The following is a 54,864-nucleotide window of genomic DNA, read 5'->3' as shown; positions in this document are numbered from 1 at the left end:
CTTCCTCTTCGCTGACCGCCGCCTCGTCGATGTCGGTCAGCAAAGCGTCGACGTCCTCTTCGCCGCCCGCCGTGAAGACGCGGTCCACGCCGATGTCCGCCCCATCGCGCACACCGGCCTCGCCTTCGCTGGCGGCCAGGGACTCGCCCAGCGGCAGGGGCGCCGCCTGGTCATCGCGCAGAGCGACGTCCACCGGGAGCCCGGGGTCGGCACCGTCGTCATCACCCGCCAGCCCCATCACGTCGCTGCCGCTGTCGGAGCTGTCACCGGGGCCGAGCGCGGCCTTGTCGCGGCCGGCTGGTTCGGCGGCGGCGGAATCGATTCCCAGCAAGCTGCTGCGTGCCATGAGGACCTCCAGGGATTTGCACGGGACGCCCCGCAGGCTTTCGAGGCAATGCACGTGCCGCCGCGCGCCTCAGCGCCGGCCGCGCCGGATCAGATGGACGAAGGCCAGCAGCCCGACAGCGCCCAGCAGTGCCATGGCCAGGGCGCCGATCACCAGGCTGTCGCCATCGCTGCTGGCAAAGCCGAGCAGGGGCGAGAGCAGCCAGCCGCCGATGGCCGCGCCGACGATGCCCACCAGGACATTGACGAGGACGGCCTGCTCGCTGGCCCTGCGCATCAGCAGGCTGGCGATCCAGCCGACGATGCCGCCCGCAATGAGCCAGATGACCAGATTCATGCATCCTTTCTGATGCAGTCAGCCGCGGCTCAGATGGCCCCGACGCTGCCCGTCACCGGCAGCACGATGCCGGTGATATAGCCGGCACAGACCGGCGAGGCGAGGAAGACATAGGCCGGCGACAGCTCCTCGGGCTGGGCGGCGCGCTTCATGTCGGTCTGCTTGCCGAACTCGGCCACCTTGTCGGCCGGCGCATCGGCCGGGTTCAGCGGCGTCCAGACCGGGCCCGGCGCCACCGCGTTGACGCGGATGCCTCGCTCGATCAGGTTGCTGGCCAGGGACTTGGTCAGCGCATGGATGGCGCCCTTGGTGGCCGAATAGTCGAGCAGCCGGGCGCTGCCGCGCAGGCCGGTCACCGAGCCGGTGTTGATGATGGACGCGCCCGCCTTCAGATGCGGCAGCACCGCGCGGGCCATGCGCAGATAGCCGCCGATATTGGTGTCCAGCGTCTCCATGATGCGCTCGTCGTCCAAGTCCTCCAGCGAGGCGGCATGCTCCTGGAAGGCCGCGTTGTTGACGAGCACGTCGATGTGGCCGAAACGCGCGACGACCTGGGCCACGGCGCTCTCGCACCAGGCGCTGTTCTTCACGTCGCCCTGCAGCAGCAGGCATTGCCGGCCCTCGGCCTCGATGCAGCGCCGGGTCTCCTCGGCGTCTACAGTGGACGAGTGATAGGCCACCGCCACATCGGCGCCCTCGCGCGCGAACAGCACGGCCACGGCACGGCCGATGCCGGAATCAGCGCCGGTGATGAGGGCCACGAAGTCCTGCAGCTTGCCGCTGCCGCGGTAGTCGGGCGCCAGGAAGCGCGGCGCGAGCTCCAGGTCGGCCTCCAGGCCCGGCTTCTGCAGATGCTGGGCCGGCAGGGTCTCGGGCTGCTCACGCGCGCCGGCCTGCATGGCGCCACGATCCTCTTCCTCGCCCTGGCCGGCCGCGTCCGCGGCGTCCTGGCGCTGCTGGATGGCGCGCTGGGTGTCGAGAGTCTTGTCGGACGAGGTCATGCGAACTCTCACCGCGCCCGTTCGGCTTCCTTGCCGGAAGGCGTCTGCGCATCCAGACCCCGGTCCGGCGACTCGGCCACCTGCACTTCGTCCTGCGGGCGGTTGATGAGTTCCTCGATGATGAAGTGGCCGTAATGCTGGGCGCGCTCGGCGCCCTCTGCCTGCGCGATGGCAGCGACCTGGCTGGCCTGCTCGTCGCTGGCGACCTGCACGATCAGCCAGTGATAGCCCTTCCCGGCCAGCACGCGGTGAGCCAGCACCAGGTTCATCTCCTGGCCGATGGCCGCGATCGGGCTGGCGCGGGCAATGTCCTCGTCGATCTGGCGCAGCATCTCGCGGTCGGTATAGCGATGGATGGCAGCGGGCTTCAGCCCCCGCCCTTCCAGGGCCAGGGCGGCCTGTTCGGCTTGCTCGGGCAGAGGGAATGAAATGACGACATGGCCCACGGGCTTGAAGACGCCGAAGCTGCGCGGCGCGTCGGTGGTGGCGGTCATGGTCATGGCTGGCCTTTGCGGGTGTGGTGACGCCCTGAACTGGCAAGCGGCATGCCCAAGGCCGTCTACCGCTGGCACGTGGATTGCCAGATGTCCGCGCTCAACATCCGGAGGACCCCATGCCCAGCCCAGCCCGCCGACCCGTTCTCTATGTGGAGGACCACCCGGTCAATGCGCTGCTGATGGCCGCCATCCTGGAGCGACGGCCCGAGCTAGAGCTCATCGTCGCCGGCACCGGGGAGGAGGCGCTTTGCCTGGCCGCGGGCTTGGCGCCCGCCCTGCTGCTGCTGGACCTGGGCCTGCCCGACTGCCACGGCAGCCGCCTGCTCGGCCTGCTGCGCGCCCTGCCCGGCTGCGAGTCGGCGCCGGCCGTGGCCGTGACGGCCGACGTCCACTTCGCCGTCGAGGACTGGGGCTTCTGCGAGCGTTGGACCAAGCCGCTGGACGTGGACCAGGTGCTGCTGCGCCTGGATCGCCTCGTCGGCACGCAGCCCACGCCGGCGCCGCAGCTGCCCGAACTGCGCTCCCTGCCCATGCCGTTGGACCTCGCGCCGCATTGGCGCTGAGCGCCGCCCGCGGGTTCAGGCCCGGCTCGCCTGCACGATGCGATGCACCAGGTGCAGCTTGCGCACCGCGGGCGCCGACAGCACGAAGGGATAGAAGTCCGCCACGCCCATGCTGCGCGACAGTTCGTTGAGCACGCCGGTCAGCTCCATCCAGCTGTTGATCAGCTGCAGAAAGCCTGCATCGCCGACGACGTCGGCATCGAAGCGCTCATAGCTGAGCTCGACGCGCTCGCCGTCCAGGCCGAAGCTGCGCGCCGTGTCCAGCGTGTCGACGAGGTGCAGGTAATGGGCCCAGGTCTCGGCCCAGTCCTCCCAGGGATGAGCGCTGGCATAGGCGCTGACGAAGCGCTGGCCCCAGTCGGCCGGCGCGCCCTCGGCGTAATGGCGCTGCAGCGCCTCGCCATAGTCCTCGCGCTCGTCGCCGAAGAGTTCCCGGCAGGCCTCCAGCCAGGCCGTGGGCTCGACCAGGCGCTGCCAGTAGTAGTGGCCGGTCTCGTGGCGCAGATGGCCGAGCAGCGTGCGGTAGGGCTCGCCCAGGTCATGGCGGCGCGCCTCGCGGCGGGCGTCGTCGGCCTCGGAGACGTCCAGCGTGATGACGCCGTCGGCATGGCCGGTGATGACAGCCGGCCCCTCGGGGCCGCTGAGCAGCAGGTCGAAGGCCAGGCCCTGCTCGGAGTCCTCGGCGCGCGGCTGCACCGGCAGACCCAGGCCGATCAGCGACGACACCAGGCGGCGCTTGGCCAGCTCGATGCGCCCCCACCACAGGCCCGCATCGGGCTGGGACAGGTCGGGCACGGTGCGCGTCAGCCGGCAGCAGCGGCACAGCGTGAAGCCGGCCATCACCTCGCTCGCGTCCACCAGCCAGTTGCAGGCGGCCGCGCTGTGCAGGTTGGCGCAACGGGCATAGCGCGGCGCACGGCGCGGCGGCACGCCCGCCTCGCGCCAGGGCCCGCGGCCGGAGCGCGAGGGTGCCGGCTCCAGTGCCAGCAAGCGGCCGTGCAGGGCCGAATAGCCCAGCGGCCGGCGGCAGGCCAGGCATTCGCTATTGCGGAAGAAGACCGGCCGGCCGCAGGCGCAACTGAAGGCGCGCGGCGTCGTCGGCGGCGGCACCGCCCGTGGCGTCGCGGCGACGGGCAGCATCAGGCCAAGGCCGCGTAGCGCGGCATGGCCTGTGTGGCCGTGGCCAGTTGCAGCAGATGCTGCTCGAAGCGGCGCTGCACACCGCCCCAGTCGGCCTGGCAGGCCGCCAGCCGCGCCTCCAGGCGCAGCAGACCGTCGGGCGCCGAGGCGTCGAGGGCGCGGGTGGCCGCCTCGAGGAAGGCATCGGCGGCGTCCAGACCGGCGCAGGGCGGCGCCAGGCAGCCGCTGACGCCGTCGCGCACATGCTGGGTGGCGGCGCCGATGTCGAAGGCCGCCACGGCCAGGCCGCTGGCCAGGGCTTCCAGCGTCACGTTGCCGAAGGCCTCGGTGAGGCTGGGAAAGAGGAAGACGTCGGCGCTGGCGTAGTGGCGGGCCAGGGCCGTGCCGGTCTGCATGCCGACGAAGCGCGCGGTCGGGTGGGCGCGCTCCAGGCTCGCGCGCAGCGGCCCGTCGCCGACGACCACCATGCGCAGGCCCGGCCGGCGGGCGCTGAGGCGCTCGAAGGTCTGCAGCGCCAGGCCGGGATTCTTCTCGGCCGCGAGACGGCCGACATAGAGCATGACGCGGTGGTCGTCGCCGATGCGCCAGTCGCGGCGCAGGCGCAGGTCGCGGCGCTGGGGCGAGAAGCGCTGCGCGTCCACGCCCTGGCCCAGCACCTGCAGCCGGTCGAAGCCGCGGGCGGCGAGATCGCGCTGCAGTTCCTGGGTCGGCACGAAGCTGAGATCGGCCATGCCATGCAGGCGCTTCAGATAGCCCAGCACCAGGGAGGACATCCAGCCCAGGCCGTAGTGGTCGCAATAGGCATGGAAGTTGATGCGGAAGTCGGCGCTGCTGGCGACCCCCTCGGCGCGTGCGGCGCGCAGCGCGGCCCAGCCCAGCGGCCCCGGCGTGGCCACATGCACCAGGTCGGGCACACCGCCCTGCTCGCGCCACAGCGAGCGCAGGGATGCGCTCGTGGCCCAGCCATAGCGCAGCCCCGGATACATCGGCAGGGGCGCGCCGCCGCAGCGCCATTCGCCGGCATTGCGGCAAGCCTGCTCCCCGGGCTGGCGCGGCCGGATCAGCTGCACGTCATGGCCGGCATCGCGCAGATGCCGCAAGGCTCTCTCGGCGGTCAGCGACACGCCATTGATCTCGGGGGGAAAGGTTTCGGTGACAAAGGCGATGTGCACGGGATGGACCTCCGTCAGCTGGCATCCGCACCAGATGGCAAGCGGAATGCCCGCGAGCGCAGCAGCGCCATCAGCTGGCGCTCGGCGGCGCCCAATCCGGCGCGCGATGAAGGCGCCGCCGCCCAGGGCTGCGCAGCCAACGCGGCGCGCGCGGACGCGTCGCCCAGCACCTCGCCCAGGGACAGCACGCGCGGATGGATGTAAGCCTTGCGGCAAACCGCGGCGGTATTGCCCAGGCGCCGCGCCACCGCCGCCAGCACCTGCGGCGCGCGGCAGGGCTCGGCGCCCTCGGCACAGGCCTGCAGGGTGAGCTGCAGGGCCAGCACGCTGCCATGCCAGGTGCGGAAGTCCTTGGCCGTCACGCGCAGGCCGGCGGCCTCGCTCAGCCAGGCGTTGACGTCGGCCGAATCGACGGCGTGGCTGTCGCCCTGCTCGTCGACATAGCGGAACAGTTCCTGGCCCGGCAGCTCGCGGCAGCGGCGCACGATGCGGGCGACACGGCGGTCCCTGACGCTGACCGAATGGCGCACGCCGCTCTTGCCGACAAAGGACAGCCGGATCGCATCGCCCTGCACGCCGGCATGGCGGTTGCGCAGCGTGGACAGGCCGAAGCTGCCGTTCTCGCGCGCATAGGCGCTGTTGCCGATGCGCAGCCAGGTCGTGTCCAGCAGGCGCACCAGGGTGGCGAGCACGCGCTCGCGCGTCGGCTCATCCGGGCCGGCCAGCGCGCGCTGCACGCGCCGGCGCAGCCGTGGCAGCACGGCGCCGAAGCGCAGCAGGCCGTCGAACTTGGTCTGGCCGCGGCCGGCCATCCAGTCGGCGTGATAGCGGTATTGCTTGCGCCCGCGCGCGTCGCGGCCGGTGGCCTGCAGATGGCCGTCGGCATGCGGGCTGATCCAGACCTGCTGCCAGGCCGGCGGGACGGCCAGCTTGCGGATGCGCGCCAGGGTGGCGGCATCGCGAACGACGCGTCTGCGGGCATCGCGGTAGCGGAAGCTGCCGCCGGCGGCCGCCTCGCGCGCGATGCCGGGAAGGCTGTCGCTGAGCCAGCGCAGGCCGGCCTGGCGCGCCTGGCGGACTTCGGGGGTGGTGGAAGTGGGCATGCCGCCCCCAGGCAGGCGGCGTGCCAGGCATGCCGCTTGCCATCGCGCCGGAATGCATCTCAATCCCACCCCGTCCGAGCCGCAGGTCCAGGAGCCGTCTCCTGGCGCGGGCCACCATCTGCTGGACGTGTCCATGTACTGGGGCGCCAGCAGCGGCGTTCGCCGCGTACTGATGGCCAGGCATGAGAGGCTGCGCGCCATGGGCTGGCGCCACACCGTCGTCGCCCCCGGCGCCCAGGGTCCGGGCCTGGTGGACTGCGGCGGCCTGCCCCTGCCCGGCGGCGACGGCGCCCGCTGGGTGCTGGGCCGCGGCCGCGCGCTGCGCCAGATGGAGTTCATCGCCCCCGATCTCATCGAGTCGGCCGACCCCCATGTGCTGGCCTGGGCCTCGCTGGCCGCGGCCGAGCAGTTGCGCGTGCCCGCGGTGGCCTTCTGCCACGTCGACCTGCCCGAGCGCGTGGCGCGCTTGGGGCCCGGCGCCGAGCGCTGGGCGCGGCGCTATCTGGTGGGCCTGTACCGCCATTTCGACCTCGTCATGGCCCCCAGCAACGGCATGGCTCAGCGCCTGCAATCCTGGGGCGTGTCGCGCGTGACGGTGCAACCGCTGGGCGTGGACTGCGCGGTCTTCACGCCCTGCGCCCAGGACGCCGCCTGGCGCGCCCAGTTCTGCCGCGACCAGGGGCTGGCGCCCGACACCCGCCTGCTGATCTGCACCGGCCGCTTCACGGCCGGGAGGCGATTGCAGCTGCTGGCCGACGCCGTCGCGCTGCTCGGCCGCGGCCATGTGCTGCTGGCCGTGGGCGATGGCCCGGCCGCGCCGGTGGGCGAGCAGGTGCGGGTGCTGCCGCCGGCACGCGACAACGCGCAGCGGGCACGCATGCTGGCCAGCTGCGATGCCTATTTGGATGGGGGCGGAGCGCAAAGCGCCGGCCTGGACCTGCTCGAGGCCATGGCCTGCGGCACGCCGGTCATCGTCGCCAGCGACCTGGCCGAGCAGGCCCGGGAGGCCGGCCTGGTGGTGGACCGGCAGCGCGCCGGTTCGTGGGCCGAAGCCATGGACGCCAGCCTCGCCGGCAACAACGCCAGCCAGCGCCGCCATGCGCTGGCCCGAGCGCAGGCCCAGGACTGGCCGCATGTGCTGGCGCAGATGACGCGCCGCTACACCGCACTGCTGGGCCGCTCGGGCCAGCCCACGACGGCAGCACCCCCGCGCGGCCCGGCCTTGCAACCCTGGGCCGGCGGCCTGGCGCGCCAGCGCTGAGCCCCCGCGAAGGGCGGCCGCGGCTTCAGTCGCGGGGCGTCACGCTCGAGTCCGCCGCGGCGCCCGCTTCCGCGGCGTACTCCTTCAGCCGGTTGTAGAGCGTCTTCAGGCTGATCCCCAGGACCGCGGCGGTGCGTTCCTTGTGATGGTTGTAGTGGCGCAGCGTGGCCAGCATCAGCGCACGTTCGGCCTCGGCCACGCTGGTGCCTATGGGCAGGGTGATGAAGGGCACGTCGACATCAGCGGCCACGGCCTGGCGCGGCGCCGGCGCGCTGACCGCGGGCGCCTCCGGCGGCGCCATGGGAGCCCAGGCCGAATTGACCCCGGCTTCATCGCCCCCCGGCAGCCAGGTCTCGTCGACCAGCTCGCCCTGGGCCATCACATAGGCGCGCTGCACAACATTGCGCAGCTCGCGCACATTGCCCGGCCAGGCATAGCCCACCAGGCTGGCCAGCGCGGCCGGCGTGAAGCGGCGCACGGCGCCCTCCTGCTCGCTGATGGCGGCCAGGAAATGATTGGCCAGCAGCGGGATGTCGGCGATGCGGTCGCGCAGCGGCGGCAGCGCGATGGGGAAAATGTTCAGGCGGTAGAGCAGGTCTTCGCGCAGCTTGCCGGAGGACACGGCCTGGTAGGGCAGACGGTTGGTGGCGGCGACGATGCGCACATCGGTCTCCAGCGCCGTCGTGCTGCCCACGCGCATGAAGCGCCCGGTCTCCAGCACGCGCAGCAGCTTGACCTGCAGCTCCAGCGGCATCTCGGTGATCTCGTCCAGGAACAGGGTGCCGCCGCTGGCGCGCTCGAAGAAGCCCTGGTGCTGGCGCTCGGCGCCGGTGAAGCTGCCCTTCTCGTGGCCGAAGATCTCGCTCTCGATGAGATTGGGGCTGATGGCGCCGCAGTTGACGGCCAGGAAGGGCCGCTTGCGGCGGCGGCTGAGGTCGTGCACGGTCTGGGCCACGACTTCCTTGCCGGTGCCGGACTCGCCGGTGATGAAGACCGACACGCTGGTGCCGGCCACGCGCGAGATCTGCTCGTAGATGCGCTTCATCGGCGCGCTGCGGCCCCAGAGATGGCCGAAGTGGCCGGATTCGTCCAGGTTGGCGGTCAGGTCCTCGACCTCGGCCTGCAGGGCCGCCGGCTTCATGATGCGCGACAGCACGCCCTGCAGCTGCTTCAGGTTGACGGGCTTGACGAGGTAGTCGGCCGCGCCCAGGCGCAGGGCTTGCAGGGAAGTCTCCAGGCTGGCGTGGCCGGTGCACAGCACGACCTCGGAATCGGCCACCAGCTTGGGGTCGGCCAGCAGGTCCATGCCATTGCCGTCGGGCAGGCGCAGGTCCAGCAGCAGGATGTCGGGCTGCTGCAGGGCGATCTGGCGACGGGCGTCGCGCAGATTGTGGGCAACCGCCACGGTGAACTGCTCGCCCGCGATCAGCTCGCGCAGCGAAGCGGCCGAATCATGGTCGTCGTCCACTACCAGGGCATGCGGCATCGTTTCCTTCCGACATTTGTTACGAGCCCGCCGGGGGCTTCGGAGCGAATATTTTCAACACATTCGACCGGCACCGGCGTCATTTCGGCGGCGCGGCAGATGTAACGGCGCCTCGTCTGACAGGCTGGCCTGTCCCGCCAAGCTTGCTGCAATTTCTACCGACCCGGCCGCAACGCCCGTTCCAGGCCGGAACGCGGCCGATCCGGGCACGCGGGTTGCCACGAGTCCCAGTATTGGTGCACTGACAAGGGCCTCATGAAGCAATCCCTCGCTGGCTGGGGCTGGACTCTCGCGGCGGCGTTCTCACTCGCGGGCTCCGTGGCCTGCGGCGCGCTGCCCGAGCAGGACCGTCAGCTGAAGCCCCTGCCGCCCCGCCAGGCCGCCGATCGCATCACGCTGCAAGGCCGCAACGGGCCCGTGCCCGAGGCGGTCGAGGCCCGCGACCTGGCCCGGGTTCGGGACGAGGGCAATGGCGCCCTGTTCGAGCGGCATCTCGGCGTGCTGGCGGCCAAGGGCGATACCCAGCTGCTGCGCGGCAACACGGCCAAGCTGCTCGTCGATGGCCCCGCCACCTTCGCCGCCATGAAGGCCGCCATCGCCGGCGCCCGCCATCGCATCCTGGTGGAGTTCTACATCGTCGAGGACGAGGGCGTGGCCGCCGAGATCGGCGACCTGCTGATCCGCAAGGCCGCCGAGGGCGTCAGCGTCGCGCTGCTTTACGACAGCGTTGGCTCCATGGGCACCGACAGCGCCTTCTTCGACCGCCTGCGCCAGGGCGGCATCGCCGTGTGTGCCTTCAACCCGGTGAACCCGCTGGAGCGCCCCGGCCACTGGGGTGTGCTGAACCGCAACCACCGCAAGATGCTGGCCGCCGACAGCGACGTGGCCTTCACCGGCGGCATCAACCTCAGCAATGTCTACGCCGAGGGCTCCTTCAGCAGCGCCCGCCGCCAGCGGCCGCCGGAGGACGCCGACAAGCACGGCTGGCGCGACACCCAGATCGAGGTGCGCGGGCCGGTGGTGTCGGCCCTGGCCGCCGTGTTCAGGGAGTCCTGGGCCCTGCAGGGCTGCAAAGGCGAGCTGGCGCCGGCGCCGGCCCCGCGCGTGGCCATGCCGGGGCAGCGCGTCGTCAAGCTGGTGGCTGGCGACCCGGGCGCCGGCATCAACCCCAGCTACACGGCCCTGCTGCATGCCATCGACGCCGCGCAGCAGAGCGTGCAGCTGACCATGGCCTATTTCGCGCCCGGCTCCGAGCTCATCCAGGCCCTGTGCGATGCGTCGCGGCGCGGTGTCGCCGTCTCCCTAGTGCTGCCGGGGCGCAGCGACGTCTCCATGGTGCTGCACGCGGCGCGCTCGCGCTATGCGCAGCTGCTGGAGGCCGGCGTGCAGATCCACGAGATGTCGGGGGCCGTCATGCACGCCAAGACGGCCGTCGTCGACGGCGTCTATTCCAGCGTCGGCTCAAGCAACCTCGACTGGCGCAGCATCGTCGGCAACCACGAGATGGACGTCATCGTGCTGGGCGACGACTTCGGCCAGCAGATGCAGAACCTGTTCGCCCGCGACCTGACGGTGTCCCAGCGCATCGAGCCGGTGCAATGGGCCAAGCGCGGCATCGGCCAGCGCCTGCTGCAGGGTTTTGCCCGCCTGGTGGAGCCCTTGCTGTGACCCTGGCATCCCGTTTGCCCCGGATCGGCGGGTTTATTCAGCAACTCGGAGTCTTGTGATGACGATTGACCTCACGGGCGGCGCAACCGCCATGGCCGACAGCACCCACATGGCCACGGCCGGGCGCTTCCTGAACGAAATGCGCCTCGACCGCGCTCGCCGCCCGGGCGGCAGCAGCACCGGCCGGCTGATGCGGCGCAGCCGCACGCGCACCGCGGGCATCCGCTTTGAATGGGTGACACGCACCATTGGCCCGGTGCTGCGCGTCGTCGCGACCTGGACCGACAAGCATGGCCAGCCGCATCACACCTCGTTCTCGGTGCAGTGCAATGGCCTGGAAGGCGCCCTGGACCGCGCCATCGCCGCGCGCACCTCCTGCGGCGCACCGCCGCCGGATCGCGAGGATCTGCTGCAGCGCTTACGCGAGGAGTTCGCCACCGCCCCGCTGGCGGCGGAATACATGGCCGGCATGGCGCCGGGCCGGACCCTGCTGACCGCTCAGGGCAACTTGGCCAGCATGGCCGCCTCGGTGGCCTCGTCCCAGGCCAACGGATAAAGGCAGCGGGCCTGGGTCAGCAGCTCGGGCCTTCCACCCCACAGGGTGATCTGCTCGCGCACCGTCGCCAGGTCGATGCTCATCAGCACGGCCGGCGCGTTGACGCGCGGGTTGTGCCGCGCCGTCGTGTAAGGCAGCAGGCCCAGGTAGCGGCGGTAGAAGGCGACGTGGCGCGGGTTGACCTCGATGATGAGGCGCTCGCAGCGCGCCTTGCGGTGGGCATGCAGATAGCCCAGGTGGAAAAGCTGGGCCAGCACGCGCTTGGCGTTGTGGGAATGACGATCCACGGCCAGGCTGCCGAATTCGCACAGCTTGACGCCGGTGGCGCGCCATTCGGTCAGTTCATCCTTGAACAGGGTGTCGGCATGCAGGCCGCCCTTGCCATCGAAGCGCACCGACAGCGTGCCCACGATGGCCTCGCCGTTGCGGGCCGAGCAGATGATGTCGCCATCCTCGTTGCGGCTGCTGAACTTCTCCTTGCTCACCGCCAGGCCACGATCTCCATAGCGGCGCTCGACGAGGTCGTAGGCGTCCCCCTCCAGCGAACCGAAATCGCTGTCCAGCTCCAGCGGCGGCCCACCATTGGGGGTCAGCGGCGTGCGGCGGCTTTCTTCGAACATGGAGATCATTGGTTACTTCCCAGGCGCCCAACACGCCGAGCGGCGGAGTCTAGGGATTGAAATGGTGCATTTCGTTGAAGTTCACAGACCGATACATCTAATTCGGGGTGCTTCACGGGTTTTCCCGGTCATCGCAAACCGCTACAACGCCAACTCCTGACGCCGCCCGGCCGCAGCCCATCAAGCCTGCCGCCCATGAAAAAAGGCCACGCAAGCGCGTGGCCTTCAGGGCGAGGCGCCGCGGGATCAGACCGCGTACTTGCCCACCAGGCGGTTCATGTTGGTCAGCGACAGGCGGTGCATCTCGATCAGCGCGATGAGGCCGTTGCGATGCAGCTCCAGCACCTTGGCGTCGGGCAGCTCGGCGTACTTCTTCTCGTCCAGGGCCATGAAGCCCTCGACGTCCAGCTTCTCGTCGTTGGTCAGGGTGGCCTCGAAGCGCATGTCCTGCAGCAGGTCCAGCTCGACCAGCAGGTTGCAGATCAGGCGGGTGCGCTCGGCTTCCTGCTCGAAGTTCTCCAGGAAGGCCTTGGCGTTCAGCAGGAATTCGGTGGGCTGGCCGTCCTTGAACAGGGGCTCGCCGGTCGTCTCGTTGAAGGCTGCCCACTTCATGTCATAGCAGACGGCCATGTTGTCGGACTTTTCATCCAGGCGGGCCATCGCGAAGGGATAGCGGCGCACATAGGCCGGCACATAGCCGCCCGTCCACTTGTCGCCGTCAACGAAGAGGTTGGAGCCCGACTTCAGGCCCAGCACGGCCAGCGGCGCCACGGCCTGCTTGCCGTCGGCGCCCGGCTGGCCGGCGCGCACGAAGACGATGGGGAATTCCTTGCAGGCGTCGGAAAACTCGACCGCGGCCAGGAAGACCGAGTTCTGGTCGGCCACGCGGGTCACGACGGATTGGGTGGTGTCCAGCTTCAGGTTCTTGTGGACATCACGATCCAGCGGCAGCAGTTCGCCGTACATCGGGGGGTTGCTCATGTTTCTCTCTCTCTCGTTTCATCGGCCAGACGACTGACCAGCACTTTGTCCACACGCTTGCCATCGAGGTCGACAACCTCGAATCTCCACGCGTCCCACTCCACGACATCGGTCGTGCGCGGCAAGCGCCCCAGCAGCAGCATGATCATGCCGGCCAGGGTGTTGTAGCGCCCACGATCCTCTTCGGGCAGTTCCTTCAGCTCCAGGCGGTCCTTCAGCTCGGGCACGGGAATGAGGCCGTCGATCAGCCAGCTCCCGTCCTCGCGCTGCACCGCCCAGGCGTCGCCATCGCTCGGGGCATTGAACTCCCCGGCAATGGCTTCCAGCACGTCGCGCACGGCGATCACGCCCTGCACCTCGCCGTACTCATCGACGACGAAGACCAGGGGTGCGTCCGAGACGCGGAAATGTTCCAGCAGCTCCATGCCCGACAGCGTCTCGGGCACGAACAGCGGCGGCTCCAGGCCCATCGTCAGGTCCAGCGGCAGGCCTTCCAGCATGCCGGCCAGCAGGGCCGGTGCGTTGGCCACGCCCAGCACCTCGGTCAGGCCGCCACGGCAGACCGGATAGCGGCTGAAGCCATGCTCGCGCAGCACGGCCAGCACCTCGGCCGGCGTGGCGTCGACGTCCAGCCAGGCGATCTCGGCGCGCGGGATCATCATCGAGCCGATCTGGCGCTCGTCCAGGCGGAAGACGTTGCGCACCATCTGGTGCTCGTGCTCCTCGATGACGCCGGCGTCCAGGCCTTCTTCCAGGCTGGCGGCGATCTCCTCTTCGGTCACGCCGCGCTGGCCCTTGTTGCGCAGGCCCAGCAGGCCCAGCGTCGCCTCGGTCATGAAGCTCAGCGCCTTCACGAGCGGACGCGTGGCCGTCGAGATCACATTCATCGGCGGTGCGACCAGGCGGGCCACCGTCTCGGGGTAGATCTGGCCGATGCGCTTGGGCACCAGCTCGCCGAAGACGATGGTCAGCAGCGTGATGATGATGACGACCATGGCCGTCGCCGCGATCTGGGTGGCCTCGGGATTCAGCGTGAAGGTGGCGCTCAGCCAGTGGGACAGCGGGCCGGAGAAGGCCGCATCGCCGACGATGCCGTTCAGCACGCCGATGCCGGTGATGCCGATCTGCACCGTCGACAGGAACTTGGTGGGGTTGTCGTGCAGGTCCATGGCGGCCTGCGCCCCGCCCTCGCCGCTCTCCACCATCACCTGAAGCCGCGCCTTGCGGCTGGCGGTCAGCGCCATCTCCGACATCGCGAAAAGGCCGTTGAGAAGGATCAGAAAGAGAACGAGAGCGGTATCCATCGAAGGCGCCAGGTCGGGGGAATTGCGGGAAAACCCCAGGCGGCGCGGGAGCAAAAACGAAGCCCGGGAGACTATCAGAAGGGCGTGACGCGGCCCACCGTGCGATCCCTTGGACCGGGGACCGGGACAATCCGGGCATGAACTATCTGATCGGCGACCTCCAGGGCTGCTGCGACGCGCTGGAGCGCCTGCTGCTGCGCCTGGACTTCTCCCCGTCACGCGACCGACTCTGGCTGCTGGGCGACCTGGTCAACCGCGGCCCCGCCTCGCTGACGACGCTGCGCCGGCTCAGCCAGCTGGGCGAGTCGGCCACCTGTCTGCTGGGCAACCATGACCTGCATCTGCTGGCCGCCCACCACGGCGTGCGCCGGCCCCACCGCGGCGACACCCTGGACGACATCCTGGCCGCCCCCGACCGCGAGGCCCTGATGGACTGGCTGCGCCGCCAGCGCATGGCCGTCTTCGAGGCCGGCTGGCTGATGGTGCATGCCGGCGTGGTGCCGCAATGGAGCCGCGCCGACACGCTGGCCCTGGCCGCCGAGGTCGAGGCCGTGCTGCGCGGCCCTGCCCTGCCCGGCTTCCTGCACGCCATGTACGGCAACGAGCCGGCCCGCTGGGACCCCGACCTCGCCGGCACCGCGCGGCTGCGCTTCACGGTCAACGCGCTGACGCGGCTGCGCTTCTGCACCGCCGACGGCGAGATGGACTTCAAGACCAAGGACGGCGCCGGCGCCGCGCCCGCGGGCTTCCTGCCCTGGTTCGAGGTGCCGGGCCGCCGCACGGCCGACACGCCTGTCGCCTTCGGCCACTGGTCGACGCTGGGCCTGCTGGACCGCCCCACGCTGCTGGGGCTGGATACGGGTTGCGTCTGGGGTGGCCAGCTGAGCGCGGCGCGCGTGGACGGCGCGGCGCGCGAGATCATCCAGGTCGAGTGCGAACAGGCGCAGCAGCCGGGCGCTTGAGCCGGCTCACCGTAGAATGCGCCTCCCCCGAGGAAGCGTGGGAGAGTGGTTTAATCCAACGGTCTTGAAAACCGTCGAAGGTGTGAGCCTTCCGTGAGTTCGAATCTCACCGCTTCCGCCACTTCTTTTAGGTGGCTAACCGCTTGTCCACGGCCCTTGCCGCCGCTCTCCGATTCGAGTGCGGAGATGACAACCCAGCGTGCGGGATCCTCACGCATCAGATGAGCCAGACGTCCAGCCATTCCGGAACATTCTTGAATCGCAGGACCGGTAGGGCTTCCAGGGCTTCAGGCCGGCGTCGTCTGGGGTAGCCGCATCTTGAAGGTCGTGCCCTTGCCTACGCCTGCGCTGTCGACGCTCAAGGTGCCGCCGTGCTCACGGATGATGTGGCGGGCTATCGCCATACCCAGGCCCAGCCCACCCTTGCGCCCCGTTGCGGCGTCGCCTTGCCAGAACTGATCGAAGACCCTCTCCAACTGCTCCGAATCCATGCCGATGCCATGGTCGCTGACCTGCAGTTCAGCATGGCCGTCAGTCGTCCTCAGCAGGATCGCTACGAGCCCCCCGGGACGCGAAAACTTCACTGCGTTCGTCAGGAGGTTGCAGATCGCCTGGCGCATGCGCTGCTCGTCAGCGAGGACTGGCATGTGCTCTTCGTCTCCCGCCAGATCCAGAACGATCTGCGCCGCCTCGGCCACCGGCGTCACGCTATCAACGGCGGTACGAGCGATGCGCGACAGGCTCTCGTGGGCGAGTGACAGTGTCAACTTGCCTGCCGACATGCGCGCCGCGTCCAGCAGATCATCGACGAGCCGGGTCTGTGCCTCGACATTGCGTGTGATCGACTTCAACCCCCGTTCGACCAGCGCGGGATCGCGAGTTCGCTGCAGGGTTTCCGACCAGCCGTGGATCGCGCTCAATGGCGTGCGCAGTTCGTGTGACACCGCCGCGATGAAAAGCTCGCGCTGGCGCTGGGCCTGTTTGAAGGGCGTCACGTCATGCCACACGACCGTCGCTCCCACGATGGCACCGCTGGCGTCATGGATGGGCCCGGCGTTGCAACTGATGGGCACGAGGCTGCCATCCAGGGACTTCAACAGCCACTCCTCGTCGCGGATGATCGCGCCTGCGCTGGCGCGCAGAAGCGGCAGATCCTCTGGGGGAGCATCTGCCTTGTGTTCCGGATGGCAGAGCTGCCAAGCCTGCCAGGTGCGACCGACATCAGGCGGGGCTTTGATCATCTCTGTGCCGAACCGACTGACGTAGGCCAGCTGATCCTCGCCGTTCAACGCCACGGCGATGCCGACCGGCGCGTGTTCCATGACGGCGCGCATGATCTGCTCCTGACGCTCCCGATCGAGCCGCGCCGTCTCAAGCAGCCCTTCGGTTTCAACCGTCTCGGTCACGTCGATGTTCACGCCAACCAGGCGTGTGAAGGGCATCCCAGGTTCACCGGCGGCCTGAGCGCAGGTCATGATCCACCGCAACGAGCCGTCGCCGGCATACAGCCTGAACACGTAGGGGTCGATGCCACCGTGCGAGTTCGCGCGCGAGACTGCCGCATCGACCTTCACCAGGTCGTCCGGATGGAGCATTTCGAGGAACCGTGCTCCAGGCTCAATACCGGTCCCCCGCGGGAGACGATAGACGTCATAAAGCTCGGGGCTCCAGATGGACGTATCCGTCTGCGGGGTCCACTCCCACAGCCCCATGCGATTGGCCCTCACTGCCGCGTGCAGGCTCAGCCGCACCAGTTGCTCGTCGAGCGAGTCCTCCACGGCCTGACTCGACAGGATCACCAGCCACGGTGCATCGGAGCTCAGCACGGGGGATGCGGCATAGCTCCAGCGGGCGACGCCTTTGCAGGCTTGCAACTGCCCCGAGAACGGGGTCCCGCCATCGACGCCGCGCCGCCAGCGCAACGCCTCTTCCGCGCTGAGGCAGGACCTCCAGGCAGTATTGACATCCGCCTCCGATGGCCCCGTCAGCAGCCCAAGAAATGCGGCATTGGCCAACTTGATGCCGCCCTGTCGATCCGCGGCGAATGCAGGCTGCTGAACGGCCTTCAAAGCTGCATCAATTGGACCGAGTGCCTCCATCTGTGGCGTTCCAGGCGTTTCCGTTTTGAAAGGGAATCATCGCGCCAGACAGGGCGCCGCGCGAAGCAGGTTTCGGCTTCGGGAAGTCGCGCACCGCCGGGAAGCCGGCCTGCACGATCGAAGCCTTGTCGAGAGGCGGGGTTGCCACTGCTGGCAGGCACCCACCTTGCCCGAATCCCGCGCTCGGCACTTTCGCCGGCGCATTTCGGAGACATTCATGACTCAGCAAAATCGCAACCAAGGCCAGCGCCAAGACAGCAGCGACATCAGCAGCCAGCAGGACGCGCAACGCCAAAGCAGCCAACGTCAGCAAGAGCAGCAAGGCGGCAGCCCCGGGCAGCAAGGCGGGAATCAGCGCCAAGAGCGGCAGGGACAGCAGCAGCAGGAGCGCGGCAGCCAGGGCCAGCAAGACGGACCGAGCGGTCAGCGTGACAACAAGCAGGACTCGCCGCGGCAGAGCGGCAGCGGCCAGGCCAGCAACAGCAGCCGCAATCAGGGTCGTTCAGGTCAACAAGGCTGATTGCGTGCATGCGCCGCGGTGCGCTCGCGTATCGCGGCCTACTCGCGTAGCCGGCTGCGGCAGCGAGGCGTGAGGAGCCCGAACGGAACAAGGCTGGCGGTGACGGCCCAAGCTTGGAGCGAGAGTTGCTCATGAGGGTCTCCTTCACACGCATATCGCCGAGCGAAGCGAGCTGTAGGGTGGTTCCTACCGCGTGATGAGGCGCCGATTACTGGTCCCGCGAAATGAACTCATCTAGATTTCAGTCGTCGCGAGCCGAAGTCCCTGCCCGACGGCAAACCAACGGCACAACGACAAAGGCCTGATGCACACGCATCAGGCCTTTTCTTTGTTTCGAGTGTGTCGCGCGCCGGCGCAGCGGCGCGTCGGGCACTCCAGGCGGCGAGCGATCGAGTTCCGCCGACGGCATATCGCTTGCCCGTCCATCTCCGTCCAATCAAACGCGGAGAGCAGCATGCCCAGGGGTGACAAATCGTCCTACACGGACAAGCAGAAGCGTCAGGCCGAACACATCGAGCAGGGCTACGAGGATCGCGGGGTCTCGCACGACGAAGCCGAGCGCCGCGCCTGGGCCACGGTCAACAAGGAAACTGGCGGCGGCAAGAAGTCCGGCTCGGGTCGCGGGCAGGCAGTGAACCACGAGCCCTCTCGCAAGGGCGGTCGTCTCGGCGGCGCTGCGTCGGCAAACCGCACGGCAGCGGAGCGCTCAGCCTCGGCCAGGAAAGCGGCCGCGACCCGCAAGCGAAACGCTGCGGCCAAGGCAGGCCACCACTGACGCCGAGCGCGACACGGCGCTCAAGCATCCTCGGCGCGCCTGGCGCCTGCGCGGCTCATGCACAGCGCCACGATGGCGGCGCCGGCCGCAACGACCAGGACGTCTTCGATCAGGCCGCTGCGGCCCTGTCCCAGGCTCGCCATGGCACGCTTGCGGACGGCCAGCGTGGCGTAGGCCATCGGGACTGCAGTCGCCACGGCTGCAGCCGCGCCCTCTCGCTCGCTTCCCTTGGGAGCCAGCGCGGCACCCGCGATACCGGCGCTCATCACGCGCGCGAACAGGCCGAGGAAGACGGTCCGGTCCGGGGCCGTCTTCATCTTGTCGCCCAGCAGTTCGCCGGCGCCCATCACCACGGCACCGGCCTTGAACAGCGGACGATCCAGCAGAAAGAGGTGCCCCGGCGGACGCCGGCCTGCATAGCGAGCCAGCGCGATGGACGCCATGGGTGTCATCGAGCGTGCGCTGGCGATGGCGCCGATCAGCACGGAGGGGATGAGGCTTCGCAGGTTCATCCTTGGCACCGGCCTACTCATCGTTGGGATGGTTGGCCGACTCGGTGTTGGCGTCCGATGCGGGGTCGTCCGGTGAGCCCTCGGGCTGCGGCTTGCGCAAGGGACGGCCCGAAGCAGCGGGAGCCTCAGCGTCCGTGTCGACCGGATACACCGGCCGCCTGCCGGGGAGGGGTTCTACCGGGGGTTGAGCCATTTCGCCTCCGCATTGCTGAAGCCATGCGGGGCAATCGGCGCACCTGGAAGCAGGCAGGTCCATGAGGCTGGGCATACGAGTTGCCGATCGCCGTCATGATTTCACCCGTCAGAACTGGCCAGGCAATACAGACGAGCCGCGAGGAGTTTGGCGCGCGCTTCCGGCAGCGCTTTGCCGATCCGGCCTTTGACGCTGAGCGCGAAGCGCTGGGGCGCCTCGAAGAAATCGCCTGGGAGGCTTTTCAGGAGGGCCGCAAGGCGCCCGTGACCGTCAAGGCCGGGCCCGGCTTTGCAGATCCGGACTACGAGCTCTCCAAGGAGTGGCGCGAGTTGCAGCTTCGTCTCGCGGATGCACAGGCACGCTGGGGTGAGGCGGCGACGCCTTCACGCGTGCTCATCATCAATGCGTCGCCACGCAACGACGGCTCATGCCCGGGTGAGATATCGAAATCCTGGCGCATGACGCAGATCGCCCGCGTCGCCTGCGAGGCCGAAGGCATGACGGTCGACTTGCTGGACCTGAGCCGCTTGACCTCCGACTACGCCCGCCATATTCATCCCTGCAAGGCCTGCGTGTCCACGGCGATGCCGCTTTGCCACTGGCCATGCAGTTGCTACCCCAACCATGCCGCGGGCCAGACCAATGACTGGATGGCGGACATCTACGAGCAATGGGTGAGCGCGCACGGCGTCCTGCTGCTGACCCCGGTGCATTGGTACCAGGCCACCAGCCCCCTGAAACTGATGATGGATCGCCTGGTGTGCGCTGATGGCGGCAATCCCGATCCGACCTCCACGCAGGGCAAGAAGGCCCAGCTCGCCCGCGAGATGGAACTCAAGGGATGGAACTACCCGAAACACCTGGCGGGACGCGTCTATGGCCTGGTGGTGCATGGAGATGTGGCGGGCATTGACGGTGCGCGCCGTGCGCTGTCGGACTGGCTGGACTGGATGGGCCTGCTGGACGCCGGTTTCGGTGCGCGACTGGAGCGCTACATCGGCTACTACGAGCCCTACGCGACCAGCCATGACGTGCTGGACGCCGACCTCGACATCCAGGCCGAGGTCAGGCGAGCGGCCGGGGCGGTGGCGCGCAGTGTGGGCCTGATGCGAGACGGGCGCATGAAGCACGGCGACGAAGGTCTTGCGAAACCCCGGATGAAGTAGGGAGAGGCGACGATCAGAAGGATGTGGCAGCCAGATGACTCGCGCCTTCGCGCGAACGGGCGGTTTGCATGCGCGGAATTGGCGTTAGAGTCCCCAACTCGTGGGGCGACACGACAGTTCAGAAGTCTCTTTCAAGAGCTCAAGCGACTGCTCGCATCGAGGAATTGCCATGCAGTTCGATCTCCTGGAAGGACCTGTTCACCTGACCGATGAACAGCGGGAGCTTTTGCCCTATGTGGTCCTGGTCAACCCGGCGCGCAATCGTGGAGCCGCCTACAACAGCCGCCGTGTCCTGATCGTCGACGAGGTCAGCGACGCCCTGCTCAGGTTTGCCATCAACCGGCATGTGCAGATGGGACTGTGGGAGCCCGGTCTCAACCGGGGGCCGCGGGAGCGCCCGGACTGGATGCCGGGAGGCGATCTTGAGGATTGGCTGATGTACTGGGTGCGGGACGAGTTCTCGACCTCGGAACATCTGCGGAACCTGCCGACACAGTGACCTTGCCGCCTTGACAGGCCGGTCCAGGAGGATCCATGAACCCCAGTTCCTTGTTGCAGGCCAATCGCCGCGTGCAGTCCGCCCAACGCATCTACACCACGGCCCTGGCCCGCTGGCGCCCTGGCGACTCCGCATCCTTGTCGCGGCTCAGCAAGGCGTCCTATGTGCTCGGCCTCGCGCGGGAGCGCTTTGTCCAGTTGGCGAAGGGACGCTCACGCCCGCCCAATTGACAGGCCGGGCAAAGGCCAGCCCCCAGCTGCAGCATGGACTTCGGCAAACCCGAGGGCATCGGCCAACGGCATGGGCCTGCCCAGGAAATACCCCTGGGCCTTGCCAATGCCGAGTTGCTGGATCACGGCCAGCTCCGTCGCCGTCTCGACACCCTCGGCCACGATGTCGCAGTCCGTCTCGCTCGCAAAGCCACAAAGCGCAGCCGCCAGGGCGCGGCGCGAGCGGTCCGAATCGATGCCGTGGGTGATGCTGATGTCCAGCTTGACGATGTGCGGATGCAGATTCAGAACGTGCCTGAAGCTCGCGTAGCCCGCGCCTGCATCGTCAATCGCGATTCGCAAACCACGCTCCTGCAAAGGGCCGACCACCGCGGCAATGTCTTCATATCGCTCGATGGCCTGATGCTCGGTGACCTCGAGCACCACCCGATGCAGGGGCGCGTCGTCGAGCAACCGGGCGAGCTCGCCGTGGACGATGGTCTCCGGAGACGCATTCACCGTCAGGTAGATGCTGGGCGGAAACTGGCGCAGGCTCTGCAGCGCCAGCCGGACGGCCGCTGATTCCAGCTCCACGCCGCGGCCCACGAAGGCCGCCTCTTCAAACCAGACGTCCGGCGTGCGGTAGGGGTCGCTCGCGAAACGCGCCAGGCATTCAAAAGCCACCAGCCGGTGAGTGCCCAGCTCGAAGATGGGTTGGTAGACCATGCTGAGCTGCTGGGAGTGCATGACTGCGGTGATGCGGTCATCCAGCGCCTGCCGGGCACTTCGACGGTCCAGCTCCTCCTGGATCTGCTCGCCCACCATGTCGGCAAACACGCGCATGACGTCGAGATCGCGGCTCGTGAGCGACGCGTCAGGCGCATGGCTGAAGCAGCAGAACGTGCCGTAGACGCGGCCGTCCGCGAGCCGGATGGGCACACTGAGGTGCGCTCCCACAGGCAATGCCCGGGTTGCAGCCAAGGTCAGCGCCTCGCTGTTCACGCAGGCGTCCGGCATCAGTTCGGGCAGCCTGCCGTCAATGACGCGCTGGCAATAGCTCTCCTCCGCGGGGTCCGAATCCCCCGGAGCCGCCGTCAGCGATGACTGGCCGAAATCCAGGTAGCGAAAGAAGCGCCGGCCGTCCGCGATTTCCGAGATGAAAGCCACGTCCATGCCCAGGTGCCTGCGAATCGCGCCGAGGATGCGGTCAAGGCCGGGCCTGACCCCAATGGCGGATACGGGAATGCCTGCGAGACCCGTCACGAATGAAGCAAGCGGGCTGTTCAAAGCGCACGTCCTCCTGAGTTGCGGCGCCGTCGCGCCCGGCTCGCTCTGGCCAGCGTGCTGACGTCATTGTCCGTGGACATAGGCTAGCCGGCTTCCTCGCCCGCGGCAACTGAGAGCTGCGCCCTCAGATCAGGTGGGATTGCTCACCCACCAGGCCCTGCTCATCGTGCAGGGATCAATCGGCGTCAGTGGGCGATGGCAGCTTGGCGTCTTCAGCCCGGGTTTCGCCCTGCTGGCGAGGGCGCGGTTGCGGGTCCGGCAGCGCCGCCGAGTCGTCCTTTTGCTGCGGATGCTGCGGCAGCCGGGTGGCAGGCGGCTCCCCGGCGCAGGAGTCAGGCACCTGGCCTTGCTGCTGACCCTGGACCCGCTCGCAGTGCTGATCAACTTCCTTGGGAGTTTCGGGATGCTGCGACTGCCCGACGTGTGAAAGTGGGTTGCTCATGAGCGGCTCCTTTGTCCAGCTGCCGGCAAGCCGCGCTCCCGTGCATCAAAAGTCGCGGCGTCCTACACCTCGGGACAACGGACGTGTCGATGCTCACGATCTAACCACGAGAGGCAGCCATGACAGAAAGCGTCCTCGACTTCCACAACGGCATCCGTTTCAAGGTCGAAGCCTTTCCGAAGGGCGACCTCTTCGTCGGCCGGTTCACCATCCTGGACCCGACTGCTGCGGATCGCAGCGGTACGGCCGACAGCTATCGGCCGGCGACCGACAACGCATGGGCCACCGCCGAAGAAGCGCTGAGCTATGCCACCGAGGCGGCTCACCACGCCATTGAAGGCATCGCACCCTTCACCGGCGGCGAGCCCGGCTAGTCCGTTGCTGGCCCGCAGCCCTCGTGTCGCCTGCGTCTGCCCATCAGCTGGTAACGAGCTGAAACATCATGCCCACGCCCGTGGCCGGGAGGTGCCAGTCCTTGCTAACGTTCACAAACGTGAACAAGGAGCTGCTGCTGTCTACCTCCGCAACCGTCTACATCCTGCACGTCGACGACCAGTTCGACAACCTTCAGACCACGAAGCTGATCCTGGATCGACCCGGGGTGGAGGTGGTCTCGGCAGACTGCGCGGACGCGGCGCTTGAGCAGTTGCGCCGGCAGGATTTCGCGCTGGCGCTGGTCGACGTCAACATGCCGGGCATCGACGGGTTTCAGCTCGCGGAGATGATGCGCCGTGACTCGCATTTGCGCGAAGTGCCCGTCATCTTCCTCACTGGCGCCAGTTCGGACCCGGTGAATGCGTTCAGGGGCTACGAGACGGGGGCCGTCGACTTCCTGATGAAGCCGGTGCACCCCCTCGTTCTGGAAACCAAGGTGGGCGCCTTTGTGTCGCTCTACCGTCAGCGCAAGGCCCTGCGTGACGAGAAGGAATACTTTGAACGCCTGCTGCGGGCCAACCAGCAGATGGCCAGCGAGCTGGAGCATGCGCATGAGCAGGCGCTCCAGGCAGCGTTTACCGACGAGTTGACCGGCGTTCCCAATCGCCGCCACATCCTCAAGCTGGCAGCGAGCGCGCTGACCGACCCGCGCAAGCACTCCCAGCCGGTGAGCTTTGCGGCTTTGGACCTGGACCATTTCAAGAAGATCAACGACACGCATGGCCACGCGGGTGGCGACGCCGTGCTGCGGCATTTCTGCGCGAGCACGCAAAGCCACCTGCGCGCGGGGCAGGCGATGGGCCGCATCGGCGGCGAGGAATTCCTGCTGCTGCTCCCGGGCACCACCCTGGAGGACGCGCAGACCGCACTTGAACGGTTGCGCCAGGCGCTTGAACCCCATGCCGGCATTCGCTACACGTTTTCAGCGGGGCTGGCCCAGGCGCGGCAGGGCGACACGGTCAATACGGTCCTCGAGCGTGCAGACCGGGCACTCTACCTCTCCAAGGAACGTGGCCGGGACTGCACGTCCAGCGAACTCATGGGGCTGTGATGGCGCGCCACCCCGACCCAGGTCGGTGCGTCGCGCACGCAGCGCTCAAGAGCAATCCCAGCCCAGCCTCACCAGGCCGCAGTGCCGGCACACGAACTTGTAGAAGGCGTTGTCCCCCGCCGGCTCGTAGTCGCGGGTGTGGCGCTTCCAGTCCTTCTCCGCCAGCCCGTAGTGCTGCCGCCAGTCCGCCCGGGTGGCCTCGCTGGCGCCGTCGATGTCGTCCTCCGACGCATCGCCGTGGAATTCGCAGGCGTCGCCGCAATGCGCCAGCCATTCCTCCTGCTGCCAGCATGAATAGCCCGGCGTCCTGAGGCTCACCTCTTCCACGATCTCCTGCGCCACGCCCGCCTTCGACAGCGGCTGCGGGTCCGAGAAGCTCGCGCCCAGCTTGCTCGCCGCCGAGCCGTCCGCAATGCACCAGGGGCACAGCTTCTCGTCCAGATCGCTGGTGGCATACACCGGCTGCACATAGGCGAAGCCACGCTGCTGGCCGCAACAGGCGCATTCGATCTGGCGCTTCTGGAAGGCCCCGGTGGCCAGGGGATCGGGGTGGTAGCGGAACAGGGGGAGGTCCATGCGGCCACGCTACCAGAGCTTCACCGAAGACGCCTCAAGATGAGGCGCAGCCGCCAAAAAAAGGCCCCGAGCTGAACCAGCTCGGGGCATGAATCCATCCAGGCGGATGGAGGAGACAACTGCTTGACTCGAACTATGCAGATTGCGTGCCTGCCACTGCAGTCCTTGCGTGACACCAGCGCCCCCTGGGCCGGAACGCACGGTCGTCGACCGGGAGGGCGGCGCGTCGGCTCACGGGCGCTTCGGCCAAGTCCTACACCTGACGACAAGCACCGCGACGAGAGTGCACACAGGCGCAGGGCCGCAAGCCCTCACGCGCCAAACCTCTCAAGGAGATGACCATGAGTCTCGGTGCCATCCTTCTCGTCGTGCTGATCCTGCTGCTGATCGGCGCCATCCCGACCTGGCCCCACAGCCGCAGCTGGGGCTATGGGCCCACCGGCGGCGTCGGCCTCGTGCTGCTGATCGTGGTGGTGCTGCTGCTGATGGGGCGCATCTAGCGACCCACCGCCGTCGAGGCACTGTGGCGCTTCAGGGCTTGGCCGTGTAGCGGGTGTGGAAGCGCCGACCCTGCGCGTCCATGGCCTGCAGCCACAGCTCCGAGGCGACAGTGCCCGCCGGCGTGTGCGCCGTGCTCAGCACGGCGCCTGTCTTGGGCGGCAGCGGCACCACCGTTTCCAGCACCGTGGGCGCGCCGCCGGCCGTCGGCGCGAAGACGCGCTTGATCTCGATGAGACGCAGGTCCGGGTTGGCGGCCGCCCAGGTCGCCCAGTTGATGGCGAAACTGCCGCTCTGCAGATCGCCGGCCGCCAGCGGGGTGGCGACGCCAATGCCGTCCAGCGTGGCGAAACGCGCCGCTGCCGGCTCGCCGAGCACGTCGGCGCGCAGCCAGGCATTGCGGGTCTCGGCGACACCGGAGATCGTGTAGCTGGTGATGAACTTCGCGCCGCGCACGCTGTCCACGCTGCCGATCCAGCCCACCGCAGCGCGCTGGATGGCGATGTCGCCAACGCCGCCCGTGGGAATCAGATTGGTGGCACCCGGCGTGGTCGACACGCACAGATGCGGGCGGTTGCAATAGCCGAAGGGGATGCTGAAGCCGCCGGGCAGTTGCACCGTGGCCGAGGCCAGCAGCTGCGTGGCCGGGTTGCCGGGGATGGGATCGGGCGTCTGCGCCTGGATCTCGACCTGCAGGCCGATGCCCGGGTTGGGCACGACCGCCGTGCTGGCGCTGCCGTCACTGTTCAGCGCGCGATAGCCCAGCGGGTGAACAGCCACGGCCAGCTTCTTGCCGTTGCCGATCAAATTCCACTTGTGGGTCGTCGTAGCGGCCTTGCTGTAGCTGACCGCATCGCTGAACAGGTCGACGATGGTGCCGCTCGAGTCGCTGATGACGGCGCCCACCAACACCTTGGCGCAGTTGCCGGCCGTCGGCGCATCGTCGGCGCAGCCCAGCAGCTGGAAGCGGCCGAACTGGCGGTTGGCGGTGGTGTATTCGGACAGGACGCCGGCCAGGTCGGTCTTGCCGCGGCCGTTGTGCTTGTCGTAGCCGGTGACGAGGCCGTGGCTCAGGATGGTGCTGACGTCGCGGCCCTGGGCGATGAGCTGGTTCAGCGCGGCGCCCAGGTCATCCAGGCCGGCCAGCGTGCCGAGCAGCGTCGTCGCACTCGTGGCGGCCTTCAGCGTCGAGGTGATGGCATTGGCCGGCGTACCGCTGGCCTTGAGCAGCTCGGTCTGGGCCGTGGGCAGCTCGACGACGACCTCCGCCGTCGACGCAGCGATGAACTTGTTGGCGATCTGCAGCACCGGCACATTCAGCTTGGAGCGCGCCAGGTCGACGCGCACGCTCTCGATGAGCAGATCGTGGGCGCCCTTGTTGGCCGCGAAGCTGGCGTCGGCCAGCAGGTCGAAGGCCGCGGCGTCAGTGATCTTGACGTCGCTGATCTGGGTCTTGACCAGGGTCTTGAGGAAGGTGGAGGCCGCCGGGACGGCCGTGGCCATCTGGGACAGCTGGCTGCCGCTGCTGGACGCGGCGGCGAACACCGGCGCCGGCTCGGTCCCCAGGGACAGGGCGACGATGGCCTGGGTCAGCGGCGTCACATGGCCAACCATGGCGGCGCTGATGGTCGGCACCGTCGAGTGCAGGACCTGCATATTGCCGGCGGCATCCATGCCGCGCGCCTGGATGAACAGTGGCGCGGCCGGACTGGTGGTGTTCAGCGTCAGCGTGTAGCTGCCGTCGGCGGCGTGCGTGGTCGCCGTGCCGACGGAGCGGCCCTGGCCGTCGACCACGCTGACCTGGGCCTTGACCAGAGGGGCACCGGTCGCGGCGACGCCGCGCAGCGTGGGCGGCGTCTCCAGCGGCGGCGTGCCGCCATCCCCGCCGCCACCGCCTCCACAGGCGGTGAGCAGCAAGGTCAGGGTCAGGGCAGCGAGGCGGTACAGCATGGCGCGGGCGGGAATCTGGGCTCGGGCCAGTTTGCCGCGCCGGCTTGACCGACGGTGGGCCGTAAAAAGGCGGAAATCAGCGGCTGATCTGAACCCAGGCCAGTTCCAGCCAGTTGTCGGGCCGGTGAACCGCCGTGACATTTGCCCGCGCGCCCCAGGGTACGACCTGGCGGTGCAGCGGGATGGTGTTGACCTGCTCGCGCAGTTCGGCCAGCGCCCCGCGGATCTGCTGCTCGCGCTTCTTCGCATCCGGCTCGACGCTGGACTGGGCCGCCAGCGCGTCCGCCTTGTCGTTGCGAAAGCCCCCGAAGTTGTAGTTGCCGACGCCCTTGTCGCCACGGTTGCGGTAGAGCGGCGTCAGGATGCTCTCGGCATCCGTCACCGAGCCGCCCCAGCCGTACATATAGAGGCTGGTGTCGTACTTCTCCAGCTTGGGGAAGTAGAGGACGCGCGGCATCGCGTTGACCTTGACCTTGATCTTCAGCTGGGCCCACATCGAGGCCAGCGCCGTGCAGATCTCCTCGTCGTTGATGTAGCGGTTGTTGGGGCAGTCCAGCGTGACCTCGAAGCCGTCGGCAAAGCCGGCGTCCGCCATCAGCTTCTTCGCGCCCGCCAGGTCGTGCGGCAGGCGGGTCTGCAGGGCGGGGTCGTCAAAGGAGGCCAGGCCCGACGGTGTCAGCGCGCCGGTGGGCACGGCCAGGCCGGCCATCAGCTTGCCGCGGATGGCCTCGATGTCGATGGCCTGGTAGAGGGCCTTGCGCACGCGCAGGTCCTTGAAGGGGTTCTTGTCGCCAGGGACGTTGCCGTAGAGCAGCTTGTCGCGCGACTGGTCCATGCCGATGAAGACGAGGCGGTTCTCCGGCCCCTCGATGACCTTGACGCCGGCCGTGTTGCGCAGGCGGGCGATGTCGCGCGGCGCGGGGTCGAGGACGAAGTCGATCTCGCCCGAGACCAGGGCCGCCAGCCGCGTCGCGTCCGTCGCGATGGGCGTGTAGACCACCTCCTGCACATTGCCCTCAAACTTGTTCCACCAGTTCGGGTTGCGCTTGAGCACCGTCTTGATGCCGGGCTGGCGGCTGGCCAGCATGAAGGGGCCGGTGCCGTTGGCGTTCAGCGCCGTGAAACTCTCTTCCTTGTTCTTGAAGTCCAGCGGCTTGGTGACCTTGTGGGTCTCGCACCATTTGCGGCTCATGATCCACAGCTGGTCGATGTGCTGCAGGAAGATGGGGTTGAAGGTGGTCAGCTGGAAGTCCACCGTCAGCTCATCGACCTTCCTGGCCGTGCCGACGGCATTGGCCCAGACGGCGATCTGCGAGGTCGGTTCCTTGGCGCGCTGCACCGAGAAGACGACATCGTCGGCCGTCAGCGGCGTGCCGTCATGGAACTTGACGCCGGGGCGCAGCTTGAAGCGCCAGGCCAACGGCCCGGTCTGCTTCCACTCCGTGGCCAGGCCCGGCACCAGGGCCAGCTTGGCGTCGCGGTTGGTCAGGCGCTCGTAGATCTGGCCGTTGACCATGTTGGTCAGGCTCTCGTTCTGGGAGTCCGGGTCCATGGTCTGCGGATCGCCCTGGCTGGCCCAGCGCAGGGTCTGGGCCTGCACGCCACACGCCACGGCCAGCAGGGCCACGCCAATCCATCGTTTCATCGCTATCTCCCAACTGCAGGTACGGCGGCAGTTTAGGAGGAGGGGCAAAGCCCCTGCTTCCGCGGTTTGCGGCTATGGATCAGCGTTTTGCGTTGGGATTCCAGAGCTCGTCGAGATGGCTGAAGTTCCAGTTCTCGGGCGGCTCGCGGCCGGCGATGCGGTCGGTGGAGGTGGCCAGGTCGATCACCTGCACCGGGATGGGCATGCTGGACTTGGTCGAATAGAAGGCCTTGACGCGCGGCGCGACCAGGGAGGCGGCGTTCTGCTCGACGACGACGGCCAGCTTGCCCGACTGCAGCTTCACCAGGGTGCCGGTGGGGTAGATGCCCACGCTCTTCACGAAGGCCTGAAAGATGGCCGGGTCGAACTGGCCCTTCCACTGCGCCATGCGCTGCAGCGAGCCGGCCGGGTCCCAGGCCGCCTTGTAGGGCCGGTGGGACGTGATGGCGTCGTAGACGTCGCAGACGGCGCCCATGCGGGCCAGCACGCTGATCTGCTCGCCGGCCAGCTTGTGCGGATAGCCGGTGCCGTCCATCTTCTCGTGATGGTGCAGGCAGACGTCCAGGGCCGAGGCCGGCACCTTGGCGCCGTCCTTGAGCAGGTCCCAGCCGCGCTCGGGGTGGCCGCGCATGACGGTGAATTCGGCGTCGGTCAGCGCCCCGGGCTTGTTCAGCACCTCGATCGGCATCTGCATCTTGCCGACGTCGTGCAGCAGGCCGGCCAGGCCCGCCTCACGCTGCTCGGCTTCGCTCAGGCCCAGTTGCCGGCCCAGGGACACCATCAGGCCGCAGACCGCGACCGAGTGCATATAGGTGTAGTTGTCCTTGTCCTTGAGCCGGGCCAGGCTCAGGAAGGCGGACGGGTTGCGCGCCAGCGAGGACGTCACCTCGTCGACGATGGGCAGGCAGTTCTCGGTGTCGATGGCCTTGCCCAGACGGGCCTCGCCGAACAGCGCCGTGACGGCGACACGGGCCTTGTGCAGCACCTGGGCGGCGCGGTCCAGCTCGGCCTCCATGCTGACGCGGGGCTCGGGCACCCGGCCCTCGGCGGGCGGCGGTGCTGGCGGCCGCTCGGGAACCACGGTCACGACGACGGGCGCAGGCGCAGGCGCAGCAGCGGGCGCTTCCTCCACGTCCTCGCCCTGCTCGTTGTCAATCCAAACCGCCGGCACGCCGCTGGCCTTCAACGCGGCCAGATCGGCCGGGTCGGTCAGGACGAACTTGGTCTTCCAGAATGGGTGCGACAGCCATGCACCCTCCATGGCCTGGAGGAACATGCCCAACCTCACCTCGGTGGTGGCGATCTTCTTCAGCATTGACAGCGTCGTCTATGTAACGCTGAGTATCCCCGTCGGCCCGGATTGCCACTGTGCAGCCCTGCACGCTTTTGCGCTGCACAAAAGAAAAGCCGCCCCGGAGGGCGGCTTGCAGATCGGAGCGCAGTCGGATCAGCGGAACTTGCCCTGGGGCACGGTGGCCATTTCGGTGGGCAGGCTGGCGATGTAGCTGGCGATGGCCTTCAGTTCGGCATTGCTGAACTGCTTGACCTGGCCGGCCATGACGCCGTTGCTGCGGCCGACGCCGGGGTTCTTCTCGGTCTTGTAGGACTTGAGCGCCACGGTCAGGTAGTCGGCGTGCTGGCCGGCCAGCTTGGGATAGCTGGGGTCGATGGGCTTGCTGAAGTTGGCGCCGTGGCAGGACACGCAGGCGCCCTTGGTCAGCAATTCGGCAACATTGACCGGGGCCGCGGGGACGCTGTCGGCCACGGCCGGCAGCTTGGCCTGCTGCTCATAGAAGGCGGCCACGTCGTTCATGTCCTGCTCGCTCAGCGAGCCGGCGATGCCGCGCATGGTCGGGTGCTTGCGGTCGCCCTTGGCATAGGCCTGCAGGGCCGCCACGATGTACTTGGCGTTCTGGCCCGAGATCATCGGCACCTTGTGGATCTCGGGGAAGCTGGCCTGGTAGCCGACGATGCCGTGGCAGCCAATGCACATCGCGACCTTCTTCTCACCGGCCTTCACGTCCTGGGCCTGGGCGGCAACGGCACCGAAGGCGGCGGCCAGGGCAAGCGAGATCTGCAGCAGTTTTTTCATGGTCCCAGAGTGTTCGGGTTGGTGTCTTGTTCCGGAGCGGCGGCGATTATAGGAGGCCTCCTATACTGGTCCGGCTCCCTTCAAGCCCCGGTTTTCCCCATGAAATTCCAAGGTTCCGACCAGTACGTTGCCACCGCCGACCTGATGCTGGCCGTCAACGCCGCCGCCACGCTGCAGCGCCCCCTGCTCATCAAGGGCGAGCCGGGCACCGGCAAGACCATGCTGGCCGAGGAGGTTGCCAGCGCCCTGGGCATGCCGCTGCTGCAGTGGCATATCAAGAGCACGACCAAGGCCCAGCAGGGCCTGTACGAGTACGACGCCGTCAGCCGGCTGCGCGACAGCCAGCTCGCCGGCATCGAGGGCAGCGAGCGCGTCAAGAACATCGAGAACTACATCGTCAAGGGCGTGCTCTGGCAGGCCTTCGAGGCCGACCAGCCCGTCGTCCTCCTCATCGACGAGATCGACAAGGCCGACATCGAATTCCCGAACGACCTGCTGCGCGAGATCGACCGCATGGAGTTCTATGTCTACGAGACGCGCCAGCTGATCAAGGCCAAGCACCGGCCTCTCGTCTTCATCACCTCCAACAACGAAAAAGAGCTGCCCGACGCCTTCCTGCGCCGCTGCTTCTTCCACTACATCAAGTTCCCCGACGCCGAGACGATGAAGAAGATCGTCGACGTGCACTTCCCGACGCTGAAGAAGGACCTGCTGGCCGCCGCGCTGAAGAACTTCTACGACGTGCGCAACCTGCCGGGTCTGAAGAAGAAGCCCAGCACCTCGGAGCTGATCGACTGGCTCAAGCTGCTGCTGGCCGAGGACGTGCCGGTGGACGCCCTGCAGGCCAAGGACGAGAAGGTCAGCATTCCGCCGCTGGTGGGGGCCCTCTTGAAGAACGAGCAGGACCTGACTCTGTTCGAGAAGCTCGTGTTCATGCAACGCAACAACCGCTGATGGCCCAGGACTTTGACCGCGCGATGCGCGAAGGGCTGGCGGATGCCGTCGGCTTCGTGGGCGGCGCCCTGGCCGGCTGGTGGCTGGGCCGCCAGTTCGGCATCGACTTCATCGCCAGCCCCGACTGGAACGCGCAGCAGATGCTGGGCCTGGTGCTCATCGTCGGCGGCTGCGGCCTGGGGCGTTTCGTGGCCCGCAAGCTGATGCTGAAGGACAAGCCATGAAGCCCGTCGTTCCGACGACGCTGGCTGCCGGCCCCATCCGCCTGGTCCCGCTGACGCTGGAGCATGTGCCGGGCCTGCAGGCCGCCGCCGCGGACGGCGAGCTGTGGAATCTGCGCTTCACCAGCGTGCCGGCGCCCGACGAAACCACCGCCTATGTCGAGGCTGCCCTGCAGGGCCAGGCCGCCGGCCACCGCCTGCCCTTCGCCGTGCTGGATGCATCGACCGGCGAGGTGCTGGGCTCGAGCAGCTATCACGACATCGTTCCCGCCGTGGAGCGCGTCGAGATCGGCTACACCTGGTATGCCCAGCGCGTGCAGCGCAGTGCCGTCAACACGACGGCCAAGCTGCTGCTGCTGACGCATGCCTTCGAGACCCTCGGCGCCCGGCTCGTGGGCTGGCGCACCGACAACTTCAATCACGCCTCGCAGCGCGCCATCGAGCGCCTGGGCGCCAGGCGCGATGGCGTGATCCGCCATCACGCGCTGCGCCGCGACGGCACGGTGCGCGACACCGTCATGTACAGCCTGACCTTGGGCGAATGGCCCGAGGTCAAGGCGCATCTGAATTGGCAACTGACCCGACCGAGAGCATGAGCAAAGCATCCAAGGCCTTTGACGCAACATTCGACGTTGACGCACTCTGGGCCCTGGATCGCATCGGCGAACCCAGCCTCAGCCCCGACGGCGCCCAGGCGGCCGCCGGCGTCACCCGCTACGCCATGGAGACCAACAAGGCGCAGACCAGCCTGTGGCTGTTCTCCACGCTGGGCGGTGAGCCGCGCCGCCTGACCGAGGCCGGCGAGAAGGACGGCAACCCGCAGTGGAGCCCGCGCGGCGACCTGATCGCCTTCACGGCCAAGCGCGAGCAGGCCGGCCCGGATGGGCGATACAGCGACGAGGAGAACCAGCTCTATGTGATCCCGCCCGATGGCGGCGAGGCGCGCCGCGTCGGCCACGTCCCGACGGGCGTCGAGTCCTTCAAGTGGTTCCCCGATGGCCGGCGCATCGCCTTCGTGTCCTGGGTCTGGCCCGGGCTCAAGGCCGCCGCGCAAGGCCCGACGCTGCAGGACTTCAAGGCGCGCCGGGAATCGGCCTATGTCACCGACGAGGTCCTGTACCGCTTCTGGGACCATCACATCCCCATGGGCCGCGTGCCGCATCTGCATGTGATGGACGTCGAGACCGGCAAGGCCCGCGACCTGTTCGAGGGCACGGCCTGGGAACTGAGCCGCGCCGAGCCCGATGCCAACAGCTACGACGTGTCTCCCGACGGCCGGCGCATCGCCTTCGCCTTCGATCCCGGCGCCGAGAAGAAGCTGGATGCCCGCTTCGCCCTGGCCGAGATCGACGTGCGCACGCGCCAGGCCAACACCCTGCTGCAGGACGCCGCCTGGGACTTCGCCGCGCCGCGCTACAGCCATGGCGGCGCCCACCTCGCCTTCCTGGCCAGCCACCAGGCCCTGGGCCACAACCGCCCCAACCAGCTCGCCGTGCTGGACCAGCAGGGCCGCTGGGCCGTCTTCAGCGAGGACTGGGACCATGAGGTCAGCGCGCCGCTGCGCTGGGCCGAGGACGACCAGTCCGTGCTGTTCGCTGCCGAGGAGCGCGGCCGCCGCCATCTCTGGCAGTTCGCGCTGGGGGAGCGCCTGGCCGAACCCATCTTCGAAGGCGGCCATGTCGGCAGCTTCGCGCTGGCCGCCGACTTCGTCGTCGTCAACCACGACGGCGTGCAGTTCCCGCCGCGCCTGTCCGTGCTGGGCGACGACGGCCTGCGCCGCATCGAGGCGCTCAACGACGAACGCCTGGACAGCCACCGCTTCGGCCGCCACGAGGAAGTCACGATCAAGGGGGCGCGCGGCGACGACGTGCAGATGTGGCTGGTCTACCCGCCCGGCTTCGACGCCAAGAAAAAATGGCCCGTCATGCAGGTCATCCACGGCGGCCCGCACACGGCCTTCGGCGACAGCTGGCACTGGCGCTGGAACCATCAGGCCTTCGCGGCCCAGGGCTATGTCGTGGCCTGCGTGAACTACCACGGCTCGTCCAGCTTCGGCTTCGAGTTCCTGGACAGCATCACCGGCCACTGGGGCGAGTACGAACTGCAGGACGTCGAGGCCGGCACCGACTGGCTGCTGAAGAAGCCCTGGGTCGACAAGAAGCGCATCGCCGCCACCGGTGGCAGCTATGGCGGCTTCATGGTCGCGTGGATGAACGGCCATGTGAAGGCCGGCCGCTACCAGGCCTATGTCTGCCATGCCGGCTGCTACGACTGGCAGGCCATGTATGCCGACGACGCCTACAGCTGGCACCGCAAGGAGCTGGGCGCCGCCTATTGGGACGACCCGGCCCGCGTGGCCGCGCAGAGCCCGCATGCCTTCGCCAAGCACTTCAAGACGCCGACCCTCGTCATCCACGGCCAGCTCGACTACCGCGTGCCCGACGCCCAGGGCCTGGCCTACTACAACACGCTGAAGACCCTGGGCGTGCCCTCGCGCCTGGTGTGGTTCCCGGATGAGAACCACTGGGTGCTGAAGCCGCGCAACAGCCGGCTCTGGTACGGCGAGTTCTTCGCCTGGCTGGACCGGCACCTGGCGCGATGAAGCGGCGCCGGCTGCTGCACGGGCTGGCCGCAACCGCCCTGCCCTCGCTCGCGGGCGCCGCGCCGGCCAACCGCCCCCAAGTCGACCTGGCGCGGCTGCAGGCCCATCTGCGCTTCCTGGCCGACCCGCTGCTGGAAGGCCGCGAGACCGGCACGCGCGGCTTCGACCTCGCCGCCGCCTATGTGGCCAGCCAGTTCAGCCAGCTGGACCTGCAGCCCCTGGGCCCGGGTGGCGGCTTCGCCCTGCCCGTGCCGCTGCTCACCAGCCGCCTGACGGCCACGCCACCCGTGCTGGAGCTGTGCCGCGGCGAGGCCTGCGAGCGCCTGGCCTGGCTGGACGAGTTCAGCACCCGCCCCGACCTCTCGGTGGCCCGCAGCGATGTGAAGGCGCCGCTGGTCTTCGCTGGCTACGGCATAGCGGCGCCCGCATTCGGCCTGGACGACTACGCCGGCCTGGACGTCAAGGGCCGCATCGCCGTCGTGCTGTCGGGCCGGCCGCCGCGCATGCCCAGCGAGGAAGGCGCCCATTTCGGCAATGGCCGCGTCAAGGCCGAGCTGGCGGCCCGCCACGGCGCCATCGGCCTCATCACGCTGGCCACACCGCGCAGCGAGATCGTCGCTCCCTTCCACACCAACCGCCAGTTCGCCGACAGCCTCGCCATGGACTGGCAGACGCCCGAGGGCCGTGGCGGCGGCGATGTTCCCGGCATGCAGGCCTATGCCACGATCAGCGTGCAGGCCGCGCCGCGCCTGCTGGCCGCGCTGGGCCGCGACTACGCCCAGTTGATCGCCGACGCCGAGGCCGGCCGCCCGCTGCCGCGCGGCGACCTGGGCCTGGACGCCCGCCTCGTCCGCGACAGCCTGCTCGGCCAGGCCCGTAGCCAGAACGTCGCCGGCCTCATTGCCGGCAGCCATCCGCGGCTGAAGCAGCAGGTGCTGGTGCTGTCGGCCCATCTGGACCACATGGGCCGCAAGGGCGATGTGGTCTATCCCGGCGCCATGGACAACGCCCTGGGCATGGCGACGCTGCTGGAGGTGGCCCGGCTGCTGAAGCAGGGCCCGCCGCCCGAACGCTCCATCCTCGTCGTCGCGCTGACGGGCGAGGAAAAGACCTACCTCGGCTCCCACCATTTCGCGCGCCATCCGCCGGTGCCGGCCGAGGCCCTGGTGGCGAACGTCAACATCGACATGCCCATCCTGCTGCACGACTTCAAGGAGGTCGTCGCCCTCGGCGCCGAGCATTCGACGCTGGGCGCCGCCGTCGAACGGGCCGCGCGGCGCCTGGGCCTTGCGACGGCGCCCGATCCGGCGCCGGAGCAGAGCCGCTTCACGCGTTCCGACCAGTACAGCTTCGTGCGCCGCGGCATTCCCGCCGTCATCCTCGGCCCCGGCGGCGCCTCCTTCGACGCGAAGGAGGATGGCAACGCGCTGATGCGCGACTTCCGCCGCCTGCGCTACCACCAGCCCGGCGACGACCTGGGCCAGCCCTTCCACTGGAAAGCCGTGCAGCGCTTTGCCCAGCTGCAATGGGAACTGGCCCGCGACATCGCCCGCCAGCCCGAAAGACCGCGCTGGCGGCCGGGCAGCTTCTTCGGAGAGTTGTTCGGGAGCCCGGCTAGCCGGGGTCGCTGAGCCAGTCGATGTCGGTGCACAGCACCTGCAGGCCGTGAGGCCCGCGGGAGGCGACCGACAGCGTCACGCACATCTGCGCGCCATGCAGGCTCAGGTAGGGCCGCGTCATCTGCACGACGCCCGGCTCGTCCAGCGCACGCCGGAAATAGGGCCGCCGCGCCCAGCGCGCCTCGCCGGCCCGGCCCAGCGGCTGGAAGCGCGGATCCAGCGACGCATGCGTCACGCCCGGCGGCAGCAGCGGCTCGGCGAGGTGGCGCCCCTGCTCGTCCAGCAGGAAGCAGACCTGCACGCCGGGCAGGGCCAGCAGTTCGGCGCAGGCCTCGGACAGGCTCAGGGCCTGCAGCCGGGCCTGGGCGCGCTTCAGTGCCTCGCGATAGGGGGCGATATGGCCGGAATGCGCACGCCGCGTCGTCGCATGGCGCTCGTCCAGCAGCGTCCAGATGGCCTCGATCTCTTCCGAGGCGCCTTCGGGCCCCAGCACGCCCGGCACCGGCCGGCCGAAGACGAAGCCCTGCACCATGTCGACATCCACGTCCAAGGCCAGCATCGCCTCGTCGCGCGTCTCCACGCCCTCCAGCAGCACCAGCGAGCCGCATTCGTGCAGCAGCGACACCATCTGCGCCAGCACGCGCGCGATGCGCGGCGAACCGCAGGCGCGGCGCAGCAGGCTGCGGTCCAGCTTCACGATCTCGGGATGGATATGCCAGATGCGGTCGAAGTTGGAATGACCCGCGCCGAAGTCGTCCAGGGCCAGCAAGCAGCCGGTCTGGCGCACATTGGCCACGGCACGCTCGAAGTCGGCCTCCTGGGCCATCACGTCCTCGGTCACCTCCAGCACGACGCGGTGCATGGGCAGGCCCAGGGCCTGCATGGTGCGCACCGAGCTCTCCAGCGCCTGCATCTGCTGGGCGCCGTGCACGAAGACGGCGGGATGAATATTGAGGAAGAGCCAGCCCTCGTCGCCGGCCTGATGCACGAAGTTGTGGACATGCAGCAGGCGGCACAGGCGGTCGGCGGCCCATTGCTGGTCGAAGCTGCGCAGCTGCTCGAAGAACTTCAGCGGCGAGATCGGGTTGCCGGCCGGGTCGGACACGCGCAGCAAGGCTTCGTAGCCGACGGCCCGCCGGTGCGGGAAGCTGAACACCGGCTGGAAGTGGCTGTCCAGCACCCAGTCGTTCTGGCGCGCCCGCCAGCGGCCGTCCTCCATCGCCAGCGACTCGATGAGACGCAGCAGCATGGCGTCCGCTCCGGGCGGCGCGATGGCTTTCAAGGCGAGTCCTGCAACAGCGACATGCGGTCCATGCTAGCCGTGCGGCCCGCGAAGGAGCGGGAATATCGCACTGCATAATCGTTTTCAACCCGGGGGCCTGCTCACATGGCAGGGGTCGGGTGCGTTGCCACTCAAAAACCCGCGAGCAAGGCGCGAAACGAAGCTGGGTACGACCCCAGCGAGGCTTCGCAACGCCGCGCGCGGGCTTTTGAGTGACAACCCTTCGGGAGAGGGGCTGCGCAGGCGCATGGCGTCGTTGCGTGCCTTGCCCGGGCAACCAGCCCGGGCTTCAGCGCGACGCCTAGCCCTGCACCTGCGCAGCCCCTCTCGCACCGATCCCTGCCACGTGAACAGGCCCCTCCCCCTCAGCCGAGCACCGATGCTGATCCCGTCCATCCACCCGCTGCGTGCCGCCCAGCTCATGGTGACGTCGAGCCGACGTCGCGCGCAGCAATGAGCGGAGCGGCACCGGACGAACCCGCCCGCCAGGCGCCGCAAGAACCGGTGGAGCGCACCGTCGCCATGGGCGCGCCGCTGACGCCGGGGCACACCATCCCGGCCGGCACCCGCCTGCACGACTACCGCATCGACCGCGTGCTGGGCGAGGGCGGCTTCGGCATCGTCTACCTCGCCACCGACGTCGCGCTGGAGCGCCAGGTCGCCATCAAGGAATACCTGCCCTCCTCGATGGCGGCACGGGCCGGCCAGTCGCTGACCGTGCTGGTCAAGTCGCCCGCCCACGAGGAGACCTTCGCCATCGGGCTGAGGAGCTTCGTCAACGAGGCCAAGCTGCTGGCCCGCTTCGACCACCCGGCCCTGCTCAAGGTGCACCAGTTCTGGGAGGCCAACGGCACCGCCTACATGGCCATGCCCTATTACCAGGGCAAGACGCTGAAGGAGTCCCTGGCCCAGCTCGGCCGGCGGCCGACGGAAGCCGAGGTGCGCGCCTGGCTGATGCCGCTGCTGGACGCGCTGGAGGTGCTGCACAACGAGCACTGCTATCACCGCGACATTGCGCCGGACAACATCCTGATCACCGACCACGGGCCGCTGCTGCTGGACTTCGGCGCCGCGCGCCGCGTCATCGGCGACCTGACCCATGCGCTGACCGCCATGCTCAAGCCGGGCTTCGCGCCCATCGAGCAGTACGGCGACATGCCCGGCGTCACCCAGGGCCCCTGGACCGACATATTCGCGCTGGCCAGCGTGCTCTACGCCGCCATCAGCGGCCGCCGCACGGTGGCCTCTGTCGAGCGCCTGCTCAACGACCAGCTGCAGCCCCTGGCCACCGTGGCGGCCGGCCGCTGCGGCAATGCCTTCCTCGCCGCCATCGACCGCGCGCTGGCCATCCATCCCAAGGACCGCCCACAGTCCGTCGCCGAGTTCCGGGCCCTGCTGACCGCTCACGACACCCAGGCCATCGACCTGCTCGAACTGCAGGCCCTGGGCCTGCCGACGGGCGACGAAACCGTGCTGCTGCCGGACTTCGATCCGACCCAGGTGGCGCCGACCGCGCCCGCCACAGCGCCTGTCCCTCGCGAGCCAACCCGGCCGCAGCCGCCACCGCCCGCTCCGCCTGCCCCCGTGCTGCCGCCCGTGGCCCCGCCGCCGCCTCGGCCGGATCCCGTCGCGGTGCCCGCGCAGGCGCCGGCGCCCGCCACGCCTCGCCGTGCCCTGCTGCTGGGCCTGGTCGGCGGCGCCGGCCTGGCAGCGCTGGCCTGGGGCGGCTATCGCCTGCTGTCCGCGCCGCCGCCTGCCGAAGCGCCGCCCGTGGCCTCTCCCGCGTCGGCACCTGCCGTCACGGCCCCGGCACCCGCGCCCATCGCCTCGGCGCCACAGCCCTTGCCGGCAGCCTCTGCACCCGAGCTGGCCGCCTCCACGGTTGCTGTCCAGGCGCCACCGCCCCCGGCACCGGCACCGGCACCGGCACCAGCCGCCTCGACGCCTGCGACCGCAGCGCCGGCCCAGCCCAAGCTACGTCCGACGGCGCCGCCCCCCGCACCTGCGCAGGCGAAAGGCGCAAGGTGCAGTGATATTCTGCAAAAGGCCTCACTGGAACCCCTGACCGCGAGCGAGGCCGCCTACCTGAAGAAGGAATGTCGATGAGTCGCTCTGGCCACACGAATCGCCTCGTCTTTTCAGTGCTGCTGGGGCGCGCCGCCCTGCTGGGCTGCCTGGCCGTGCTGGCCGGCTGCCTCGAGACGGCACCCAAGCAGGCGACGGTGTCGACCAACGAGCTGTCCTTCAGCGAGGCCGTGGTCGTGGCGACCGATGGCTTGGTGGGCCAGACCCAGAAGCTGCCCGCCTTCCTGGCCAAGGTGGAATCCAAGATCGCCAAGAAGAGCGTCGTCGTCGACCCCATGATCGACGCGACCAGCGGCCAGCAGACCCAGACCACGCAGTTGCTCGAGCGCCGCATCGGCGAGCGCCTGGCCGCGCGCCGGGAAGGCAGCTTCGACCTGCTGCCCTTCAAGACCGAGAACCTGTCCAAGGTCCAGTACCTGCTGACCGGCACCCTGACGCGGCTGCTCGGCGTGCCGGGCCGCAAGTCCCTGCAGATCAATCTGGCACTGGTGGAGATCAAGACCGGCCAGGTGGTGGCCCAGGCTTCGGCCCTGGCCCGCGACGACGGCCTCAACCACACGCCGCTGGCCATCTACCAGGACAGCCCGGTGCTGGTGAAGGACAAGGTCGTGGACGGCTACATCAGCACGGCCCTGACGGCGCCCGGCAGCGCGGCCAACGGCCTCTACATGGAGCGCGTCTCGGTGGCCAGCGTCATCAACGAGGCCGGCTCCCTCTACAACGCCGAGCGCTTCCCGGAATCCCTGGCCAAGTACCAGGAGGCCCGCAGCCAGGCCGGCGGCGAGCAACTGCGCACCCTCAACGGCATCTATCTGAACAACGTCCGCCTCGGCCGCACCGCCGAGGCCGAGTGGGCCTTCGGCCAGATCGTGGCCTATGGCCTGCGCGCCAACAAGCTGGACGTGAAGTTCCTCTTCAACCCCGGCAGCACGGAGTTCTGGTCCGACAGCAAGGTCAGCGGCGCCTATCCGATGTGGCTGCGCCAGATCGCCAAGGAGGGCTCCAGCGCCCGCGTCTGCATGGTCATCGTCGGCCACACCAGCCGCACCGGATCCGAGCAGACCAACGACGCCCTCTCGCTGCAGCGCGCCACCTTCATCCAGCAGCGCCTGGCCGCCGAGGCCGCGCCGCTGGCCCAGCGCATCAAGGCCAGCGGCATGGGCTGGCGCGAGAACCTCGTCGGCAGCGGCAGCGACAACGCCGTCGATGCGCTGGACCGCCGCGTCGAGTTCCGCGTCGAGCCCTGCAACTAGCCCTTCGCCCGGTGTCGCACGCTGAACGCGGCGACCCCAGTCGGTCCCCCGAGGGGACGGCGATGCTTGCGGCATCGAGCCGCAAGCACATCGCCACGGCGGGCCGGCTCGGGAGCGGCCCAGCGCTCGGCCCGCAGAACCAACAGATACCGATACAGGCGCCATCCCTAAGCTGGCGTGGGACTCGCACTGCATAATCATTTTCGACCTGCAGTCCCGAGTTAAGCGCCCATGCTGATCCAGTTCTTCTACACGCTGCGTGCCGCCAAGCTCAAGGTGACGGTGCCCGAGTACCTGACGCTGCTGGAGGCCCTGCAGGCCGGCGTCATCGCCGCGCCCGAGAACGGCGGCGTGGCCAGCATCGACGACTTCTACCACCTGGCCCGCACCAGCCTCGTCAAGGACGAGACCCAGTACGACAAGTTCGACCGCGCCTTCGCCGCCTACTTCAAGGGCGTGGAGATGCTGACCGACTTCACGGCCGAGGTGCCGCTGGAGTGGCTGCGCAAGCAGCTCGAGATGGAGCTGACGCCCGAGCAGAAGGCCGCCATCGAGAAGATGGGCTGGAACGAGCTGATGGAGACGCTGAAGAAGCGTTTCGAGGAGCAGAAGGAGCGCCACGAAGGCGGCAACCGCTGGATAGGCACCGGCGGCACCAGCCCCTTCGGCAACTCGGGCTACAACCCGCAGGGCATCCGCATCGGCGGCGCCGGCGGCAACAAGAGTGCCGTCAAGGTCTGGGAGCAGCGCGCCTACCGCGACTACGACGACACGCTGGAGCTCGGCACCCGCAACATCAAGGTCGCCCTGCGCCGCCTGCGCCGCTTTGCCCGCGAAGGTTCGGAGCTCGAGCTGGACCTGGACGGCACCATCCACGGCACGGCGGCCAACGCCGGCATGCTGGACATCCGCATGCAGCCCGAGCGCCACAACAAGGTCAAGGTGCTGCTGCTGATGGACGTGGGCGGCACCATGGACGAGCATGTGCACCGCGTCGAGGAACTCTTCAGCGCGGCGAAGAGCGAGTTCAAGCACCTCGAGTTCTACTACTTCCACAACTGCGTCTACGACTTCGTCTGGAAGAACAACCGGCGCCGCTTCGCGGAGAAGCTCAACACCTTCGACCTGATCCGCAAGTACAACCGCGACTACAAGCTCATCTTCGTCGGCGACGCGACCATGAGCCCCTACGAGATCCTGCAGGTCGGCGGCAGCGTCGAATACAACAACGACGAGGCCGGCGCCGAATGGCTGCAACGCCTCACCCACGCCTTCCCCAAGTACGCGTGGATCAACCCCGAGCCGCAAGGCGTCTGGCAGTACCGGCAGAGCATCGCGCTGATCCAGCAACTGATGCAGCAGCGCATGTTCCCGCTGACCCTCTCCGGCCTCGAAGGCGCGATGCGGCTGCTGAGCAAATGACGCGTCTGCTCGCACTGCTCCTCGCAGTGCTGTTGAGCGCCTGTGCAACCCAGGCGCCGCCTGCACAGGTGCCCGCGCCGCCGGCGCCCGACATCCCGGCCGACGCGCCGGCCGTCTACAGCCTGGACATCCGCATCGACGGCGAGAGCCGCGAGACGGCGCCGCTGCGCACCCTGCTGGCCCAGAACCTCGACCTGGCCCGCTACCGCGCCAGCGAGGCCGCACTGAGCCGTGTGGAGCTGGCCCGCCTGGCCGCAGCCGCGCCGGCCCAGGCCGAGGCCCTGCTGGAGACCGAAGGCTATTTCAATGCCAAGGCCGACGTGGACCGCGACCCTGCCGACGAGACCCGGCTGCTGCTCACCGTCAAGGCCGGCCCCCTGACCCGCGTCGACAAGCTGGAGCTGGAGTTCACCGAAGGCCTGGCGAATCCGCAGGCCCAGGCCCTGCGCGACAGCCTGCGCCGCGCCTGGCCGCTGAAGAACGGCGCCGCCTTCACGCAGTCGCAATGGGCCTCGGCCAAGAGCGAGCTGCTGCTGCGCGCCCGCAACGGCGGCTACCCGCTGGCCCGCTGGGCCGAGACGAGTGCCCGCGTCGATCCCGACGCGCAGACCGCCGAGCTCCGCCTCGTGCTGGCCAGCGGCAACCAGGCCCGGCTGGGCGCGCTGCGCATCGAAGGCCTGAAGCGCCAGCGCGCCAGCGCCATCGAGCGGCTGACCGGCTTCGACAAGGGCGATGGCTATACCGAGCAGAAGCTGGCCGAGTTCCAGGAGCGCCTGGCCAAGACCCAGCTCTTCGACGCCGTGCGCGTGCAGCTGCTGCCCGAGGCCCAGGACGCCGATGGCACCACACCCATCCAGGTCACGGTCACCGAATCCGCGCTGCAGCAGGCCACGGTGGCCGTCGGCTATCACAGCAACACCGGGCAGAGCATCAGCGTCGAGCATCTGCACCGCCGGCCCTTCGACCTGCCCGTGCGCGCCCGCAGCAAGCTGCAGCTCAGCCGCGACCTGCGCGGCGCCGAGCTGGAGCTCAGCTCCCACCCCCAGCCCGACCTGAAGCGCAACCTCGCCTCCCTGCAGTTCGAGCAGGACCGCACCGGCGACACCATCGCCACCAACGTCGGCATCCGCCTGGGACGCCTCTACGAATCGACGCGCGACGAGCGCCTGAGCTATGTCGAGCTGCTGCGTGCCCGCGAGACGGCCGGCAGCGAAGTCAACACCAACCTCGCCGTCTCCATCAACCAGCAGTGGATTCGCCGCCGCCTGGACAGCACCCTGCTGCCCACCGACGGCCACCAGGCCCTGGCCCTCATCGGCCTGGGCTATGCGAAGGGCGGCGGCAGCGACGACAGCGGCCCCTTCGGCCGCATGCAGTTCAAGCTCGGCTACTACAAGCCGCTGGGCGGCAGCTGGTTCGGCTCGGCGCGCGCCGAGGTCGCGCAGGTGGTGTCCAAGGAGCAGGTCGGCGTGCCCGAGAAGCTGCTCTTCCTGGCCGGCGGCGACGAATCCGTGCGCGGCTACGCCTATCGCAGCCTCGGACCGAAAAAGGGCGACCTGACCGTCGGCGGCCGCGTGCTGGCCACCGGCAGCCTGGAGATCGCCCGGCCCATCATGCCCAGCTTCCCCAGCCTGTGGGGCGCCGTCTTCGTCGACGCCGGCAATGCCGCCTCGCGCTGGAACGATTACAAGCCCGTCGTCGGCTACGGCGCCGGCGTGCGCTGGCGCAGCCCCGTCGGCCCGCTGCGCGTCGACCTGGCGCGGGCGCACGAGACGGGCAAGTGGCGGCTGCACTTCAGCGTCGGGATCACCCTGTGAGAAGGTCTCTTCGCATCCTCCGCGCCACCCTGATCGCACTCGCACTGGTGCTGGTGCTGATCGCCGGCTTCGTCGCCTGGCTGCTGCACCGGCCGGCCGGCGGGGCCTGGCTGATGGCGCATCTGCCTGGCGTGCAGATCGAGGCCCCCGAGGGCTCGCTGATGGGCGAGTTCAGCGCCCGGCGTCTCCTCATCAGCTGGCAAGGCGGCTCGGCCGAACTGCGCGGCCTGCGCTGGAAGGGCCTGGGCCTGACCGCCAGCGACGGCCTGCTGCTGGCGCGCGAGCTGGCCGTCGACGAGATCGTCATCCGCAGCCAGGCCAGCGACAAGCCTTTCGTCCCGCCGCCCGACCTCAGCCTGCCGCTGGGCGTGCACATCGCCAGCCTGCGCGTGGCCAAGCTCAGCTGGGCGCCCGATCAGCCGCCCCTGCTCGGCCTGGACGCCCAGCTCAACCTGCCACGCCGCGGCACCCACGACATTCAGCTCAAGGCCGCGCGCTGGCAACACCTGACGCTGGCCGGCAAGGCGCGCATCGCCACCGCCGCGCCGCTGCAGACCGACGCGACGCTGCGCGTGCAGCAGACCGAGGCCACCGACCTGCCCTGGAGCGCCATCGCCGCCGTGACCGGCCCGCTCGCCAGGCTCAGGGCCAAGGCCGAGCTCGAGGCCGCCCACCAGACGCTGAAGGCCGACGGCGAGGTCCAGCCCTTCGCGCCCTGGCCCGTCAACGCGCTGCAGCTCCAGGCCGACAAGCTCGACCTGGCCGCGCTGATGCCCGGCCTGCCCCGCACCGCGCTGAGCGGCACGGCGCAGCTCAAGGCCCCGGCTCGCGACACCGAAGCCACGCTGCAGGCCGACCTGCACAACGGCGCCGCCGGCCGCTGGGACCAGGGCGCCCTGCCCGTCAACCGCCTCGTCATCGCGCTGGCCGGGCGGCCCGACCAGCTCGCCAGCCTGCGCCTGACGGCCCTGGAGGCCGAGCTGCCGGGCGGCGGCCGCGTGCAAGGCAAGGGCCAGCGCGAAGCCGACGGCCGCTGGCAGCTCGACGCCCGTGTGCAGGGCCTGCGCCCCGAGGCCCTGGATGCGCGCGCCACGCCGGCGCGCCTGGATGGCCCGCTCACACTCGCCGGCAGCAAGGCCGGTCCCTTGAATGCCAGGCTGGATCTCGCCGGCAGCGTCGACAACCGTCCGCTGCGGCTGACGGCCCGCTTGCAGGGTGAGGGCAGCAAGTGGCAGATCGAGGATGCCCGCCTGGCCAGCGGCGACGCCACGCTGCAGGCCAGCGGCCGTGTCGACACCGCCGGGGCCGCGCGGCTCAAGGCCCAGCTGCGCCAGTTCGACCCGCATCTGCTGTGGCGCGGCGCGCCGGGCTCGGCCTGGGCCCGCCTGCCAGGCCCGACGCGCTTGAGCGCCGAGGCCGACATCGACCTGCGCGGCAGGACCCTGGCCACGCTGAGCGGCAATGTCTACGCCCGCCTGCTGCCCAGCCAGTTCGGCGGCCTGCCGCTGGAAGGCCGCGTCAAGCTGCAGCGCGAACGCGCGGCCGACCCCGCGGCCTTCGACATCGACGGCCGCCTGGGCAACAACCGCTTCCAGACCAGCGGCCAGGCGCGCGCCGAGGCCGTCACCGGCAAGGCCGCGCTGAAAGCCGGCTCGCTGGCCGAACTCAACACCCTGCTGGCCCTCTTCGGCCACCGGCCCATCGGCGGCCAGGGCGAAGGCGAAGGAAGCTACCAGCTGCTGCGCACGGCCAAGGGCTGGCAGGCCGGCGGCAGCGGCCGCCTGGCCCTCACGTCGGCACGCGCCATGGACACCAGCATCGCCAGCCTCAAGGCCCGCTGGGAGCTGCCCCTGCCCGGCGCCGACGGCGATGGCCCGCTGGCCCTCAACCTCGACATCGGCCAGCTGCGCGACCCGCTGGCACAGTTCAGCAGCGCCAAGGTCGACCTGCAGGGCCGGCGCAGCGCCCACGACGTGAAGGCCTCGGTCAGCGGCAAGCTGATCCGCGAGACGCAAGACCTGGCCCTGAACGCCCAGTTGCAGGCCCGCGGCCGCTGGGACGGCCTGGCCTGGAGCGGCCGCGTCGCGCGCCTGGACATCGGCCCGCTGCGCCCCAACACGCCGCCGCTGCTGGCGGCCAAGGACATAGTCCTGCGCTGGGCCAGCGACGGCCCGCGCCTGCAGGCCGAGCCCGGCCGCGCCGAGGTGGGCGGCGCCTTCGTGCGCTGGCAGACCCTGAGCTGGACCGGCGGCGCACGCCCCGAGGCCCGCGCCGAGCTGCAGCTGGAAGACGTGGCCGCCGCGCCGCTGATGGCGCGCTGGCAGCCCGAGTTCGGCTGGGGCGGCGACCTGCGGGTGACCGGCCATGCCTCCCTGCTGATGAACGACAGGCTGACGGCCGAGCTGCTCATCCAGCGCCAGAGCGGCGACCTGCGCGTGACCGACGAGTTCGGCCAGCGCGCCCTCGGCCTGACCGACCTGCGCCTGGCCGTCAACGTCAAGGACGGCGTCTGGCAGTTCGCTCAGGGCATCGCGGGCAGCGAACTCGGCAGCCTCGGCGGCGCGGTGACGCTGCGCCCCGCCGGTCTCTGGCCCGATGCGCAGACGCCGGTGCAGGGCGTGCTGCAGGCCAATGTCGCCAATCTCGCCACCTGGGGCAGCTGGGTGCCGGCCGGCTGGCGCCTGGGCGGCCGCGCGGCGGCCACGGTGCAGCTGTCCGGCCGGCTGGGCGCCCCCGACCTCAACGGCCGCGCCGAGGGCGAGAACCTGGCCCTGCGCCATCTGCTGTTCGGCGTCGACGTGACCGAAGGCCGCTTCGTCCTCGACCTGAAGGGCCAGCATGCCGAGCTGTCCCGGCTGGAAGCGCGCGGCGGCGACGGCTGGCTGCGCGCCAGCGGCATGGCCGAACTCGGCGCCCAGCCCAAGGCCCACATCCAGATGACGGCCGACAAGCTGCGCGTGCTGTCGCGCGTGGACCGCCGCCTCGTCGCCAGCGGCCAGGCCACGCTGGACCTGGATGCCAAGGGGCTCAAGCTCGAAGGCAAGCTGCGCGCCGACGAAGGCCTGTTCGACTTCAGCCGCGGCGACGCACCGGCCCTGGCCGACGACGTCATCGTGCTGCGCGGCCCGCGCGAAGCGGGCCCCACGGCGCCGCCAGCGCCCAAGGCTGCGCGCAACAGCATCGTCAATGTCGCGCTGGACTTCGGCCGCGACTTCAAGGTGCGCGGCCGCGGCCTGGCGACGACGCTGCGCGGCGAGTTGCAGGTCAGCCAGAACAACGGCCCGCTGCGCGTGACGGGCCGGCTCGACGCCCATGGCGGCCAGTACGCCGCCTATGGCCAGAAGCTCGACATCGAGCGCGGCGACATCAGCTTCACGGGCGCCTACGACAACCCTTCGCTGGACCTGCGCGCCGTGCGGCCCAACCTCGATGTGCGCGTCGGCGTCTACGTCGGCGGCACCGCGCTGGCGCCGCGCGTGAGCCTGTATTCCGAGCCCGAGATGAGCGACACCGACAAGCTCTCCTGGCTGCTGCTCGGCCGCGGCCCCGACGGCCTGGGCCGCACCGACACGGCCCTGCTGCAGCGCGCCGCACTCGCCCTGCTCAGCGGCGAGGGCGAAGGCCCGACCGGCAAGGTGCTGCGCAACCTCGGTCTGGACGAGCTGTCGCTGTCGCAGAGCGATGACGACACCCGGGCCACCATCGTGCGCCTGGGCAAGCAGATCTCGCGGCGCTGGTATGTGGGCTATGAGCGCGGCCTGAACGCGACGACGGGCTCATGGCAGCTGATCTACCGCATCGCCCAGCGCTTCACGCTGCGAGCCCAGGGCGGCGACGACAACGCCATCGACCTGATCTGGCAGTGGAAGTGGGATTGATGCATGCCCCATGTCGGTTCGCACCCCGCCAAGGAAAAGCGGGAGGATGAGTTGAACGCCAAGGAAACGCAGCGCCACTTTGCGCGGCGCGTCATCGCTGCATGCGCCGTCGCACAGCTGGCCTGCGTGCACGCAGCGCCCGCGCCAGAGCCCGACAAGATCGTCGAGCAATGGAGGCAGCGGTTGACTTGGATCACCGATGCAAAAGGCTGCAAGGTTCAAGGGGAGCCGGGGCTGGACCGGCAATCGGTCCGTTGGAATGGGGCCTGCCGCAATGGCTACGCTGAAGGGCAAGGGAATGTCGAACTCTTCGCGGAAGACACGTTGATCCTGTCCTATGCGGGCGGCCTGAAGTCCGGGCGCTTCTCGGGCAAAGGCACGCTTAAGGTGCAGGGCGGCACACGCTACGAAGGCACATTCTTGGACGGCCAGATGCAAGGAACAGGGCAGGTCACCTATGCCGACGGAACGACAGGAACCGGCAACTTCGTGGCCGAGAAGCTCAGTGGCGCCTGCATGCTCAGCTGGGTCAACGGCGACCGCTACGAAGGCCAGTGCAGGGACGGCTGGCCGAGCAGATCGGGACAGATCCAGTTTGCCAACGGCGATGCCTACAACGGCGCCATCGCGGCGGGCAATGCATCCGGTCAGGGCCGCTACACCTGGGCCAGCGGCGACGTCTACGAGGGAAGCCTCATCGCCAGCGAGTTGGCTGGCGTCGGCGAGTATCGGTTTCCGGACGGAAGCCGCTACCTGGGCAAATTTGTCAACGGCGTGCCCTGGGGTCAGGGTCGGATACAGCGGGCTGACGGATTTGCCTTCGAAGGCGAGTTCGCGGCTGGCGTCCCCTGGGGGCAAGGCCGGATTCAACGGGCCGACGGGCTTGCCTTCGAAGGAAAGTTCGCAGCCGGCAAGCCCAGCAAGCCAGGCAGCGTCGTTCATGCAGACGGCACGTCGCTGCAAAACACTCCTGCGCTGCAGGAGCAACTGCAGATGCGCTTTGCCAAGCCGCAAAGACTCAAACCTTCGTGGAAGCTATCAAGCGAAGCGTCGATATGTACGCAGACGGCCACGCCCGAGGTGCCCAAGGCAGCCTGGGCCGGCCGGCCCGTGTTTCGCGCCACTGTCGTCGTGCGCGACGGCAAGCTTGTGACCCTGCGGGTCAAGACGATAAAGCCCGCTGACGACGAAAGCATCACTGAGCAGATGGCTGCCAGCGTAGAGAAGGCAGTACGCGCGTACCAATGCACCGGTGAAGGCGTGTTTGAACAGGACTTCGAGTTTGCGCCGAGGCATTGATCTGGGAAACGGTGGTCGGTCGCTGACGGCACAGCAAGTGTTTGCCGCCCTGACTCAGGGGTCGCGCCGGACGTAGGACAAAGCCGCGTCTGCGCTCACGTTACATCCGCCAACCGCCAGCGCCTTCCTACAAATGGACGCGATGGCGCGCCGCCTCTCCATCCCGGCCTGCCTACAGGTTTTGAACCTCGTTGAGACCAAAGTTGTCTCATCAACCCTGTGTTGATTCCGAAGGAGGTTCACATGACCCAAATTCAAATCCCAACCGAGACGGCGCCCACGGCGCTCCCGGTTCCGCAGTCAGCAGCCAAGACGAAGCTCGCCGATGCGCTGCCCGCTGCAGCCGAGTCCACCCATCTGCTGCACTTCGAGCCGCTGTCGGCCCAGAGTGCCGGCCTCGACATCCCCTGCGACCCACAGGGCCGCGTCGGCCTCGACGCCCTCGGCGACAAGCTGCGCAACGACTATTTCTTCGCGCGGGCCCTGATCGGCTGCCTGTTCGCCAAACCCACCGTCAAGCCAGCCCTGCCGCTGATGCACGCCTGAGCGATCAGGCGCAGTCCTACAGCCGCGCCACGGTGCGCCCGACAACGGCTGTCACATCTCTCGACGAGGATTCCGGCCATGTCTTCAGTATCTCTCTCCCCGCTGACGCTGCCGCAACTGCCGGTCGCCGCCGATCTGGTCGATGCCGACCTCGATTTCTCCCTCAGCACGCCGTCCACGCTGGTCGTCAATGCCAGCCTGGAACTGCAATCCAGCGAGTCCATGGACCTGGCACTCGTCATTCCTCGCTCACGCTGCAGCGGCGAGCGCCCGCGCCTGGCCGCCCTGCTGGACGCCGTGCAAGCCGCAGTGGCCCGCGCCACGCGCGGCGGCACCCTGCACCAGCCGCGCCGCGTGCTGACGTGCGTGGGCGGCCAGCCGCATCTGGTGGCGCAGTTCTGACCCTCCGGGCTACATCGAACGCCCGTCGTACTCGGTGACGGGCACGGCCTTCAGGTCCACGCCTTCGAGGCAGCGGATATTGATTGCCGCCATCGCGGAGCCGTCCGGCGCCTGGCCCTCGCCATAGGGATGCATGCCGCAAGTCGGGCAGAAGCGATGCTGGATGACGTGCTTGTTGAAGGTGTAGTTGCTGGCGTTCTCGTCCGGCGTCAGCAGCTTCAGCGCGGCGCGCGGCACGAACCACAGCAGCGAACCCTTGCGCTGGCAGATCGAGCAGTTGCAGGACAGGGCCGAATCGGGCTTGCCGTCGACCTCGAATCTGATGCGGCCGCAGTGGCAGCTTCCTTGTTGCGTCATGTGGGTCTCCATAGGCTGGGCCGCATGCTGCCAGAACCCCGTGAGAGAATCCGCGCCGCTCGACGGGCCCGGCCCGCACCGCGCAGGCTCTCTCCGTAGTTCAATGGATAGAACGGCCGCCTCCTAAGCGGCAGATACAGGTTCGATTCCTGTCGGAGGGACCACCATGCGGAACGTGGCATCCACGCGATCGGTCACCCTTCGACGTGCCGACAGCGGTGCGTATGCAGGATGGGTCGTTACGGTGGTCGTCCTCGTCGGCCTCCCAATCTTCAGCTCACCCCTTGAGCCCCATGGCTGGTTGGGTGGGCCATGAAGCCACCTGAGCCCAGGGAGGCCGGCTCAACTAAGCCGGCCATTCCGACGTATCGAGGTGGAGCGCCCGCTCGATCGCCGTCATTGCAATGCGCAGCGACAGCGCGCCGATCTCGTTGACGTCGTCGTCGCCGATGTTCTCCAGGTCGGTCGTCCCGCTGCGGTCAAAGGTGAATGAGTCCAGCGCGAACGGCTTGCCGATCAGCGGGTGCTGCACCAGCATCAGCGTGACCCGCCCCCGGCTGTCGCCGTCCAGCCTCGCCTGGGTGAGCAGCAGGTCGATGGCAATGGCGCGGTATTCCAGCCGGATGGATTCCCCGCCTGCGGCCAGCGTCGCCGCGATGCCCTGGACCGGAAATTCCGGATCGTTGAAAGCGTCCAGCGGCGGCTGCATCGACCTGAAACGGTCGCGCAGTTCGTCCCACTGTGTTGACAGGCGCGCCAGCCGCTCGCGGCTCAACAAGATCAGCTGCATCGCGTTCTCCCTGCACGGGCGCGGCGAAGTGCCACCCCGCATTCTGGGATCGTCGTGCCGGCCTCGGCAAACGGCGTCCGGCCAGGGCCTGTCGAACTCAACGCTCCCCGCATAAGCATCCCCTTTTTCCTTCGTTCCGCGAGGAAGGCAGCTTCCCTATCGTGCAGGGCATCCACCGAGTCCGGCCGCCATGCACATCACCAGCCTCTCCGCCAGCCCCAGCGAACGCTCGCGTTCCGCCTGGCTCACGCAGTTCGCGCTGACGCGGCTGGAAGGCCGGGGCACGCAGCACGACGACATCCTGGTGCGCGAGCTGCCCGCCGCCGCGCTGCTGGCGGCCGATGTGCGCGACCCCGAGATCGCTGCCGCCGTTCAGGCCGTCGAACTGGCCGACCTCGTCGTCGTCGGCACGCCCATCTACAAGGCGGCCTACAGCGGCCTGCTCAAGGTCTTCCTCGACCTGCTGCCACCCGATGCCCTGCGCGGCAAGGTGGTGCTGCCCTTGGCAACCGGCGGCAGTCCCGCCCATTTCCTGGCGCTGGACTACGCCCTCAAGCCGGTGCTGTCGGCCCTCGGCGCCCGCCATGTGCTGGACGGCGTCTTCGCCACCGACGCCCAGTTGCGCCGCCATGAGGCGGGCGGCTTCGTGCCCGAGCCCGACCTGATCGCGCGCCTGGACCGCGCCCTGGCTCCCATCGCGCCGCGAATGCCGACGCGGCGGGAGCCGGCGCTCAGCTGTTGACGCTGGCCCCGCTGCACACACCACCGCTTGTCTCCTCGCCTCCCGACCGGGATCGGCGACTTCATCCCGGCGCCTTTCGGTGCTGATCGGGTGCGCCTCGGCGCCGGGATCTTTTTGCACAGGACACGACTCATGCTCTTCCGCTCCCTCCTCCGCTGGACCGCACCGCTGCTGATAGCTGCCACCAGCCTGCACGCCTCGGCCCAGTCCACGCTGCGCATCGGCTTTCAGAAATCCGCCAGCCTGCTGACGCTGCAGAAATCCAGCGGCTCCCTCGAGAAGAAGCTCGCGCCCCTCGGCGTGGCCGTCAAATGGGTGGAGTTCCCCGCCGGCCCGCAGCTGCTCGAAGGCCTGAATGTCGGCGCCGTCGACGTCGGTTTTGTCGGCGAGGCCCCGCCCATCTTTGCCCAGGCCGCCGGCGCCCAGTTCGTCTACATCGGCTACGACCCGGCCGCGCCCGAGGCCGAGGCCATCGTCGTGCCCAAGGACTCGCCCATCAAGACGGTGGCGGACCTCAAGGGCAAGAAGGTTGCGCTGAACAAGGGCAGCAATGTCCACTACCTCATCGTCAAGGCACTGGAGAAGCAGGGCCTGAAGTTCAGCGATGTGCAGGCCGTCTACCTGCCGCCGGCCGATGCGCGCGCCGCCTTCGAGCGCGGCGCGGTGGATGCCTGGGTGATCTGGGATCCCTTCCTGGCCGCCGTCGAGAAGCAGAGCGGCGCCCGGCTGCTGGCCGACGGCAAGGGCATCGTCAACAACTACGCCTACTACCTGGCCGAGCGCAGCTACGCCGAGAAGCAGCCCCAGGTCATCCAGGCCCTGTTCGACGACACGCAGGCCCAGGCCGCCACGCTGAAGGCCAACATCAAGGCCGCGGCCGCCGTCATCGCGCCGCTGCAGGGGCTGGAGCCCGAGGTCGTCGAGAAGAGCCTGACGCGCTACCAGTTCGGCGTGAAGCCTCTCACCGCCGCCGTCGCCGCCGAACAGCAGAAGATCGCCGACACCTTCCATGCGCTGGGCCTCATCCCCAAACCCATCCGTGTGGCCGATGCCCTGCCCGGCTCCGTCAAGCTCGCCGAGGCGGCTGCCAAATGAGCGCTCACCACACGACGCGGCGCGCCGCTGTCGCCATCCTCGCGACGACCGCCGCGGTCTGGACGCGCGCCCAGACGCCGCAGCAACTGCGCATCGGCTTCCAGAAGGGCTCCTTCAATCTCGCGCTGCTGAAGAGCTATGGCCTGCTCGAGCAGCGCCTGCCCGGCACGCGCATCCAGTGGACCGAGTTCCCCGCCGGCCCGCAGCTGCTGGAGGCCCTGGCCTTGGGGCACGTGGAGTTCGGCGCCACCGGCGACGCGCCACCCGTGTTCGCCCAGGCCGCCGGCAAGGATGTCGTCTATGTCGGCGCCGAGCCGCCCAAGCCCGACAGCTCGGCCGTCCTCGTCAAGCCCGATTCGCCGCTGAAGACCCTGGCCGACCTGAAGGGTCGGCGCATCGCGTTGCAGAAGGGCAGCAGCGCCCACTTCCTGACCGTGCAGGCCGTCAAGAAGGCCGGCCTGAGCTGGTCCGACATCCAGGCCGTCTACCTGCCGCCGGCCGATGCGCGCGCCGCCTTCGAGCGCGGCTCGGTCGACGCCTGGGCCGTCTGGGACCCCTACTACGCCGCGGCCGAAGTGACGGGGGAACTGCGCGCCCTGGCCACCAGCCGCGGCCTGACAAACAACAACACCTTCTACCTGGCCTCGCGCGCACTGAGCCGCGACACAGCCCTGGTGAAGACGCTGTTCCAGGCCCTGACCGACACCGACGCGCGCGCCCGCGCCGACCGCCGCGACGCCGTGCAGCGCTATGCCGACTTCGCCGGCCTGCCGCTGGCCACGGTCTACAAGATGGTCGAGCGCCGCGGCGCCGCGCCCGTCGGGCCACTGACGGCTGACATCGCCCGGGAGCAGCAGCTGGTGGCCGACTCCTTCGCCGAGCTCGGCCTCATCCCCCGCCCCATCCGCGTGGCCGAAGCCATCGCCACGCCCATCAAGAAGGCTTGAGGCCATGAAGATCTTCTGGTTCATCCCCACCCACGGCGACAGCCGCTATCTCGGCAGCTCGCGCGGCGCCCGCGTGGCCGACCATGCCTACTTCAAGCAGATCGCCATCGCCGCCGACAGCCTGGGCTATGAAGGCGTGCTGCTGCCCACCGGCCGCAGCTGCGAGGACTCCTGGATCGTCGCCGCCAGCCTCATCGATGCGACGAAGCACCTGAAGTTCCTCGTCGCGCTGCGCCCTGGCCTGGTCGCCCCCTCGCAGAGCGCCCGCATGGCCGCGACGCTGGACCGGCTCTCCGGCGGGCGCCTGCTCGTCAACCTCGTCACCGGCGGCGACCCCGACGAGCTGGCCGGCGATGGCCAGTTTCTCGACCACGCGGCGCGCTACGAGCAGTCGGCCGAGTTCATCCGCATCTGGCGCGAGCTGCTGGCCCGCTCCCATACCGGCGAGGCGCTGGACCTGGACGGCGAGCACCTCAGCGTCAAGGGCGGCAAGGTGCTCTACCCGCCCATCAACAAGCCCTACCCACCGGTGTTTTTCGGCGGCTCCTCGGGCCCGGCGCACGAGCTGGCGGCCGAACAGGTCGACACCTACTTGACCTGGGGCGAAC

Annotated in this window: 53 protein-coding genes and 2 tRNA genes (2 of these 55 cut by a window edge); 31 read left to right on the top strand and 24 right to left on the bottom strand. The window is 69.0% G+C overall.

The annotated features are described in order from the left end of the window. From AC07OY_RS03835 to AC07OY_RS03820, 4 genes are all read right to left on the bottom strand, one after another. Window positions 1–346: the 5' portion of a hypothetical protein gene (locus tag AC07OY_RS03835; RefSeq protein ID WP_495041199.1), read on the bottom strand. 125 nt of this gene lie to the left of the window's left edge; only the first 346 of its 471 coding nucleotides appear in the window; its start codon is at window positions 344–346; the stop codon falls past the left edge of the window. Window positions 347–415: 69 nt separating this feature from the next. After that, window positions 416–682 (bottom strand): GlsB/YeaQ/YmgE family stress response membrane protein, encoded by a 267-nt coding sequence (locus tag AC07OY_RS03830; RefSeq protein WP_495041198.1) that lies wholly within the window; start codon window positions 680–682, stop codon window positions 416–418. 29 nt (window positions 683–711) lie between these two features. Continuing rightward, window positions 712–1,683: an SDR family oxidoreductase gene (locus AC07OY_RS03825; protein ID WP_495041197.1), complete on the bottom strand. Its 972-nt coding sequence runs from the start codon at window positions 1,681–1,683 to the stop codon at window positions 712–714. 8 nt (window positions 1,684–1,691) lie between these two features. After that, window positions 1,692–2,177, bottom strand: coding sequence for a hypothetical protein (locus tag AC07OY_RS03820; RefSeq protein WP_495041196.1), 486 nt, complete (start codon window positions 2,175–2,177; stop codon window positions 1,692–1,694). 119 nt (window positions 2,178–2,296) lie between these two features. On the opposite strand from AC07OY_RS03820, the gene AC07OY_RS03815 reads away from it, so the two are divergent. Continuing rightward, a complete protein-coding gene (locus AC07OY_RS03815; RefSeq protein ID WP_495041194.1) occupies window positions 2,297–2,743 on the top strand; it encodes a response regulator in 447 nt (148 codons plus the stop codon). 15 nt (window positions 2,744–2,758) lie between these two features. Here the strand turns inward: AC07OY_RS03815 and AC07OY_RS03810 are convergent, their stop codons facing one another. From AC07OY_RS03810 to AC07OY_RS03800, 3 genes are read right to left on the bottom strand one after another with little or no spacing between them, the layout of a single operon-like run. Then, window positions 2,759–3,883 carry a zinc-binding metallopeptidase family protein gene (locus tag AC07OY_RS03810; RefSeq protein WP_495041193.1) on the bottom strand — a complete coding sequence of 375 codons (1,125 nt, stop codon included), beginning with the start codon at window positions 3,881–3,883 and terminating at the stop codon, window positions 2,759–2,761. Next, window positions 3,883–5,055 carry a glycosyltransferase family 4 protein gene (locus AC07OY_RS03805; RefSeq protein ID WP_495041192.1) on the bottom strand — a complete coding sequence of 391 codons (1,173 nt, stop codon included), beginning with the start codon at window positions 5,053–5,055 and terminating at the stop codon, window positions 3,883–3,885. The genes AC07OY_RS03810 and AC07OY_RS03805 overlap by 1 nt, the downstream gene beginning before the upstream one ends. Before the next feature lie 14 nt (window positions 5,056–5,069). After that, on the bottom strand, window positions 5,070–6,158 hold the full coding sequence (locus tag AC07OY_RS03800) for a DNA topoisomerase IB (protein ID WP_495041191.1): 1,089 nt from the start codon (window positions 6,156–6,158) through the stop codon (window positions 5,070–5,072). A gap of 52 nt (window positions 6,159–6,210) precedes the next feature. On the opposite strand from AC07OY_RS03800, the gene AC07OY_RS03795 reads away from it, so the two are divergent. Then, on the top strand, window positions 6,211–7,419 hold the full coding sequence (locus AC07OY_RS03795; RefSeq protein ID WP_495041190.1) for a glycosyltransferase: 1,209 nt from the start codon (window positions 6,211–6,213) through the stop codon (window positions 7,417–7,419). 25 nt (window positions 7,420–7,444) lie between these two features. Here AC07OY_RS03795 and AC07OY_RS03790 read toward each other — a convergent pair whose 3' ends face one another. Beyond that, window positions 7,445–8,905, bottom strand: a complete 1,461-nt coding sequence (locus tag AC07OY_RS03790) for a sigma-54-dependent transcriptional regulator (RefSeq protein ID WP_495041189.1) — start codon at window positions 8,903–8,905, stop codon at window positions 7,445–7,447. Between the two features lie 255 nt (window positions 8,906–9,160). On the opposite strand from AC07OY_RS03790, the gene AC07OY_RS03785 reads away from it, so the two are divergent. Then, window positions 9,161–10,573 (top strand): phospholipase D-like domain-containing protein, encoded by a 1,413-nt coding sequence (locus AC07OY_RS03785; protein ID WP_495041188.1) that lies wholly within the window; start codon window positions 9,161–9,163, stop codon window positions 10,571–10,573. 58 nt (window positions 10,574–10,631) lie between these two features. Beyond that, window positions 10,632–11,129: a hypothetical protein gene (locus AC07OY_RS03780; RefSeq protein WP_495041186.1), complete on the top strand. Its 498-nt coding sequence runs from the start codon at window positions 10,632–10,634 to the stop codon at window positions 11,127–11,129. Here AC07OY_RS03780 and AC07OY_RS03775 read toward each other — a convergent pair. The 3 genes from AC07OY_RS03775 to AC07OY_RS03765 form a co-directional block, all read right to left on the bottom strand. Then, complete coding sequence (locus tag AC07OY_RS03775) at window positions 11,072–11,758, bottom strand: N-acyl amino acid synthase FeeM domain-containing protein (protein ID WP_495041185.1); 687 nt, start codon at window positions 11,756–11,758, stop codon at window positions 11,072–11,074. The two genes, AC07OY_RS03780 and AC07OY_RS03775, sit on opposite strands and share 58 nt — an antisense overlap. Before the next feature lie 237 nt (window positions 11,759–11,995). Further along, window positions 11,996–12,730: a SapC family protein gene (locus AC07OY_RS03770; RefSeq protein ID WP_495041184.1), complete on the bottom strand. Its 735-nt coding sequence runs from the start codon at window positions 12,728–12,730 to the stop codon at window positions 11,996–11,998. Further along, complete coding sequence (locus AC07OY_RS03765) at window positions 12,727–14,034, bottom strand: hemolysin family protein (RefSeq protein WP_495041182.1); 1,308 nt, start codon at window positions 14,032–14,034, stop codon at window positions 12,727–12,729. Before AC07OY_RS03765 ends, AC07OY_RS03770 begins: the two co-directional genes overlap by 4 nt. Before the next feature lie 137 nt (window positions 14,035–14,171). Between AC07OY_RS03765 and AC07OY_RS03760 the strand changes: the two genes are divergently transcribed. Beyond that, complete coding sequence (locus AC07OY_RS03760; protein WP_495041181.1) at window positions 14,172–14,996, top strand: symmetrical bis(5'-nucleosyl)-tetraphosphatase; 825 nt, start codon at window positions 14,172–14,174, stop codon at window positions 14,994–14,996. Between the two features lie 31 nt (window positions 14,997–15,027). Then, a tRNA-Ser gene (locus tag AC07OY_RS03755) sits at window positions 15,028–15,117 on the top strand. A 166-nt stretch (window positions 15,118–15,283) separates the two neighbouring features. On the opposite strand, the gene AC07OY_RS03750 is transcribed toward AC07OY_RS03755, so the two are convergent. Continuing rightward, a complete protein-coding gene (locus AC07OY_RS03750; protein WP_495041179.1) occupies window positions 15,284–17,095 on the bottom strand; it encodes a PAS domain-containing sensor histidine kinase in 1,812 nt (603 codons plus the stop codon). Continuing rightward, the gene (locus AC07OY_RS03745; RefSeq protein WP_495041178.1) at window positions 17,073–17,504 is read right to left on the bottom strand and encodes a hypothetical protein; all 432 of its coding nucleotides are present in this window, start codon (window positions 17,502–17,504) and stop codon (window positions 17,073–17,075) included. The genes AC07OY_RS03750 and AC07OY_RS03745 overlap by 23 nt, the downstream gene beginning before the upstream one ends. Window positions 17,505–18,069: 565 nt before the next feature. On the opposite strand from AC07OY_RS03745, the gene AC07OY_RS03740 reads away from it, so the two are divergent. Continuing rightward, window positions 18,070–18,390 (top strand): plasmid stabilization protein, encoded by a 321-nt coding sequence (locus tag AC07OY_RS03740; RefSeq protein WP_495041177.1) that lies wholly within the window; start codon window positions 18,070–18,072, stop codon window positions 18,388–18,390. Window positions 18,391–18,410: 20 nt separating this feature from the next. Here AC07OY_RS03740 and AC07OY_RS03735 read toward each other — a convergent pair whose 3' ends face one another. Then, entirely contained in the window at window positions 18,411–18,902 is a 492-nt protein-coding gene (locus AC07OY_RS03735; RefSeq protein WP_495041176.1) for a hypothetical protein, read from the bottom strand. A gap of 288 nt (window positions 18,903–19,190) precedes the next feature. Here AC07OY_RS03735 and AC07OY_RS03730 point away from each other — a divergent pair, with 288 nt between their 5' ends. The 3 genes from AC07OY_RS03730 to AC07OY_RS03720 all read left to right on the top strand — a co-directional run bounded on the left by AC07OY_RS03730 (window position 19,191) and on the right by AC07OY_RS03720 (window position 20,990). Next, window positions 19,191–20,261, top strand: coding sequence for a flavodoxin family protein (locus AC07OY_RS03730; protein WP_495041175.1), 1,071 nt, complete (start codon window positions 19,191–19,193; stop codon window positions 20,259–20,261). 169 nt (window positions 20,262–20,430) lie between these two features. Continuing rightward, the gene (locus tag AC07OY_RS03725; protein ID WP_495041174.1) at window positions 20,431–20,760 is read left to right on the top strand and encodes a hypothetical protein; all 330 of its coding nucleotides are present in this window, start codon (window positions 20,431–20,433) and stop codon (window positions 20,758–20,760) included. A gap of 35 nt (window positions 20,761–20,795) precedes the next feature. After that, entirely contained in the window at window positions 20,796–20,990 is a 195-nt protein-coding gene (locus AC07OY_RS03720) for a hypothetical protein (protein WP_495041173.1), read from the top strand. Here AC07OY_RS03720 and AC07OY_RS03715 read toward each other — a convergent pair. After that, window positions 20,973–22,256 carry a sensor domain-containing phosphodiesterase gene (locus AC07OY_RS03715; RefSeq protein WP_495041171.1) on the bottom strand — a complete coding sequence of 428 codons (1,284 nt, stop codon included), beginning with the start codon at window positions 22,254–22,256 and terminating at the stop codon, window positions 20,973–20,975. The two genes, AC07OY_RS03720 and AC07OY_RS03715, sit on opposite strands and share 18 nt — an antisense overlap. A gap of 175 nt (window positions 22,257–22,431) precedes the next feature. Beyond that, window positions 22,432–22,698, bottom strand: coding sequence for a hypothetical protein (locus tag AC07OY_RS03710; protein ID WP_495041170.1), 267 nt, complete (start codon window positions 22,696–22,698; stop codon window positions 22,432–22,434). 119 nt (window positions 22,699–22,817) lie between these two features. On the opposite strand from AC07OY_RS03710, the gene AC07OY_RS03705 reads away from it, so the two are divergent. Together AC07OY_RS03705 and AC07OY_RS03700 are read left to right on the top strand one after the other, a co-directional pair. Further along, on the top strand, window positions 22,818–23,072 hold the full coding sequence (locus tag AC07OY_RS03705; protein ID WP_495041169.1) for a hypothetical protein: 255 nt from the start codon (window positions 22,818–22,820) through the stop codon (window positions 23,070–23,072). Window positions 23,073–23,191: 119 nt separating this feature from the next. Continuing rightward, a complete protein-coding gene (locus tag AC07OY_RS03700) occupies window positions 23,192–24,184 on the top strand; it encodes a GGDEF domain-containing response regulator (RefSeq protein WP_495041168.1) in 993 nt (330 codons plus the stop codon). A 45-nt stretch (window positions 24,185–24,229) separates the two neighbouring features. Here AC07OY_RS03700 and AC07OY_RS03695 read toward each other — a convergent pair whose 3' ends face one another. After that, window positions 24,230–24,760 carry a CbrC family protein gene (locus AC07OY_RS03695; RefSeq protein WP_495041167.1) on the bottom strand — a complete coding sequence of 177 codons (531 nt, stop codon included), beginning with the start codon at window positions 24,758–24,760 and terminating at the stop codon, window positions 24,230–24,232. Between the two features lie 341 nt (window positions 24,761–25,101). On the opposite strand from AC07OY_RS03695, the gene AC07OY_RS03690 reads away from it, so the two are divergent. Continuing rightward, window positions 25,102–25,260, top strand: coding sequence for a DUF3309 family protein (locus tag AC07OY_RS03690; RefSeq protein ID WP_495041166.1), 159 nt, complete (start codon window positions 25,102–25,104; stop codon window positions 25,258–25,260). A 31-nt stretch (window positions 25,261–25,291) separates the two neighbouring features. On the opposite strand, the gene AC07OY_RS03685 is transcribed toward AC07OY_RS03690, so the two are convergent. From AC07OY_RS03685 to AC07OY_RS03670, 4 genes are all read right to left on the bottom strand, one after another. Continuing rightward, the gene (locus AC07OY_RS03685) at window positions 25,292–27,208 is read right to left on the bottom strand and encodes a hypothetical protein (RefSeq protein ID WP_495041165.1); all 1,917 of its coding nucleotides are present in this window, start codon (window positions 27,206–27,208) and stop codon (window positions 25,292–25,294) included. Between the two features lie 76 nt (window positions 27,209–27,284). After that, window positions 27,285–28,853 (bottom strand): ABC transporter substrate-binding protein, encoded by a 1,569-nt coding sequence (locus tag AC07OY_RS03680; RefSeq protein ID WP_495041164.1) that lies wholly within the window; start codon window positions 28,851–28,853, stop codon window positions 27,285–27,287. A gap of 79 nt (window positions 28,854–28,932) precedes the next feature. After that, window positions 28,933–30,168, bottom strand: coding sequence for a cyclic di-GMP phosphodiesterase (locus AC07OY_RS03675; protein ID WP_495041163.1), 1,236 nt, complete (start codon window positions 30,166–30,168; stop codon window positions 28,933–28,935). A 132-nt stretch (window positions 30,169–30,300) separates the two neighbouring features. Then, a complete protein-coding gene (locus AC07OY_RS03670) occupies window positions 30,301–30,945 on the bottom strand; it encodes a c-type cytochrome (RefSeq protein WP_495041162.1) in 645 nt (214 codons plus the stop codon). A 99-nt stretch (window positions 30,946–31,044) separates the two neighbouring features. Here AC07OY_RS03670 and AC07OY_RS03665 point away from each other — a divergent pair, with 99 nt between their 5' ends. The 5 genes from AC07OY_RS03665 to AC07OY_RS03645 are packed head-to-tail and all read left to right on the top strand — an operon-like array spanning window position 31,045 to window position 36,353. After that, the gene (locus AC07OY_RS03665; protein WP_495041160.1) at window positions 31,045–31,899 is read left to right on the top strand and encodes an AAA family ATPase; all 855 of its coding nucleotides are present in this window, start codon (window positions 31,045–31,047) and stop codon (window positions 31,897–31,899) included. Then, complete coding sequence (locus AC07OY_RS03660) at window positions 31,899–32,123, top strand: hypothetical protein (protein WP_495041159.1); 225 nt, start codon at window positions 31,899–31,901, stop codon at window positions 32,121–32,123. Before AC07OY_RS03665 ends, AC07OY_RS03660 begins: the two co-directional genes overlap by 1 nt. Beyond that, the gene (locus AC07OY_RS03655; protein ID WP_495041158.1) at window positions 32,120–32,716 is read left to right on the top strand and encodes a GNAT family N-acetyltransferase; all 597 of its coding nucleotides are present in this window, start codon (window positions 32,120–32,122) and stop codon (window positions 32,714–32,716) included. Before AC07OY_RS03660 ends, AC07OY_RS03655 begins: the two co-directional genes overlap by 4 nt. Then, on the top strand, window positions 32,713–34,722 hold the full coding sequence (locus AC07OY_RS03650) for a S9 family peptidase (protein ID WP_495041157.1): 2,010 nt from the start codon (window positions 32,713–32,715) through the stop codon (window positions 34,720–34,722). The genes AC07OY_RS03655 and AC07OY_RS03650 overlap by 4 nt, the downstream gene beginning before the upstream one ends. Further along, the gene (locus AC07OY_RS03645; RefSeq protein ID WP_495041156.1) at window positions 34,719–36,353 is read left to right on the top strand and encodes a M28 family metallopeptidase; all 1,635 of its coding nucleotides are present in this window, start codon (window positions 34,719–34,721) and stop codon (window positions 36,351–36,353) included. Before AC07OY_RS03650 ends, AC07OY_RS03645 begins: the two co-directional genes overlap by 4 nt. Here the strand turns inward: AC07OY_RS03645 and AC07OY_RS03640 are convergent. Continuing rightward, window positions 36,337–37,590 carry a sensor domain-containing phosphodiesterase gene (locus AC07OY_RS03640; protein ID WP_495041155.1) on the bottom strand — a complete coding sequence of 418 codons (1,254 nt, stop codon included), beginning with the start codon at window positions 37,588–37,590 and terminating at the stop codon, window positions 36,337–36,339. The genes AC07OY_RS03645 and AC07OY_RS03640 overlap by 17 nt on opposite strands. Window positions 37,591–38,076: 486 nt before the next feature. Between AC07OY_RS03640 and AC07OY_RS03635 the strand changes: the two genes are divergently transcribed. The 8 genes from AC07OY_RS03635 to AC07OY_RS03600 all read left to right on the top strand — a co-directional run bounded on the left by AC07OY_RS03635 (window position 38,077) and on the right by AC07OY_RS03600 (window position 50,325). Then, window positions 38,077–39,729 (top strand): serine/threonine-protein kinase, encoded by a 1,653-nt coding sequence (locus tag AC07OY_RS03635; RefSeq protein WP_495041154.1) that lies wholly within the window; start codon window positions 38,077–38,079, stop codon window positions 39,727–39,729. Next, window positions 39,726–40,961 carry an OmpA family protein gene (locus AC07OY_RS03630; RefSeq protein WP_495041153.1) on the top strand — a complete coding sequence of 412 codons (1,236 nt, stop codon included), beginning with the start codon at window positions 39,726–39,728 and terminating at the stop codon, window positions 40,959–40,961. The genes AC07OY_RS03635 and AC07OY_RS03630 overlap by 4 nt, the downstream gene beginning before the upstream one ends. Before the next feature lie 231 nt (window positions 40,962–41,192). After that, window positions 41,193–42,383: a vWA domain-containing protein gene (locus tag AC07OY_RS03625; protein ID WP_495041152.1), complete on the top strand. Its 1,191-nt coding sequence runs from the start codon at window positions 41,193–41,195 to the stop codon at window positions 42,381–42,383. After that, the gene (locus AC07OY_RS03620; protein ID WP_495041151.1) at window positions 42,380–44,200 is read left to right on the top strand and encodes an autotransporter assembly complex protein TamA; all 1,821 of its coding nucleotides are present in this window, start codon (window positions 42,380–42,382) and stop codon (window positions 44,198–44,200) included. The genes AC07OY_RS03625 and AC07OY_RS03620 overlap by 4 nt, the downstream gene beginning before the upstream one ends. Then, window positions 44,197–48,078, top strand: coding sequence for a translocation/assembly module TamB domain-containing protein (locus AC07OY_RS03615; RefSeq protein ID WP_495041150.1), 3,882 nt, complete (start codon window positions 44,197–44,199; stop codon window positions 48,076–48,078). The genes AC07OY_RS03620 and AC07OY_RS03615 overlap by 4 nt, the downstream gene beginning before the upstream one ends. A gap of 3 nt (window positions 48,079–48,081) precedes the next feature. Continuing rightward, window positions 48,082–49,377, top strand: a complete 1,296-nt coding sequence (locus AC07OY_RS03610) for an MORN repeat-containing protein (RefSeq protein ID WP_495041149.1) — start codon at window positions 48,082–48,084, stop codon at window positions 49,375–49,377. Between the two features lie 243 nt (window positions 49,378–49,620). After that, complete coding sequence (locus tag AC07OY_RS03605; RefSeq protein ID WP_495041148.1) at window positions 49,621–49,923, top strand: hypothetical protein; 303 nt, start codon at window positions 49,621–49,623, stop codon at window positions 49,921–49,923. 78 nt (window positions 49,924–50,001) lie between these two features. Next, on the top strand, window positions 50,002–50,325 hold the full coding sequence (locus AC07OY_RS03600; RefSeq protein WP_495041147.1) for a hypothetical protein: 324 nt from the start codon (window positions 50,002–50,004) through the stop codon (window positions 50,323–50,325). A 9-nt stretch (window positions 50,326–50,334) separates the two neighbouring features. Here AC07OY_RS03600 and AC07OY_RS03595 read toward each other — a convergent pair whose 3' ends face one another. Then, the gene (locus AC07OY_RS03595) at window positions 50,335–50,682 is read right to left on the bottom strand and encodes a GFA family protein (protein WP_495041146.1); all 348 of its coding nucleotides are present in this window, start codon (window positions 50,680–50,682) and stop codon (window positions 50,335–50,337) included. 89 nt (window positions 50,683–50,771) lie between these two features. Here AC07OY_RS03595 and AC07OY_RS03590 point away from each other — a divergent pair. Further along, a tRNA-Arg gene (locus AC07OY_RS03590) sits at window positions 50,772–50,846 on the top strand. A gap of 182 nt (window positions 50,847–51,028) precedes the next feature. Here the strand turns inward: AC07OY_RS03590 and AC07OY_RS03585 are convergent. Then, window positions 51,029–51,472, bottom strand: a complete 444-nt coding sequence (locus tag AC07OY_RS03585) for a hypothetical protein (RefSeq protein ID WP_495041145.1) — start codon at window positions 51,470–51,472, stop codon at window positions 51,029–51,031. A gap of 190 nt (window positions 51,473–51,662) precedes the next feature. On the opposite strand from AC07OY_RS03585, the gene ssuE reads away from it, so the two are divergent. From ssuE to ssuD, 4 genes are all read left to right on the top strand, one after another. Next, the gene (gene ssuE / locus AC07OY_RS03580; protein ID WP_495041144.1) at window positions 51,663–52,214 is read left to right on the top strand and encodes an NADPH-dependent FMN reductase; all 552 of its coding nucleotides are present in this window, start codon (window positions 51,663–51,665) and stop codon (window positions 52,212–52,214) included. 132 nt (window positions 52,215–52,346) lie between these two features. Continuing rightward, a complete protein-coding gene (locus tag AC07OY_RS03575) occupies window positions 52,347–53,309 on the top strand; it encodes a sulfonate ABC transporter substrate-binding protein (RefSeq protein WP_495041143.1) in 963 nt (320 codons plus the stop codon). Further along, window positions 53,306–54,256 carry an aliphatic sulfonate ABC transporter substrate-binding protein gene (locus tag AC07OY_RS03570; protein WP_495041142.1) on the top strand — a complete coding sequence of 317 codons (951 nt, stop codon included), beginning with the start codon at window positions 53,306–53,308 and terminating at the stop codon, window positions 54,254–54,256. The genes AC07OY_RS03575 and AC07OY_RS03570 overlap by 4 nt, the downstream gene beginning before the upstream one ends. Before the next feature lie 4 nt (window positions 54,257–54,260). Further along, a protein-coding gene (gene ssuD / locus AC07OY_RS03565; protein WP_495041141.1) for an FMNH2-dependent alkanesulfonate monooxygenase crosses the window boundary here: on the top strand, window positions 54,261–54,864 show its 5' portion. Its footprint extends 569 nt past the window's final position; only the first 604 of its 1,173 coding nucleotides appear in the window; it begins with the start codon at window positions 54,261–54,263; the stop codon falls past the right edge of the window.

The organism is Roseateles sp. GW821-FHT09H10, from assembly GCF_059415865.1.
This window is presented reverse-complemented; position numbering and strand designations above follow the sequence as displayed.

Coding starts and splice junctions, on each gene's coding strand:
- AC07OY_RS03730 (WP_495041175.1), top strand. CDS start 19,191: ATGATTTCACCCGTCAGAACTGGCCAGGCAATACAGACGAGCCGCGAG.
- AC07OY_RS03630 (WP_495041153.1), top strand. CDS start 39,726: ATGAGTCGCTCTGGCCACACGAATCGCCTCGTCTTTTCAGTGCTGCTG.
- AC07OY_RS03585 (WP_495041145.1), bottom strand. CDS start 51,472: ATGCAGCTGATCTTGTTGAGCCGCGAGCGGCTGGCGCGCCTGTCAACA.
- AC07OY_RS03725 (WP_495041174.1), top strand. CDS start 20,431: ATGCAGTTCGATCTCCTGGAAGGACCTGTTCACCTGACCGATGAACAG.
- AC07OY_RS03660 (WP_495041159.1), top strand. CDS start 31,899: ATGGCCCAGGACTTTGACCGCGCGATGCGCGAAGGGCTGGCGGATGCC.
- AC07OY_RS03600 (WP_495041147.1), top strand. CDS start 50,002: ATGTCTTCAGTATCTCTCTCCCCGCTGACGCTGCCGCAACTGCCGGTC.
- AC07OY_RS03570 (WP_495041142.1), top strand. CDS start 53,306: ATGAGCGCTCACCACACGACGCGGCGCGCCGCTGTCGCCATCCTCGCG.
- AC07OY_RS03665 (WP_495041160.1), top strand. CDS start 31,045: ATGAAATTCCAAGGTTCCGACCAGTACGTTGCCACCGCCGACCTGATG.
- AC07OY_RS03685 (WP_495041165.1), bottom strand. CDS start 27,208: ATGCTGTACCGCCTCGCTGCCCTGACCCTGACCTTGCTGCTCACCGCC.
- AC07OY_RS03645 (WP_495041156.1), top strand. CDS start 34,719: ATGAAGCGGCGCCGGCTGCTGCACGGGCTGGCCGCAACCGCCCTGCCC.
- AC07OY_RS03820 (WP_495041196.1), bottom strand. CDS start 2,177: ATGACCGCCACCACCGACGCGCCGCGCAGCTTCGGCGTCTTCAAGCCC.
- AC07OY_RS03760 (WP_495041181.1), top strand. CDS start 14,172: ATGAACTATCTGATCGGCGACCTCCAGGGCTGCTGCGACGCGCTGGAG.
- AC07OY_RS03720 (WP_495041173.1), top strand. CDS start 20,796: ATGAACCCCAGTTCCTTGTTGCAGGCCAATCGCCGCGTGCAGTCCGCC.
- AC07OY_RS03655 (WP_495041158.1), top strand. CDS start 32,120: ATGAAGCCCGTCGTTCCGACGACGCTGGCTGCCGGCCCCATCCGCCTG.
- AC07OY_RS03765 (WP_495041182.1), bottom strand. CDS start 14,034: ATGGATACCGCTCTCGTTCTCTTTCTGATCCTTCTCAACGGCCTTTTC.
- AC07OY_RS03695 (WP_495041167.1), bottom strand. CDS start 24,760: ATGGACCTCCCCCTGTTCCGCTACCACCCCGATCCCCTGGCCACCGGG.
- AC07OY_RS03740 (WP_495041177.1), top strand. CDS start 18,070: ATGCCCAGGGGTGACAAATCGTCCTACACGGACAAGCAGAAGCGTCAG.
- AC07OY_RS03680 (WP_495041164.1), bottom strand. CDS start 28,853: ATGAAACGATGGATTGGCGTGGCCCTGCTGGCCGTGGCGTGTGGCGTG.
- AC07OY_RS03610 (WP_495041149.1), top strand. CDS start 48,082: ATGCCCCATGTCGGTTCGCACCCCGCCAAGGAAAAGCGGGAGGATGAG.
- AC07OY_RS03795 (WP_495041190.1), top strand. CDS start 6,211: ATGCATCTCAATCCCACCCCGTCCGAGCCGCAGGTCCAGGAGCCGTCT.
- AC07OY_RS03640 (WP_495041155.1), bottom strand. CDS start 37,590: ATGCTGCTGCGTCTCATCGAGTCGCTGGCGATGGAGGACGGCCGCTGG.
- AC07OY_RS03705 (WP_495041169.1), top strand. CDS start 22,818: ATGACAGAAAGCGTCCTCGACTTCCACAACGGCATCCGTTTCAAGGTC.
- AC07OY_RS03810 (WP_495041193.1), bottom strand. CDS start 3,883: ATGCTGCCCGTCGCCGCGACGCCACGGGCGGTGCCGCCGCCGACGACG.
- AC07OY_RS03775 (WP_495041185.1), bottom strand. CDS start 11,758: ATGATCTCCATGTTCGAAGAAAGCCGCCGCACGCCGCTGACCCCCAAT.
- AC07OY_RS03690 (WP_495041166.1), top strand. CDS start 25,102: ATGAGTCTCGGTGCCATCCTTCTCGTCGTGCTGATCCTGCTGCTGATC.
- AC07OY_RS03790 (WP_495041189.1), bottom strand. CDS start 8,905: ATGCCGCATGCCCTGGTAGTGGACGACGACCATGATTCGGCCGCTTCG.
- ssuE (WP_495041144.1), top strand. CDS start 51,663: ATGCACATCACCAGCCTCTCCGCCAGCCCCAGCGAACGCTCGCGTTCC.
- AC07OY_RS03620 (WP_495041151.1), top strand. CDS start 42,380: ATGACGCGTCTGCTCGCACTGCTCCTCGCAGTGCTGTTGAGCGCCTGT.
- AC07OY_RS03815 (WP_495041194.1), top strand. CDS start 2,297: ATGCCCAGCCCAGCCCGCCGACCCGTTCTCTATGTGGAGGACCACCCG.
- AC07OY_RS03625 (WP_495041152.1), top strand. CDS start 41,193: ATGCTGATCCAGTTCTTCTACACGCTGCGTGCCGCCAAGCTCAAGGTG.
- AC07OY_RS03735 (WP_495041176.1), bottom strand. CDS start 18,902: ATGAACCTGCGAAGCCTCATCCCCTCCGTGCTGATCGGCGCCATCGCC.
- AC07OY_RS03605 (WP_495041148.1), top strand. CDS start 49,621: ATGACCCAAATTCAAATCCCAACCGAGACGGCGCCCACGGCGCTCCCG.
- AC07OY_RS03750 (WP_495041179.1), bottom strand. CDS start 17,095: ATGGAGGCACTCGGTCCAATTGATGCAGCTTTGAAGGCCGTTCAGCAG.
- AC07OY_RS03575 (WP_495041143.1), top strand. CDS start 52,347: ATGCTCTTCCGCTCCCTCCTCCGCTGGACCGCACCGCTGCTGATAGCT.
- AC07OY_RS03830 (WP_495041198.1), bottom strand. CDS start 682: ATGAATCTGGTCATCTGGCTCATTGCGGGCGGCATCGTCGGCTGGATC.
- AC07OY_RS03670 (WP_495041162.1), bottom strand. CDS start 30,945: ATGAAAAAACTGCTGCAGATCTCGCTTGCCCTGGCCGCCGCCTTCGGT.
- AC07OY_RS03785 (WP_495041188.1), top strand. CDS start 9,161: ATGAAGCAATCCCTCGCTGGCTGGGGCTGGACTCTCGCGGCGGCGTTC.
- AC07OY_RS03675 (WP_495041163.1), bottom strand. CDS start 30,168: ATGCTGAAGAAGATCGCCACCACCGAGGTGAGGTTGGGCATGTTCCTC.
- AC07OY_RS03825 (WP_495041197.1), bottom strand. CDS start 1,683: ATGACCTCGTCCGACAAGACTCTCGACACCCAGCGCGCCATCCAGCAG.
- AC07OY_RS03595 (WP_495041146.1), bottom strand. CDS start 50,682: ATGACGCAACAAGGAAGCTGCCACTGCGGCCGCATCAGATTCGAGGTC.
- AC07OY_RS03800 (WP_495041191.1), bottom strand. CDS start 6,158: ATGCCCACTTCCACCACCCCCGAAGTCCGCCAGGCGCGCCAGGCCGGC.
- AC07OY_RS03635 (WP_495041154.1), top strand. CDS start 38,077: ATGAGCGGAGCGGCACCGGACGAACCCGCCCGCCAGGCGCCGCAAGAA.
- AC07OY_RS03710 (WP_495041170.1), bottom strand. CDS start 22,698: ATGAGCAACCCACTTTCACACGTCGGGCAGTCGCAGCATCCCGAAACT.
- AC07OY_RS03770 (WP_495041184.1), bottom strand. CDS start 12,730: ATGAGCAACCCCCCGATGTACGGCGAACTGCTGCCGCTGGATCGTGAT.
- AC07OY_RS03650 (WP_495041157.1), top strand. CDS start 32,713: ATGAGCAAAGCATCCAAGGCCTTTGACGCAACATTCGACGTTGACGCA.
- AC07OY_RS03780 (WP_495041186.1), top strand. CDS start 10,632: ATGACGATTGACCTCACGGGCGGCGCAACCGCCATGGCCGACAGCACC.